General features: G+C 40.5%; 51 protein-coding genes (1 of these 51 only partly in view). 22 read left to right on the plus strand and 29 right to left on the minus strand.

What is annotated here, in order from left to right:
- The first annotated feature begins 41 nt into the window (after positions 1–41).
- From F993_RS18995 to F993_RS18985, 3 genes are all read left to right on the plus strand, one after another.
- A complete protein-coding gene (locus F993_RS18995; protein ID WP_004652030.1) occupies positions 42–332 on the plus strand; it encodes a co-chaperone GroES in 291 nt (96 codons plus the stop codon).
- Positions 333–390: 58 nt separating this feature from the next.
- Positions 391–2,025, plus strand: coding sequence for a chaperonin GroEL (groL, locus tag F993_RS18990; protein WP_004652031.1), 1,635 nt, complete (start codon positions 391–393; stop codon positions 2,023–2,025).
- Between the two features lie 261 nt (positions 2,026–2,286).
- Positions 2,287–2,469, plus strand: a complete 183-nt coding sequence (locus F993_RS18985) for a hypothetical protein (protein WP_004652032.1) — start codon at positions 2,287–2,289, stop codon at positions 2,467–2,469.
- On the opposite strand, the gene F993_RS18980 is transcribed toward F993_RS18985, so the two are convergent.
- Entirely contained in the window at positions 2,456–2,854 is a 399-nt protein-coding gene (locus tag F993_RS18980; protein ID WP_004652033.1) for a hypothetical protein, read from the minus strand. The two genes, F993_RS18985 and F993_RS18980, sit on opposite strands and share 14 nt — an antisense overlap.
- Before the next feature lie 295 nt (positions 2,855–3,149).
- Here F993_RS18980 and F993_RS18975 point away from each other — a divergent pair, with 295 nt between their 5' ends.
- A complete protein-coding gene (locus F993_RS18975) occupies positions 3,150–7,016 on the plus strand; it encodes a YadA C-terminal domain-containing protein (protein ID WP_004652035.1) in 3,867 nt (1,288 codons plus the stop codon).
- Positions 7,017–7,153: 137 nt separating this feature from the next.
- Here F993_RS18975 and F993_RS18970 read toward each other — a convergent pair whose 3' ends face one another.
- Positions 7,154–7,528: a diacylglycerol kinase gene (locus tag F993_RS18970; protein ID WP_004652036.1), complete on the minus strand. Its 375-nt coding sequence runs from the start codon at positions 7,526–7,528 to the stop codon at positions 7,154–7,156.
- A 190-nt stretch (positions 7,529–7,718) separates the two neighbouring features.
- Here F993_RS18970 and F993_RS18965 point away from each other — a divergent pair, with 190 nt between their 5' ends.
- Together F993_RS18965 and epmA are read left to right on the plus strand one after the other, a co-directional pair.
- Complete coding sequence (locus tag F993_RS18965; RefSeq protein ID WP_004652037.1) at positions 7,719–8,786, plus strand: 4-phosphoerythronate dehydrogenase; 1,068 nt, start codon at positions 7,719–7,721, stop codon at positions 8,784–8,786.
- Complete coding sequence (gene epmA, locus F993_RS18960; RefSeq protein ID WP_004652038.1) at positions 8,783–9,766, plus strand: EF-P lysine aminoacylase EpmA; 984 nt, start codon at positions 8,783–8,785, stop codon at positions 9,764–9,766. The genes F993_RS18965 and epmA overlap by 4 nt, the downstream gene beginning before the upstream one ends.
- Positions 9,767–9,783: 17 nt before the next feature.
- On the opposite strand, the gene F993_RS18955 is transcribed toward epmA, so the two are convergent.
- The 5 genes from F993_RS18955 to F993_RS18940 all read right to left on the minus strand — a co-directional run bounded on the left by F993_RS18955 (position 9,784) and on the right by F993_RS18940 (position 14,782).
- Entirely contained in the window at positions 9,784–10,911 is a 1,128-nt protein-coding gene (locus F993_RS18955; RefSeq protein ID WP_004652039.1) for a helix-turn-helix transcriptional regulator, read from the minus strand.
- A gap of 181 nt (positions 10,912–11,092) precedes the next feature.
- A complete protein-coding gene (locus F993_RS20870) occupies positions 11,093–11,254 on the minus strand; it encodes a hypothetical protein (RefSeq protein WP_085942719.1) in 162 nt (53 codons plus the stop codon).
- Between the two features lie 95 nt (positions 11,255–11,349).
- On the minus strand, positions 11,350–12,351 hold the full coding sequence (locus tag F993_RS18950; RefSeq protein WP_004652040.1) for an SUMF1/EgtB/PvdO family nonheme iron enzyme: 1,002 nt from the start codon (positions 12,349–12,351) through the stop codon (positions 11,350–11,352).
- Positions 12,348–14,030, minus strand: a complete 1,683-nt coding sequence (locus F993_RS18945) for an arylsulfatase (protein ID WP_004652041.1) — start codon at positions 14,028–14,030, stop codon at positions 12,348–12,350. The genes F993_RS18950 and F993_RS18945 overlap by 4 nt, the downstream gene beginning before the upstream one ends.
- Before the next feature lie 134 nt (positions 14,031–14,164).
- Entirely contained in the window at positions 14,165–14,782 is a 618-nt protein-coding gene (locus tag F993_RS18940) for a rhomboid family intramembrane serine protease (RefSeq protein ID WP_004652042.1), read from the minus strand.
- Between the two features lie 153 nt (positions 14,783–14,935).
- Between F993_RS18940 and nfuA the strand changes: the two genes are divergently transcribed.
- Positions 14,936–15,574: a Fe-S biogenesis protein NfuA gene (nfuA, locus tag F993_RS18935; protein WP_004652044.1), complete on the plus strand. Its 639-nt coding sequence runs from the start codon at positions 14,936–14,938 to the stop codon at positions 15,572–15,574.
- Between the two features lie 225 nt (positions 15,575–15,799).
- Positions 15,800–17,809, plus strand: a complete 2,010-nt coding sequence (locus tag F993_RS18930) for a ligand-gated channel protein (protein WP_004652045.1) — start codon at positions 15,800–15,802, stop codon at positions 17,807–17,809.
- A 34-nt stretch (positions 17,810–17,843) separates the two neighbouring features.
- Here F993_RS18930 and F993_RS18925 read toward each other — a convergent pair whose 3' ends face one another.
- Positions 17,844–18,848 carry a hypothetical protein gene (locus F993_RS18925; protein WP_004652046.1) on the minus strand — a complete coding sequence of 335 codons (1,005 nt, stop codon included), beginning with the start codon at positions 18,846–18,848 and terminating at the stop codon, positions 17,844–17,846.
- Positions 18,849–18,872: 24 nt separating this feature from the next.
- Positions 18,873–19,889 (minus strand): alpha/beta fold hydrolase, encoded by a 1,017-nt coding sequence (locus F993_RS18920; RefSeq protein ID WP_004652047.1) that lies wholly within the window; start codon positions 19,887–19,889, stop codon positions 18,873–18,875.
- Between the two features lie 233 nt (positions 19,890–20,122).
- Between F993_RS18920 and F993_RS18915 the strand changes: the two genes are divergently transcribed.
- Together F993_RS18915 and F993_RS18910 are read left to right on the plus strand one after the other, a co-directional pair.
- On the plus strand, positions 20,123–20,737 hold the full coding sequence (locus F993_RS18915) for a carbonic anhydrase (RefSeq protein ID WP_004652048.1): 615 nt from the start codon (positions 20,123–20,125) through the stop codon (positions 20,735–20,737).
- A 98-nt stretch (positions 20,738–20,835) separates the two neighbouring features.
- Entirely contained in the window at positions 20,836–21,276 is a 441-nt protein-coding gene (locus F993_RS18910; RefSeq protein ID WP_004652049.1) for an aminoglycoside N-acetyltransferase AAC(6')-Iv, read from the plus strand.
- A gap of 25 nt (positions 21,277–21,301) precedes the next feature.
- Here the strand turns inward: F993_RS18910 and F993_RS18905 are convergent, their stop codons facing one another.
- Positions 21,302–21,931, minus strand: a complete 630-nt coding sequence (locus F993_RS18905) for an arylesterase (RefSeq protein ID WP_004652050.1) — start codon at positions 21,929–21,931, stop codon at positions 21,302–21,304.
- Positions 21,932–21,967: 36 nt separating this feature from the next.
- On the opposite strand from F993_RS18905, the gene F993_RS18900 reads away from it, so the two are divergent.
- Positions 21,968–22,672, plus strand: coding sequence for an ABC transporter ATP-binding protein (locus tag F993_RS18900; protein ID WP_004652051.1), 705 nt, complete (start codon positions 21,968–21,970; stop codon positions 22,670–22,672).
- On the plus strand, positions 22,669–25,152 hold the full coding sequence (locus F993_RS18895; protein ID WP_004652052.1) for an ABC transporter permease: 2,484 nt from the start codon (positions 22,669–22,671) through the stop codon (positions 25,150–25,152). Before F993_RS18900 ends, F993_RS18895 begins: the two co-directional genes overlap by 4 nt.
- Here F993_RS18895 and F993_RS18890 read toward each other — a convergent pair.
- On the minus strand, positions 25,149–25,955 hold the full coding sequence (locus F993_RS18890) for a rhomboid family intramembrane serine protease (protein WP_004652053.1): 807 nt from the start codon (positions 25,953–25,955) through the stop codon (positions 25,149–25,151). The two genes, F993_RS18895 and F993_RS18890, sit on opposite strands and share 4 nt — an antisense overlap.
- Before the next feature lie 72 nt (positions 25,956–26,027).
- Here F993_RS18890 and mtgA point away from each other — a divergent pair, with 72 nt between their 5' ends.
- Together mtgA and ppk1 are read left to right on the plus strand one after the other, a co-directional pair.
- Positions 26,028–26,702 carry a monofunctional biosynthetic peptidoglycan transglycosylase gene (mtgA, locus tag F993_RS18885; protein ID WP_004652054.1) on the plus strand — a complete coding sequence of 225 codons (675 nt, stop codon included), beginning with the start codon at positions 26,028–26,030 and terminating at the stop codon, positions 26,700–26,702.
- A gap of 112 nt (positions 26,703–26,814) precedes the next feature.
- Positions 26,815–28,893, plus strand: coding sequence for a polyphosphate kinase 1 (ppk1, locus tag F993_RS18880; RefSeq protein ID WP_004652055.1), 2,079 nt, complete (start codon positions 26,815–26,817; stop codon positions 28,891–28,893).
- Between the two features lie 46 nt (positions 28,894–28,939).
- On the opposite strand, the gene F993_RS18875 is transcribed toward ppk1, so the two are convergent.
- Complete coding sequence (locus tag F993_RS18875) at positions 28,940–29,983, minus strand: NAD(P)H-dependent flavin oxidoreductase (RefSeq protein WP_004652056.1); 1,044 nt, start codon at positions 29,981–29,983, stop codon at positions 28,940–28,942.
- Positions 29,984–30,098: 115 nt separating this feature from the next.
- Positions 30,099–30,800 (minus strand): VIT1/CCC1 transporter family protein, encoded by a 702-nt coding sequence (locus tag F993_RS18870; RefSeq protein ID WP_004652057.1) that lies wholly within the window; start codon positions 30,798–30,800, stop codon positions 30,099–30,101.
- 230 nt (positions 30,801–31,030) lie between these two features.
- Here F993_RS18870 and F993_RS18865 point away from each other — a divergent pair, with 230 nt between their 5' ends.
- Positions 31,031–32,245, plus strand: coding sequence for a tetratricopeptide repeat protein (locus F993_RS18865; RefSeq protein ID WP_004652059.1), 1,215 nt, complete (start codon positions 31,031–31,033; stop codon positions 32,243–32,245).
- A gap of 25 nt (positions 32,246–32,270) precedes the next feature.
- On the opposite strand, the gene F993_RS18860 is transcribed toward F993_RS18865, so the two are convergent.
- The 9 genes from F993_RS18860 to F993_RS18820 form a co-directional block, all read right to left on the minus strand.
- The gene (locus F993_RS18860; RefSeq protein WP_004652060.1) at positions 32,271–33,146 is read right to left on the minus strand and encodes an alpha-amylase family protein; all 876 of its coding nucleotides are present in this window, start codon (positions 33,144–33,146) and stop codon (positions 32,271–32,273) included.
- On the minus strand, positions 33,124–34,971 hold the full coding sequence (locus tag F993_RS18855) for a hypothetical protein (RefSeq protein ID WP_004652061.1): 1,848 nt from the start codon (positions 34,969–34,971) through the stop codon (positions 33,124–33,126). The genes F993_RS18860 and F993_RS18855 overlap by 23 nt, the downstream gene beginning before the upstream one ends.
- A complete protein-coding gene (locus tag F993_RS18850; protein ID WP_004652062.1) occupies positions 34,972–36,222 on the minus strand; it encodes a glycosyltransferase family 2 protein in 1,251 nt (416 codons plus the stop codon).
- Positions 36,209–37,114: a hypothetical protein gene (locus F993_RS18845; RefSeq protein WP_004652063.1), complete on the minus strand. Its 906-nt coding sequence runs from the start codon at positions 37,112–37,114 to the stop codon at positions 36,209–36,211. Before F993_RS18845 ends, F993_RS18850 begins: the two co-directional genes overlap by 14 nt.
- Complete coding sequence (locus F993_RS18840) at positions 37,114–37,863, minus strand: hypothetical protein (protein WP_032812311.1); 750 nt, start codon at positions 37,861–37,863, stop codon at positions 37,114–37,116. The genes F993_RS18845 and F993_RS18840 overlap by 1 nt, the downstream gene beginning before the upstream one ends.
- 186 nt (positions 37,864–38,049) lie before the next feature.
- Positions 38,050–39,489 carry a cryptochrome/photolyase family protein gene (locus F993_RS18835; RefSeq protein WP_004652065.1) on the minus strand — a complete coding sequence of 480 codons (1,440 nt, stop codon included), beginning with the start codon at positions 39,487–39,489 and terminating at the stop codon, positions 38,050–38,052.
- 119 nt (positions 39,490–39,608) lie between these two features.
- Positions 39,609–40,091 (minus strand): FKBP-type peptidyl-prolyl cis-trans isomerase, encoded by a 483-nt coding sequence (locus tag F993_RS18830; RefSeq protein WP_004652066.1) that lies wholly within the window; start codon positions 40,089–40,091, stop codon positions 39,609–39,611.
- A gap of 125 nt (positions 40,092–40,216) precedes the next feature.
- Complete coding sequence (locus F993_RS18825) at positions 40,217–41,503, minus strand: NAD(P)/FAD-dependent oxidoreductase (protein WP_004652068.1); 1,287 nt, start codon at positions 41,501–41,503, stop codon at positions 40,217–40,219.
- A gap of 95 nt (positions 41,504–41,598) precedes the next feature.
- Positions 41,599–42,918: a D-alanyl-D-alanine carboxypeptidase PBP6B gene (locus F993_RS18820; protein ID WP_004652069.1), complete on the minus strand. Its 1,320-nt coding sequence runs from the start codon at positions 42,916–42,918 to the stop codon at positions 41,599–41,601.
- Between the two features lie 171 nt (positions 42,919–43,089).
- Between F993_RS18820 and F993_RS18815 the strand changes: the two genes are divergently transcribed.
- On the plus strand, positions 43,090–44,793 hold the full coding sequence (locus F993_RS18815) for a M61 family metallopeptidase (protein WP_004652070.1): 1,704 nt from the start codon (positions 43,090–43,092) through the stop codon (positions 44,791–44,793).
- A 36-nt stretch (positions 44,794–44,829) separates the two neighbouring features.
- Here the strand turns inward: F993_RS18815 and uraH are convergent, their stop codons facing one another.
- Positions 44,830–45,231 (minus strand): hydroxyisourate hydrolase, encoded by a 402-nt coding sequence (gene uraH / locus F993_RS18810; protein WP_004652071.1) that lies wholly within the window; start codon positions 45,229–45,231, stop codon positions 44,830–44,832.
- A gap of 119 nt (positions 45,232–45,350) precedes the next feature.
- Positions 45,351–46,043 (minus strand): outer membrane protein, encoded by a 693-nt coding sequence (locus F993_RS18805; RefSeq protein WP_004652072.1) that lies wholly within the window; start codon positions 46,041–46,043, stop codon positions 45,351–45,353.
- Between the two features lie 150 nt (positions 46,044–46,193).
- Between F993_RS18805 and F993_RS18800 the strand changes: the two genes are divergently transcribed.
- The 3 genes from F993_RS18800 to F993_RS18790 all read left to right on the plus strand — a co-directional run bounded on the left by F993_RS18800 (position 46,194) and on the right by F993_RS18790 (position 50,797).
- Entirely contained in the window at positions 46,194–46,877 is a 684-nt protein-coding gene (locus F993_RS18800; RefSeq protein WP_004652073.1) for a heavy metal response regulator transcription factor, read from the plus strand.
- Positions 46,861–48,237 carry a heavy metal sensor histidine kinase gene (locus tag F993_RS18795; protein WP_004652075.1) on the plus strand — a complete coding sequence of 459 codons (1,377 nt, stop codon included), beginning with the start codon at positions 46,861–46,863 and terminating at the stop codon, positions 48,235–48,237. Before F993_RS18800 ends, F993_RS18795 begins: the two co-directional genes overlap by 17 nt.
- Before the next feature lie 328 nt (positions 48,238–48,565).
- The gene (locus tag F993_RS18790) at positions 48,566–50,797 is read left to right on the plus strand and encodes an NADP-dependent isocitrate dehydrogenase (RefSeq protein ID WP_004652076.1); all 2,232 of its coding nucleotides are present in this window, start codon (positions 48,566–48,568) and stop codon (positions 50,795–50,797) included.
- An 86-nt stretch (positions 50,798–50,883) separates the two neighbouring features.
- On the opposite strand, the gene F993_RS18785 is transcribed toward F993_RS18790, so the two are convergent.
- Positions 50,884–51,702 (minus strand): rRNA large subunit pseudouridine synthase E, encoded by an 819-nt coding sequence (locus tag F993_RS18785; RefSeq protein WP_004652077.1) that lies wholly within the window; start codon positions 51,700–51,702, stop codon positions 50,884–50,886.
- 194 nt (positions 51,703–51,896) lie between these two features.
- Here F993_RS18785 and icd point away from each other — a divergent pair, with 194 nt between their 5' ends.
- Together icd and F993_RS18775 are read left to right on the plus strand one after the other, a co-directional pair.
- The gene (gene icd / locus F993_RS18780; RefSeq protein ID WP_004652078.1) at positions 51,897–53,153 is read left to right on the plus strand and encodes an NADP-dependent isocitrate dehydrogenase; all 1,257 of its coding nucleotides are present in this window, start codon (positions 51,897–51,899) and stop codon (positions 53,151–53,153) included.
- Positions 53,154–53,288: 135 nt separating this feature from the next.
- Positions 53,289–53,909 carry a pentapeptide repeat-containing protein gene (locus F993_RS18775; protein ID WP_004652079.1) on the plus strand — a complete coding sequence of 207 codons (621 nt, stop codon included), beginning with the start codon at positions 53,289–53,291 and terminating at the stop codon, positions 53,907–53,909.
- 399 nt (positions 53,910–54,308) lie between these two features.
- Here the strand turns inward: F993_RS18775 and F993_RS20440 are convergent, their stop codons facing one another.
- The 4 genes from F993_RS20440 to F993_RS18755 form a co-directional block, all read right to left on the minus strand.
- The gene (locus F993_RS20440; protein ID WP_004652080.1) at positions 54,309–54,626 is read right to left on the minus strand and encodes a hypothetical protein; all 318 of its coding nucleotides are present in this window, start codon (positions 54,624–54,626) and stop codon (positions 54,309–54,311) included.
- Position 54,627: 1 nt separating this feature from the next.
- Positions 54,628–55,338: a hypothetical protein gene (locus F993_RS18765; protein ID WP_004652081.1), complete on the minus strand. Its 711-nt coding sequence runs from the start codon at positions 55,336–55,338 to the stop codon at positions 54,628–54,630.
- Positions 55,335–55,850, minus strand: coding sequence for a PAAR domain-containing protein (locus tag F993_RS18760; protein ID WP_004652082.1), 516 nt, complete (start codon positions 55,848–55,850; stop codon positions 55,335–55,337). Before F993_RS18760 ends, F993_RS18765 begins: the two co-directional genes overlap by 4 nt.
- A 338-nt stretch (positions 55,851–56,188) precedes the next feature.
- On the minus strand, positions 56,189–56,800 hold the full coding sequence (locus F993_RS18755) for a DJ-1/PfpI family protein (RefSeq protein ID WP_004652083.1): 612 nt from the start codon (positions 56,798–56,800) through the stop codon (positions 56,189–56,191).
- 274 nt (positions 56,801–57,074) lie between these two features.
- Between F993_RS18755 and F993_RS18750 the strand changes: the two genes are divergently transcribed.
- Positions 57,075–57,671 carry the 5' portion of a PhzF family phenazine biosynthesis protein gene (locus F993_RS18750; protein ID WP_004652085.1) on the plus strand. Its footprint extends 222 nt past the window's final position, so 597 of the gene's 819 nt are visible here — the first part of the coding sequence; its start codon is at positions 57,075–57,077; its stop codon lies off the right edge, out of view.

The following is a 57,671-nucleotide window of genomic DNA, read 5'->3' on the forward strand; positions in this document are numbered from 1 at the left end:
ATACACATTAATCAAAAAGACTAAGTCTGATGGAGTTAACTATGAGCAACATTCGTCCATTACATGATCGTGTTGTGATTCGTCGCGTAGAAGAAGAAACTAAAACGGCTGGTGGTATTTTACTTCCAGGTTCTGCTGCTGAAAAACCATCGCAAGGTGAAGTAATCGCAGTAGGTAATGGTCAAATCACTGACAATGGCGTTCGCGCTTTAGACGTTAAAGTTGGCGACAAAGTATTGTTTGGTACTTATGCGGGTACAACAGTAAAAGTAAGTGGTGAAGAACTCTTGATCATGAAAGAGTCAGACATCTTAGCGGTACTTGAAGGCTAATCGGCACATAACTCACAAATTATCAGATACAGTAATTTAAAAAGATTCGGAGTTTCACATGTCAGCTAAAGACGTAAAATTTGGTGATTCAGCTCGCTCAAAAATGATTGCAGGTGTAAACGTACTTGCAGATGCAGTAAAAGTAACTTTAGGCCCTAAAGGCCGTAACGTTGTGATCGACCGTTCTTTCGGTGCACCGCACATCACTAAAGATGGTGTAACAGTTGCGAAAGAAATTTCATTAAAAGACAAGTTTGAAAACATGGGTGCTCAACTTGTTCGTGAAGTTTCTTCTAAAACCAATGACATCGCAGGTGACGGTACAACAACTGCAACTGTACTTGCTCAAGCAATCTTAAATGAAGGGATCAAATCTGTAACTGCAGGTATGAACCCAATGGATTTAAAACGTGGTATCGACATCGCAGTAAAAACAGTTGTTGAAAATATCCGTGCCAATGCAAAACCTGCTGATGACTTCAAAGCAATTGAACAAGTGGGTTCGATCTCTGCGAACTCAGACACAACTGTAGGTAAGTTGATTGCGCAAGCAATGGAAAAAGTCGGTAAAGAAGGTGTTATCACTGTAGAAGAAGGTTCTGGCTTCGAAGACGCGTTAGACGTTGTAGAAGGGATGCAGTTCGACCGTGGTTATATCTCTCCATACTTCGCGAACAAACAAGATACTTTGACTGCTGAACTTGAAAATCCATTCATTCTTCTTGTTGATAAAAAAATCAGCAATATCCGTGAATTGATTACCGTATTAGAAGCAGTTGCTAAAACTGGTAAACCACTTCTTATCATCGCTGAAGATGTTGAAGGCGAAGCGCTTGCGACTCTTGTGGTGAACAACATGCGCGGTATTATCAAAGTATGTGCGGTGAAAGCCCCAGGTTTTGGTGACCGTCGTAAAGCAATGCTTCAGGACATCGCGATCTTGACTGGCGCGACTGTGATTTCTGAAGAAGTCGGTATGTCTTTAGAGCAAGCTTCTCTTCAAGATTTAGGTACAGCGCACAAAATCACTGTATCTAAAGAAAACACTGTGATTGTTGATGGTGCAGGTAATGCTGAGCAAATCGCTGAACGTGTTCAACAGATCCGTGCGCAAATCGAAGAATCTACTTCTGAATATGACAAAGAAAAACTTCAAGAACGCGTTGCTAAATTAGCAGGCGGTGTTGCAGTCATCAAAATTGGTGCGGCTACTGAAGTTGAAATGAAAGAGAAGAAAGACCGTGTTGACGATGCGCTTCACGCTACTCGTGCAGCGGTTGAAGAAGGTGTTGTTGCAGGTGGTGGTGTTGCGCTGGTACGTGCGGTTAACGTGTTAGATAACTTAAAAGGTGCTAACGAAGATCAAACTGCGGGTATCAACATTTTACGCCGTGCGATTGAAGCGCCACTTCGTCAAATCGTTTCGAATGCAGGTGATGAGCCTTCAGTTGTGATCAATGCAGTTAAAGCGGGCGAAGGTAACTTTGGTTATAACGCTGCAACTGGCGAATATGGCGATATGTTAGAAATGGGTATTCTTGACCCTGCTAAAGTAACGCGTTCTGCCCTTGAACACGCCGCATCTGTTGCTGGTTTGATGTTGACCACAGAATGTATGATTACTGATATTCCAGAAGATAAACCTGCTGCTCCAGATATGGGCGGTATGGGTGGTATGGGCGGTATGATGTAATTCATCTACGTCTAGATCAAAAAAATCCCTGCATATGCAGGGATTTTTTTATTTAAACATTAAAGATTATAATAGTTGATAATTTATGACATTCTTCGTCTGGTGTGTAGATTTAAGATTAATTTAATATATTATAATAAGAGCTAAATTAAAGCAGAGTAAATATATACATAACAACTATAATATTTTTTATTTTAAATGAAGTTTTAGTTGATTAAAAATTATGTTTTTCGAAATGGACTTTTTTAGGTGGAGAATTTTATGATGAGTTTTAATAAGCTAGGAGATTTTGAATTATATCCAGTCATTGAGGTTAAAGAGTTGTATAAGTATAAAATAAATTATTTTAAGCTAGTAGAAGAATTGAATTTATTAAAGAAAGAAAATGAAGCACTTAAGCTCTATATTGTGAAAATCGTTAATCAAGATTTTATTGCTGATTAGTATCAATTAATGCATTAATTAATTCATAGACCAGTTGTTTTTGCTTTGGGGAGAGTTGTGCAAATTTTTCAGGTAAGTCTTGCTGTACAAGTTGTATACCTGAATAAACCATTTCTGGATGCTGAATTTCTTGTGTTGCATTACCAAAACGTAACCATTGACTAGATACTTCTAACCATGCTGCTAAAAGTTGTAGTTTATCTTGGCTAGGAATAGCGAGACCTAACAACCAATTATTTGCAGTCTGAACACTAATAGATTTGCCACTATACCGTAAATTAAATTCTCGAGCTAACCAAGTGGGACTCGTTTTAGCCCATGAGTGGTTTAAGAGAGCTTCTTTTAGTCGCTGACTAAAAGCCGATTTTTCATTTATTTCTTGCATAAAAATTTATAGGCCTTATTGCCGATCCCAAAAAATATCATTTAGAACCAGAAAATTATAAACCTTATTTTGTTTTTATGCTTAATCACAAGATCGATTTTATTGAGCTTTTTGTAGTATGTAAAAAAAAGAGCAAGGAAGGAAAAATAATTTATCAAATTTTGATTGATAAAATTATAAAGTGAAACTAGAATTATTTGTTGAGGGAATCCTAATTAACAAATTATTTCAAAAATATTATAAGAAGTTGTTTTTAAATAGGAAATCTCAAAAAAATTAAAATGGAGAGATGGAAATGAGTTCAGATTTGAAAAAAACATCAATTGCATTGGCTGTAGCCGCTGTATCTGGAATGGCATTAGCTGCACCAGTGCAATTAACTGAGACAAAAACAGATACGGTATTAAATAATGATTATCAACAAACTGTAGGTACAGAGGACTCTGATCAACAAGCAGGCCGTTATACTTCTGAAAAAGATATTATTATGGAAGGAACGAAACAGGTTGGAGTACTTGTTAGCCAAACTTCACCTGTTGTAAATGGGCCAGAAACACAAGTTGGTGGTATTAATTATCGCAATTATACCTATCAGGAAATTCGGAAAGGCCTTTTAGAAACGCGTAATGATCAGGACGCAACGACCACGCAAAATGGCATAACCACAAATTCAACGAGCTGGGAAGATACACTTACAACAGGTAATGTTACGCGGACTGCAAATACCCGCGTTCAACTTGACAAAACGACAAATACAACAACAGAAATTGTCGCTACTACTGAACGTCTAGATGATACTGGATTTGCATTTGCAGCAGACGATGTAGGCACTGTTATTGGTGCACATACGGAAAGTAATACAGGCGTACTTGAAGATGTAACATATGCAGCAACAGATGAACGTATAAGCTCTAATAAGTATTCAACTACAAGCTCTAATTTAACAACAGAAGCAAAACTAGGAGCGGATGGGAAGCCTATTTCTGGGCAAACGATTCGTGTTGGTACAGTCGAATCTCAATTCAGTCAAAATAATGTCGATTATCAATCTACATCAGATTCAGCAACAGGTGTGGTCACTAGTAAAAATACAGATGGCATGTTGTCTAGTGGTGAGCAAAGTTGGTCAGATCATACGGTTTCTACTGATTATCAGCATCAAAATAATGATCCAACAAAAGATGTTGTTGCCTTTAATCTAAGTGCGGATAAAAAGTCAGTTATAGAGTCTACAGTTGATACCAATAAATCAACTTTCAATTCTAAAACCATTGATTATGATGATGTAAATGTAGCTGGTCTTGATTATACCAATGAATTTAAGGTATCAGTTGATAATTCAAAAGAAAGTGTATTGGATGGTTTTATTGAGCTTGATAAAAGTTCATCTGAATGGAGTGAAACACAATTTAATCAGGCCGCTTTAGGAACAAGTAATGCATTAGATTATATAGTTAGTAATAAACTTTCTACGGAAAGTAAAACTCGTGATTTCTTGGTAAATAAAAATAATGAGATTGTATTGGCTGATAACAAGCCAATAATAAATACGGAAACTGTCGAAAAAATGACAGGTGAATCTTATGAATCTGTTTATCAGCCAACGCGTTATGTATCTGGAGATAAGAAAGGGCAGCCAGTTGAAATTCAGACAGGCAGAGATCCCGCTAGAAGTACTAACATTGCTGAGTCTGTTGTTAAAGGTACGACAACCAAAGTTGTTACGCACAAACAAGATAATGATTTTCAAGAGCACTGGAATACAACATGGGAAGATTCAGCGAAATATGCGCGTAATCATCAAGAAAATATTGAAGTAGATCGTGATCTTACTGCTGCCGCTGCAATTGATAATAAATTCATAAGCAAAATTACAGGTGTCTCTGTTGTTAAAACAGCAGAAGAAGAAGACTTTAAAATCGGCACTGTTGCAGTAGATGTTAGTGGTAATAAATTTACTGCAGAAGATGTTCATAGCTGGAAAGATGCGGACGGTAAAGATCATTATTATGTTGTGATTGGACAAGATGCAGATGGTCATGACATTCGCAGTCAAGTTAGCTTTAAAACAGGTAAACCATTAGAAACAAAAACAGCTGAGTTGCAAACTATAACCACAGAACTTCAGTCAGCTAAACGGACTGATACAGTGACGATGGGGCAAGAGGTGGCATATCATACCAATGACAAGACAGCTTGGGATGATAAAGAAACTTCAAAAGACAGTACTAAGGTATATCGTGTAGATAAAGGTAGTATTGAAACTGATGTTAAAGTTTATTCTGTAGGAAAAAATGCACTGCATCATGAGAAAACTGAAACAAAATCGGGAGAGACGGTAAATACTAATTTTGAAGAATTAGATGGTAATATTGTCTTTAATGAGGGTAAACCAGTTGTAAATACAGTTGATTTTGACAAATGGGCAAGCCAACAGACTGATCGATTATTCCAAGATGATCAAGACAAAGTACGTGAAAATATTTCTACCTCAGCTTATGAGGGTAAATCTACAGATGCTAGTGGAGCAGTTCAGAGCAGTTGGAATGGTCACGATAATATAACAACAGTTGATTATGCGAAAGATAGAGAATTCGCAAAAACGGTTGTGAAAGACAGTGCTGATGAACTTAGCTCAAGTGCTATAACAATGAATGTTGGTCACAATTATAATGATACTGCTAAAGCAAATATTAACAGTAATACATTACGTGATAATGGAACGGTAGATAGTGGTTTAGCCGTATCTAATGCCAAAGATGCTAATATTATTGTAGATATTAAGGATAATAGAACCAATAAAGAAGATATCAAGGTTTATCAAGACGGTGGTCTCAAGGCATTAGAAAGTACGGCAGCGAAGACAAATGTTCAAACGATCACTTATGCTGACGGCACTACAGGTATAGTCAAAGGTATTGGTAATGAAGATTCTACAGTAACTTTGTTTAATAAAGGAAAAGCAGAAAAATACCGTGAAGCGGTGAAGACATCTGTTACTGAAAATACAGGTAAAACCTTCAAAAAAGATGAAGATGGCGACATTGTTTTAGCAGAAGGTCAGCCTATTGAATCTGGTACAAGTAGCATTAAAACTACAGCTAAAACGACAGAAAACCTGTACCAAATTGGTCAAGAACGCTTATCTGATACTGCGACGATAACTCATATTGTGAATAACGCATCAAATATTGATGGTTCTGCTCGCAATGATGTGAAAAATACAACAACTGAAGAAATTGTATATCGTGCAGATCAACAAGATGGTAAAGCCTCCGAAGAAAACTTTACTGCATCACGTGAGCTAAATGTTATTCATGCAGATCAGACAGGATTTAAATACACAGAGAACAACCAAGCCAATACTGTTACAAATAAAACAGAAATGGGGCTGATTGCAGCGAATGATGTAAAACAAGCATCTAAATCTGAATATACTGAATCACTTTCTGCAGCTGGAAAAGATACAGTCAGTATTACGCGTGGTACTGAAACAGTAAATCGAACCGACTATAGTGTTAAGGGTACTGTTTATGGCTCTGAAACGATAACTACTGGTGATGGAACAAAAACTACAATTGCAAAAAAGGAAACGAATGAACTTGATAAGTTCGGTACCTTTGATTCGTCTACATTGAGTCGTACAGAAACAAAAGTTGCAGCAGATCAAGCTACGACAAGTACAACGGAAACACGTATAGATGCAGTAAATGGTGTAGTTTTAGCTGCAACTCAAACCAATACCGATACATCAGGGCAATCAACAACGACTGAGCAGAAAACTACAGTTGGTGCTGGTCATGTGACAACCAATCACCTTGTTGCTGATCGTATTACTTTACAGGGTAAAGATTTACAAGGTGAAATTAATCGTCTGGATAGTCGCGCAGATCAATTGAATCGCCGTGTTGATGATGTGCAAAAAACAGCTTATCGCGGTATTGCTATAGCATTGGCGGCTCAGCAAGCTGTCCCGAATATTCAAGCAGGTCAAGTGGCTGTGTTTGGTGGCGTAGGTCATTATGAAGGTGAAACAGCTGGATCAATTGGTGTTGTTACATCTTTCACGGACCGTGTTTCAGCAAGTGGTGCTTTAGGTTTCGCAGGTGGAAGTGAATTTGGTGGGCGAGTCGGAGTTGCTTACTTATTTGGAGGTAAGTAATAAATAATCGAGAGTAAAATAATAAGAATAATGAAGAAAATCTGGGACGGATATCAATTGGCTAGCATTCGTCCTAGATGTTCTTCACACAGGTCTTGGCTTTGGAGATTGTCTTTTTAGCCTGAAGGCAATCTTTTTTAACGGAATAAAATAATCATCCATGTAAAGAAAATAATCGCCAAAGAAACAAATTGAGCAGCACTGCCCATATCTTTGGCATTTTTAGACAACGGATTCTTTTCCAAAGAAACACGGTCAACGACCGCTTCAATCGCTGAGTTAAACAGTTCCACAATAATCGCCAATAAGCAGACCGCAACCATCAGGGCTTGTTCAACAGCAGAGACATGGACAAAAAAACTCAGTGGAATCAGAATAATATTCAGCAATAAAACTTGTCGGAAGGCGGCTTCATAACGGAAAGCTGCTTTAAATCCCGCAACAGAATAGCCTGTTGCATTGAGAATCCGTTTAATACCATTTTTGCCTTTATAGGGAGAATATTGCGTCATTACGATTTAGGAATGTTAGAAAGCTCTAGTATAAAAGCAAAGATGTTGCAGTAAATTGGCAATATGTCGCATGCATGTACGAACATCAGACTTTTTCTGTCATTTAATCGATGGCATGTTGTATTTATGAATTGTCAATTACGATCGCGCTAAGGATAATAAGCTGAGATCTATAGAAGGACATTTCTGCATGAAAATTATCGCTGATGAAAATTTAGCATTTACCGATTATTTCTTTGCGGAATTTGCAGAAATACAGCACCGGGCAGGGCGTACCCTGACCCATGCGGATGTACAGGATGCCGATGCACTTTTAGTTCGTTCTGTTACCAAAGTAAACCATGCCTTAATTGATCAGAGTAAAATTAAGTTTGTAGGCAGTGCCACTATTGGAACCGATCATCTTGATATTCAAGCCTTAGAACAACAACATATTAAGTGGAGTAATGCCGCGGGTTGTAATGCGCAAGCTGTTGCAGAATATGTGATTACCGCGTTATTACATTTAGACATCAATCTTTTGGAAAAAAATAAAGCTTTCACCTTAGCCATTGTTGGTTTAGGAAATGTCGGCAGCCGTCTTGCCGTGATGGCACAGCTGCTTGGTTGGAATGTAATTGGCTATGATCCTTATGTGCAGCTTGCAGGGATTGAAAATGTGAGCTTCGATGAATTGTTAAAACGTGCCGATGCCATTTCAATTCATGTGCCTTTAACCTTGTCAGGTGATTTCCCGACGCAACATTTATTTGATGCAGCTGCTTTGGCTGCAATGAAACCCTCTGCTATTTTAATTAATAGTGCACGTGGGCCTGTGATTGAACAGGCTGCATTAATGGCAGATATTATCGCGACGCAGCGTCAAGTGGTACTCGATGTATTTGAGTTTGAACCTGAGATTCCTGAGCAATTGCTGAATGTATTGGCATTAGCAACCCCACATATTGCGGGTTATAGTCTGGAAGGCAAGGCCAGAGGCACACAGATGATCTATGAGTCTTTTTGCAATACCTTTAAATATCAGGCATCAAAGCGATTTGAAAGCCAATTGCCAAGCGTAGAGCAGTATTTTGAGCAGCAAGATTTAAAAACGGTGCTTAAACAACATCTGACTCAGATTTATGATATTGCTGCCGATGATCAGCAACTGCGTGCGTGTGTACAGGCGGGCAAGGTTGAACAAACAGCATTTGATTTACTCCGCAAAAATTATCCTTTACGCCGTGAGTGGGCTGCACACGGTGGACCAAAAGCATGAGCCAAGCAATGAAAACTTACCAACCGACCTGTTCAATTGATGCTTTAATAGCGCGTGCAGAGATGTACAGCAAGATTCGTCAGTTTTTTGCTCTGCGACAAGTGCTAGAAGTAGAGACCCCGATTTTGTCACAGGCGGGTGTGACGGATGTGCATTTGGCTTCAGTACAGGTACAGCGTCATATTCATGGCAAGTTAAATACCCAGTATTTACAGACCTCGCCTGAATTTCCAATGAAACGTTTATTGGCCAGTGGTAGTGGTGCGATTTATCAAATCTGTAAAGTATTTCGTGATGATGAGCATGGGCGTAAGCATAATAGTGAATTTACCATGCTGGAATGGTATCGACCAGGATTAGACTTAAAGGGCTTGATGTATGAAACTGCGGATCTGTTAGAAACCTGTTTAGCACATCGTTTTGGTGATATTCGTCCAATTGTTCTCAGTTATAAGCATGCTTTTCAGGATCGTTTGGATATTAATCCTTTGCAAGCGAGCTTAAAACAACTCAAAGATACAGCCAATCGTGTAGGTTTGAATCTTGATTTGGGCGATGATCGCTTGGCTTATATGGACTTGTTGTTTTCGCACTTTGTGGAACCTAGTCTGGGCTTCGATGCGCCGGTATTTTTGACCGATTTTCCACCTGAAATGGCATCACTGGCAAAAGTAAAACAGGATGAGGATGGTGAATCCGTTGCAGCACGTTTTGAGGTGTATATTGAAGGTTTAGAGCTGGCAAATGCCTACGATGAGTTATTAGATGCTGAGGTTCTAGCATCTCGTTTTGAGGCAGATAATGCAGAGCGTGCAAAGCAAGGGTTGGCGGTGATTCCAACGGATCAGCATTTATTGGCAGCTTTACCCCATATGCCTGAATGTTCGGGTATTGCTTTGGGCATTGACCGTTTGCTGATGGTATCGATGAATCAAGTTAAAATTGACCAAGTGATTGCATTCCCTGCAGAGATTGCCTAAGACTTTTGTTGCAATGTTTATAAAAATTGCATCAGCAATTGAATCAGTTCACTTTGTCGGTGCGTTTTGGTTTTTTTGAAAATAGATTGCAAGTGTTTCTTTACAGTATCGGCTTGAATCTCATGTGACAACGCAATTTCTTTGGTGGTTTTGCCCTCAAGCAATTGCTCACATATTTTATGTTCGACAGGTGTAAACATAAACAGTTGTGCACAGATGTCTTTCTGATATTTTGGTTTATGTTTGAGTCCAGAAAAGGTGGCCAGCAATACTGGACGAAGACCAAAAATCTTATGAGTTTTATCAGGACTAAGCAAATCCAAGGTTAAGAATAAATGTTGATCAAGCAAAATGATTTTAGACCGTTCATGATGTGTCTGTTCTGGATTGTTTTTATAATGGCGTTCGAGCTCAATCAGGTTTTGATCAAACTGAATTTGTCGGTCCTCACTGAAAATAAAGCGACGTTGTTGGATGTGGATATGAGGATTATTTTTCAGTAATTGCTCAGCTTCACCATTAATTTCTAAGATATCTCCATTGAGATTAATAATGGCAATAGGTTGCTTCATTTTTTGGATCAACTGTGACCCAAGTAAGGTCATGGTGGAGTATTCAAAATGATGGCGATATTGTTGAATCTTTTGTTGCACGATGGGCAAGATCTCATAAATCGGTTGAAGTTCGCTACAACTTAAAGCACCACGCTCAGGACTGGTGAGAAAGGCCAATAATACACAGACTTTATGATCGTAAATAATTTGAATGGCAGAGCAAAAGCGTAGATTCAGCGGTTGCAGTACACGTTGATAGACTTGAGTTTGAATAATTTCATGTTCTTGAAAATGTTGAGTGCAATGCATCCATCCCTTCATTGGCCCTAAAAGCATTTTCTTTAAACGCGGGTCATCATCTATGGCCAAGCGGATTTGGGTGAGAGCCGCTTGTTCAAGTTGATTAGAGTCTAAATTCACACCGTGATGGACGCTGAAAGAGAGTGCTTGTACTCCAAGGTCAACAGCCAATAGTTGCGAAGCTTGTACATCAAAATAGTGATTCAGTTGTTCTAAGAAAATCATCCAATCATCAGCATGCTGAACTTTATTCAAGATGTCTACGACTGGGCTGTATTGGCTTAGAGTCATCTAAAATCCCATCGAAAAATAGAATATATTCCATATAGTTTATATGGATTTTAACTAAATGAAATTATTAAATTAAAAAATGTGACTTCTTACGCGATTATCAGATGAAATGAGTTTAAAGTTAAACAAACTTTGAGTGAAATATGCCTAAACACAATAGCAGGTTTAGGCATCTGAGGATTTAACAGCGTCCTTTTTTGGCTTGTCCTGGAGGGCAGAAATCACCACGACCATCATGATGGTTGTCTGGATCAACAATGACGCTGCCATGCGGGGTATGTACGGCGCAAGCTGATAAGCTGAAGGTAAGTAACGTGCTGAAGCAGAGCAGTATTATTTTCATCCTTGCATCCTATTGTTATTGCTTTCCCCTCTACTGTAAATCGATCAGTCGGTTTCAGCTAGCAGAATGATGCAGGTTTTTAACAGAGATTTGTATCATTCGGCTATACGTAAAACGGTTCTAAATCCGACATGCGTTGCCGCCAAGTCAAATTCTTGTGGATAGCGACTACTATTTCGATAGCGGGCACAAAAGTTAGAGGCACATAAAAAAGAACCACCTTTAAGTACATATTGTGTTGCGGTGCCGTTTTGTTGACGCAGTTCTGTATAATTACCCATGTGTTGATCATGTGCACCCTGATAAACAGATGAGGTCCACTCCCAGACATTGCCAATCATATCGAATAGCTTAAAGGCATTGGCGGGATAGCAGCCGACAGGTGCGACACTTTGAAAATGATCTTCAGCCGTATTATTGAAAGGAAATTCACCTTGCCAATAATTGGCTTGTGGATGTTGATGGGCATCCTGTGGTGCTTGGTGTAAAGGAGTGTCGGTTTTCGAACCTGCTTTGGCGGCATATTCCCATTCTTGCTCTGTAGGTAAATCCCGACCCAACCAAACGGCATAATGTTCAGCATCATTTTTAGTGACATAGCGAACTGGCTCAGAGGGAAGAGGGGCTTGACCTGCTGCACCATTGGGTTTTTTCCAAGTGTAATCTGCTTTCAGCTGCCACCATTGTTTGGGGGTGTTCGCATCAGGCGAAAATACCGCCGCCTGCTTTTGTTTTTCCGCATCGGTGATATAACCTGTTGCTTTGACAAAACTGGAGAATTGGGCAACTGTCACTTCGGTTTGATCAATCCAGAAGCCAGCCACTTGCCGCTGTGCTTGACCGAAATTCAATTCATCGGGGTAGGCTAAGTTTGATCCCAATTGAAACGAGCCTTTAGGAATCCACACCATTCCAGCGGTTTTACTGTTTTGCCATTCTTCGGGTAAACCAGAATACTGTTGGCATTGCTGTAATGAACCCAGTGGAGTCTCGGTGCTGTTTTGTGTATGTGGATGAGTGGCAGCAGGCTTAACTTTGCTACAGCCTGTCACGAGGGACAGGCTGCTCAGTGAAATTAAAAAGCATACCCACTTCATTTAAGGTTGTATTCCTTAACACCATTTTGCTGGGTGTATTGGTTATACACATTTACCAGCTCCTGTAACTTGGCAGGATTATCTTGAGCAAGGTTTTGCGTTTCACCTCGATCATTTTTGAGGTTATACAATTCCCATGCACCTGTTCCTAGTTCTGATTTACCTTGTAATGCAATTTTCCAGTCTCCTTGGCGTGCATATTTACTGCCATGTAATTCATCGGCAAAACTAAAGTTAACGGGGCGAATGGCTAGGGTTTTATTTTCGAGCACAGGTTTCCAAGAATAGCCGCTTGGTGTGTTGATTTGACGACCTTTGTATTGACCTTGTGGGATGGCAATATTGGCATAGTCGAGCACGGTTGGGAACACATCCAAGACTGAGGCAAACCCATGATGCGTGGCTTGAGCTTTGGTTTGATAAGGGAGCTTCACAATTGCAGGCGCTGTGGTTGCGCCTTCACCTGCAGTGTCTTTCCAGAGGTGGAAGGGTGCAGCACTGACTTCTGCCCAACGTGGTCCGACATAGTGATAAGAGCTTGATGTCCCCACGTTATTCACGCCGTTGTCAAAACCTGACTCAGCTCCATAATTGCCACGAATAAAACCTTCTGCGCCATTATCGGAAACAAAGAAAATTAAAGTGTTGTCATATAAGTTATTACGTTTTAGATACTGAATCACTCGACCAATATTGGCATCCAGATTTTCGACCATACCTGCGTAGATTTCCATTCTACGGGCTTCAAGCGCTTTTTGCTCGGTTGAAAGCTCATTCCACTTAGCATATTTTTGTGGTGCATTTTGTGTTGCGATTGGTTCAGCTGCTTTAAAATTTGCTGGAATTAATCCAAGTTGTTTTTGACGAGCAATCCGCGCATCGCGAATCACATCATAGCCAGCATCATAAACACCACGATAACGATCACGATATTCAGCTGGTGCTTGTAACGGCCAATGTGGCGCGGTGTAAGCGGCATAAGCAAAGAACGGTTTACCTGAGTTTTTACCTGATTCTAGATAGCTGATCAGTTTGTCGGTGAAGTAGTTGGTGGAGAAGAAATCATCAGGTAAGGATGAAATCGGCACTTGTTTGCCGTCTTCGGTATACGTCGCATTACGCTTATAGGCAGCTGGGGCTTGTTTAAAATGTAGGTCTAGGCCTTGCAATAGCGTAAATGAATGATCAAACCCTTTGGCATGTGCGTTGGTTGCATCGGTTAAACCCAAGTGCCATTTGCCACTGATATAGGTTCGATAACCATTATCTTTGAGGACTTCGGCTATAGAGAGTGAACGCTCATTTAAATAGCCCTCATAACCGGGTTGACCTTTTAGATGCTCAGGCGTGAGTTCAGCCATTGCCCCAATACCCGCTAAATGGTGGTCAGTCCCCGAAATCAATTGTGAGCGTGTTGGCGAGCAGGTTGGTGCAGTATGATAATCCGTTAAAATGCGGCCTGTTCGAGTCAGTTCATCAATATTTGGGGTATGAATTTCACCACCAAAAGCCCCTAAGTCTGAATAGCCTAAGTCATCTGCCATGATGAATAAAATGTTAGGTTGTTTCTTGGTTTCAACCACAGTGTTGGAATTATCAGAATCATTATTACTGCAAGCTGAAATTGACAAACTAAATAATGCAATTGAAAGCGTGCTTAGGAGGCTGTTACGAGACATGCGAGTCGACTTAATTTTATAGAAGAATTAGGGCGAGTTTAGAGAGATGATTTTTATGATAAAAATAATTAAAATTTGATTGTTAATCTAAAAAAAAGAAAAGCCCCAATGCAGGGGCTTATTTCTGAGATGATTTAAAATGGGATTTTGGTGAGTTGATTCAAGAAATGTGGAATGACCCGTGGCTCTAAAATGATAGTGACCACCACACCATAAGCGGCCCCCCAGAGATGCGCGCTGTGATTAATATTACTATTGCCGCGTTTGCCTGACCAAATGCTATAGGCCACATATAAAATCGCAAAAATAATCGCAGGAACCGGGATAAAGAACACGAAGATCAAGTTCCAAGGCTGGAACAGAATATAAGCAAACAAGACTGCTGAAACTGCACCAGAAGCACCTAAGCTTGCCCATCGTGCATCATGACGATGTTTCAAATAGCTTGGTAAAATCGCAACAATCAGTCCGCCCAAATAGAACAAAACAAAGCCCATGTCATAGAAAAACTGACGATAGAAGCTTTCAATGATATTGCCGAAAAAAAACAGCGTAATCATATTGAACAGGAGATGCGTACCATCGGCATGAATAAAGCCATGCGTGATAAAACGATCATATTGTCCACGCTGCATTGCGGGAGGCCAGAAAATTAAACGGTTCATCACCGCCTGATTGGAGAAGGCCAATAAGGAAATTGCAACGGTAATAATGATCAGAGTCACAGTGTGACCAAAGGGTAGATGTAACATATAGGTTTTAAATTGATCAGTGTCTAAGCAATAATGCCATTAAAAACTTAATAAACAATGATCTTGCATAGAATTCCTACAAAAATGGTTGATTTTTTTTAATTACCCTCCATCTTCGGTTAATATAACGACATCAGCTTGAGGATTATTGTTATGTCGACTGAGAACACCAACACTGCTGTCGCAGAAGAAATTCCAAACCTTTTAATTACTCCCTCTGCACAAGAGTATTTAGGTGATTTATTAGCAAAGCAAAATACCCCAGGAATTGGCGTTCGTGTTTTTGTAGAGCATCCTGGTACTCCACGTGCTGAATGTTGTATGGCATATAGTGCACCTGAAGAAGTGGTGCCGACAGACTATAAACAGGATTATCCTAATTTTCCTGCTTATGTTGATGCGCCATCAATTCCGTATTTGGTTGATGCGGTGATTGACTACAATAAAGATCGTTTTGGTGGTCAATTAACCTTCCGCGCACCAAACTCGAAAGTGCCACGTGTAGGGCCAGACGCTTCAATTGAAGAACGCATTACCTATGTCTTGCAATCTGAAATTAATCCAGGTCTAGAAGGGCATGGTGGTAATTGTAGTTTGGTAGAAGTGAATAATGATCCAGAACATGGTTTAACTGCTGTATTGAAATTCGGTGGTGGTTGCCAAGGTTGTTCTGCGATTGATGTGACCTTAAAGCAAGGTGTAGAAACCACGTTAAGACAACATGTGCCAGAGTTGCAGCGTGTAGTGGACCAAACCGATCATACGCAAGCAGAAGGCGCTTATTTCAAATAATTGCTGGAAAATTAACGTAATAAAAAAAGTCCTTTTGAGGGCTTTTTTTATTGTTTAATCAAAATCAAAATAAATTTTCTATATTTCATAAATAGATGTATGTAAAACAAAATGAATTTATAAATAATAATAATTATCATTTTTATTGAGTTTTATTTGTTTTTTGTTAGAATTCTCATGAATTTTTAAGCAAATCTTAAGATTTTTTCTGAATCAGGTGGGAATATGTCCAATACAATAGTACGTCAATCACTACTCACAATTTCTGTGTTGAGCAGTATGATGACCGTTGCACATGCAGCAGAAACTCAAACGAATAAAGATGTAGTGCAATTAGACAAGATTGTTGTGACTGCAAGTGGCTTCGAACAAGATATTAAAAAAGCTGCAGCCTCGATTTCAGTACTGACACAAGAACAAATTAATAAAAAAGCGTATCGTGATGTGACGGATGCACTTAAAGATGTGCCAGGGGTGGTGGTCACGGGTGGTGGAAGCTCAAGTGATATCAGTATTCGTGGTATGGGCAGTGCCTATACTGTGATTATGGTTGATGGGAAAAAAGTAAACTCACGTTCGGTACGCCCAAATAGCGATAATTCGGGGATTGAACAGGGTTGGTTACCGAACATTGGCTCCATTGAGCGTATTGAAGTGATTCGTGGACCAATGTCTGGTTTATATGGCTCAGACGCAATGGGTGGTGTGATTAATATCATTACCAAGAAAAACGTTACTGAGTGGACTGGATCAATCAAGCTTGATACCACATTGCAGGAAAATTCTGACTCAGGTAATCAATATCAAACCAATGCGTATATTGCAGGCCCTTTGATCGCCAATCTCTTGTCTTTTAAAGCCAATGGCCTATATTCACAGCGTGATGAAGATGAAATCTATGGTGGTTATAGCAAGCAAAAAATTCGTGCAGGTGGGGCTGCATTTAGCCTAACACCGAACGATGATCACACCATCGATTTAGAATATCAACGTTCAATTCAAAATCGAGATGCAACAGTTGGAAAGAGCATTTCTCCTGTACAAACCGGACGAAACAAACCTGCTAATTCGCTTACAGATTATTATCGTACTGAATATAGCTTAACCCATCGTGGCCAGATCGGTGCAGTCGAAACGCACTCTTATATTCAGCGTGAGGAAAATGAAAATCCATCACGTAACATGGAAGCGACCAACACCACCTTTAATACCATCAATAAAATTAATTTTGATCGTCATAGCTTGAGCTTTGGTGGTATGTATTTAAAAGAAGAATTAGATGATAAAGGCAACCAGTTAAGTGTGGGTGGGGCGAAACCTGTTTCAAATCTTGATCGTTACAGTTGGGCATTATTTGCCGAAAATGCTTGGAATATTGTGGATGATTTCACTCTAACCACGTCACTCCGTTTAGATAAAGATGAAAAGTTTGGTGATCACTGGAGCCCCAAAGTCTATGGGGTTTGGGGACTCAATGATAACTGGGTGATTAAAGGTGGTGTTTCCACAGGTTATAAAACCCCAGCACTTCGTGCCACAGTCGCAGAGTGGGGGCAAGCAACGGGGGGCGGTCAGAGTAAAGGGGTGATTGTAGGGAATCCAGATCTAAAACCTGAGAAAAGTGTCAACTATGAGGTTTCTTTCAACTGGGACAACTTAGATAATCTGACCGCTGGCCTTACGCTATTTAATAGTGAGTTCAAAGACAAGATCACTGAGGTGAGAACCTGTCAGGGGGCATCTGGATCAATGAGCTGTGATTGGCTGGGGGAGAAGTTTGACTTTGTTAGCTTACGAGAGAACGTTGATAAGGCGAGTATGCGTGGTGCGGAAGCAACCTTTGGCTGGAAGGTCCTGCCTAATGTGAACTTAAGTGCGAATTATACCTTTACGGATACCGAACAAAAGAGTGGCGTGAATAAAGGTAAGCCTTTAAATGAAATGCCAAAGCATATGTTTAATACCACTGCGGACTGGGAAATTAATGATCAGTTCTCAAGTTGGGGACGTGTTAATTATCGTAGTAAAACCTCAGATTACTTGAGCCGTACTGCAATGGCGAAAGGTAAGCCTGCATATACCATGGTGGATGTAGGCGTAAACTATAAACCAACACAAAATATCGCAGTAGCAGCAGGAATCTATAATCTGTTTGATAAAGAGATTGATACAGCAACCTATAATTATGTATTAGATGGTCGCCGTTACAATCTTGGCGTGACTTATAGCTTCTAAATAACAATAAGGAAAGGATAGGGCAGCAAATGCCTTATCCTTGTTTATTTAAGATCTGATTGACTGCTTCAGAATAATAAAATTTCTCTAAATACGTGCGGGCACGCTGCCGCAAATAACCTGTTGTAATGACTTGCTGTAAAACTGGTGAGAGCAGGTCGGTCAACTGATTTTGAATCAACTCTTCATCAATATTCAGGTCACGTAGTAAAAGATCAAAAGTGCGTTCCTGATTACGTGCATACCATGCATAGACCCCATCATGTACTTGCTGTTTTAGATAAGGCGTTTGACGGATATGTTCCCAAATTTCATGTCCCATACCCACTGTCTTAGGTAAATCTTGTACCTCGACATAATGACGCAAAACCGATAAAGGCATGAGCTTAATTTTATGCCAGAGGTTCGCCTGAAAATGATAAAGCTTGTCATCATTAAAGTGTTGATTTAACACTTTTTCACTCATTTGACTGATTTTTAAAATGTTCTTTTGTAAGTAGTGGTTAATCGTGTCATTTAGATTGGAATCGGTCACTGTTTCTAAAACAGATTTTCCCATTTTCATAAAATGTCCAACCCCAGGAACACGTTTTGACATGGAGTTATCCAGATAATCTTGGATTGAGTGTTGAATCAGTTGGGTAATTAATGCAGAAAAAGCAGGGTTGTTGACCACTGTTTTAATTAGACGTTGCCGATGTCCACTCTTGCTTGCTACATACTGGGCGATTGAGTCAATGGTCAGGACTGGAATGACCTGTTCAATCGTGGTTTGATCATTGATCGGATGAATCAAGGCAAAACGGATATGTTCCGCAATTTGTTCGATTAGAAATGCACTGGCAGGTGTAGCCAAAATCTGCTTTTCAATCAGCTCAAAGATTTGTTCAAACGACCAAAGATGTTGTAACTGTTGTAAGCGCAACCAATGATAGAACTGCTTAAACTCATGTTGAATGGTTTCTGCCTGTGCAAACTCATGTTCTAGAAAATCAAGTTGTGCATCAATCAGTTGTTCTATCATGGGTTGTTTCGACATAAAATCTCAAATCACTAATCAAATTTAGGATGAAGGCGTTGTTGCTGGCTTTTGTGCCTGAATCTTACTAAGGAAAGGTAGATATTGCTGAACCACCAATTGATCTGCTTCCAAAATTGGCATATGTCCAACATTGTCCAAGATTACAGGTGCTTGTGCATTTTTCAGCAGTGATTTTAACTCAGGTGCAACTTCAACATTAATAATTTTATCTTGTTTACCCCATAAAATCAGGGTGGGCGCATCAATTGAGCGCGCCAATAAGGCAAATGAATCTGGTGTGTAGAGCTTATTCAATGCAATGATTTGATCAACCATTTTTTGGGTTTGCTCAACCTGACCAATCATCATTTTCTCTTGTGCTTGGGCAATTTCCTTAGGAATGAATGGTGGTGTATGCATGGCTTGTTGCATCAAGAAGTTAAAGTCTCCTTTCTTGCTCACAATCATGTTTTTTACTTGGGTTGGATCTTTGAGATAAGGTGTGGTGGCAGATTTATATACCCCAGCCGCATCTATCAGGAATAAGCTCTTGGTTTCAAATGGATATTGACCTGCATACAGCATCGCAATTGAACCACCGAGTGAATGACCTGCCACATGGGCTGGACCGGTGAGGTTTGCCGCTTCGACAAAACGACGTAATTTTTCAGTCACGTTAGGAACTGAATAATCAAAATCTTTTGGAACTTGTGTTTCACCACTGGCAGGTAAGTCTGGAATGACCACATGATAATTTGCAGTTAAGGCACGTGCAACGCGGTTCCAGTTATCGCGACTGCCTGCCAAACCATGAATCAAAATGACAATCGGTTTACCTGCTTGACCACCTTCACTATATGACCAAGTAATATCCCCTACTTTTAAGGTTTTACTTTGTAAGCCTGCCCAAGCACGCTCTTGCTGCAGCAGGTTTTGGAAACTCATCTCAATTTCCGCAGCCTGTGTGGTGCTGATTGCAACTGTCGTCAAACTACATGCCAATAAAGCTGCCGTTAATGTCCTGCGGAAGGGCATTGCAAATTGGTTTTTTGTATTCATTGTTCTGTCCTTGATCTATTTTTACGCCCATTGATTATTGGGGAAAGTGCTAAAGGAGTCATTTGCATAATCTACAGCTGTATGGAAATTCTTGCCAATGAAATCATCAATTTTCCATTATTTTGCTGATTAAAAGATTAGCAAGCGTCCAGAGAGTTTTTATTTTTGTCAGTGACTTTCAAACAGGTGCACATTACACTATTTGCTCATGTCAACCATAGATGGATTTAAGCATGCTCACTGCTCAAGAAGCCCTAGAACGTTTAAAAGCTGGTAATGCCCGTTTTGTAAAGGGAGAGGCAGTTCAACAAAAATTATTGTCTCACCAAGAACGTGCCGAAATGGCAAGTGAACAAAATCCTTTTGCAATTGTTTTAGGTTGTTCTGATTCCCGAGTACCGGCGGAAATGGTGTTTGACCAAGGTTTAGGTGACTTGTTCGTGATTCGTGTCGCAGGCAATATTGTTGCGCCATCACAAGTGGGGAGTGTTGAATTTGCGGCAGAGCGTTATGATTGTGCTGTCGTGGTAGTGTTAGGTCATAGTCACTGTGGTGCGATCCAAGCGACGATTGATACCTTGATGAACCCTCAGCAACCGCCATCATCAAATTTGATGTCGATTGTTAATCGGGTACGTCCTTCGGTTGAAATCTTGATGCAAACAGATTTAAAAAATGATTTGAAAAAACTGTCAGCTCATGCGGTTCGTTCCAATGTATTTGCTTCAGTGAATCAATTACGTCATGGTTCGGCGGTGTTGGAAAGTCTGATCGAGAAAGGCAAAATGATTGTAGTAGGCGCTGAATATTCACTGGAAACAGGTGAAGTCAGTTTCTTCGATTTTTAAAGCAGATGGCGAGTTGAAAAACTCGCCATTATTTTATCGTTCATGCTTTATCCTTGATTGATAAAATTTGGATATTTCAATAAAAGAGTAGCTCCACTATGAAGATTATGCCGATATCTGAATCACAATTATCAGATTGGCTAGTATTGAGATGCTTACTCTGGCCTGATCATGAGGAACAGCATTTACAGGAAATGCGTCAACTGATCACACAGGCACATTGCTTACAATTATTGGCTTATACCGACACCCAACAAGCAATTGCCATGCTGGAAGCTTCAATTCGATATGAATATGTGAATGGCACACAGACATCACCTGTGGCTTTTCTTGAAGGGATTTATGTATTGCCTGAATATCGCCGTTCAGGTATCGCAACGGGTTTGGTTCAGCATGTCGAAATCTGGGCCAAACAGTTTTCATGCACAGAGTTTGCCTCAGATGCAGCGCTGGATAATCAGATCACCCATGCAATGCATCAAGCACTCGGTTTTCAAGAAACTGAACGTGTGGTGTATTTTAAGAAAAATATTGGCTAAGCAGCTTGAGTGACTCAACTGGTGCTTATAAGGCGCCTTTGATATAGGGATAAGCCACATTCAGCATAATCGGTTGTGCTTTGGCATTGGGATGGATTTGGTCATTCTGAATTAAATGTTTCTGCCCAGCCACACCCTCAAGGAAGAACGGCAAGAGTTTGACTTTATATTGCTGGCTTACAATTTTGTAATTATTTTCAAAAGCCGTGCTATAGGCTGTCCCATAATTCGGTGGTATTTTCATACCAAACAGTAAAACATTGGCTTTCTGTTTTTGGCTCAGTTGTACCAATTGAGCAAGGTTCTTTTGAATCATTTGTGGTGGTTGACCACGTAAGCCATCATTGCCGCCAAGCTCAATGACCACAATTTCAGGCTTGTAAGTTTGTAATAACTTCGGAAGTCTTGCCAATGCACCGCTGGTGGTTTCACCGCTGACACTTGCATTGACCACTTTGTGTTGTTTCGGATACTGTTGGTCTAGGCGTTGTTGTAATAATTGCACCCAGCCTTGTTTTACATCGATGCCATAACCTGCGCTCAGGCTATCACCCAAAATTAAAATAGTCTTTGCTGAAACCAGTGTTGGGATCAAGCCAATGGTGATGATTCCAAGCGTTTTTGATAGTGACCAGATAAATTTAGATTTTTGCATCGTATTTCAAATTTGTCCTAAAGGATACGTGACATCATGCCACAACCGATTATCTCTGCCCAAAAAGTTACACAAAACATTCAAATCAATCAGCAAAGTCTGAGCATTTTAAAAGATATAAATTTAGACATCTATCAAGGTGAACAGATTGCCATTACTGGCCGTTCTGGCTCGGGAAAATCAACCTTATTAGGTATTCTCGCGACATTGGATCGACCGAGTCTGGGCGAGTTATGGGTCTGTGGAGAAGCAGTTCATACGCTTACTGAAGAACAACGTGCCCGAGTCCGTTTAGAAAATATTGGCTTTGTCTTTCAATCTTTTCAGTTGTTGCCGCAGTTAAGCGCATTGGAAAATGTGATGTTGCCGTTACGTTTGCAACCCGATTTTAATTTCAAGCAGGCAGAACAAAAAGCCTTGGCATGGTTGGAACGGGTCGGACTGATTCGACAAGCGCAGCAAACACCGAAAGTGCTTTCAGGCGGAGAGCAACAACGTGTTGCGATTGCACGGGCGTTAATTGCAGAGCCAAAAATCATTTTTGCAGATGAACCCACAGGGAATCTGGATGGACAAACTGCGGAAGAGGTAGAGCAACTGTTATTTGATTTAAATCAAGAACTCGGTACCACCTTAGTGTTGGTCACCCATGATCAAAACTTGGCTGCACTTTGCCAACGCCATGTCAAACTCGCCGATGGTCAAATTCGGGAAATCGTCAAGTTGCAGGAGGGGGTATGAGCTCAGTCCTGAAACCCTTACTGTTACAAAGTTTTCGTACTGGGGGCTTATATCTGCTGATTATTGCCTTGTCTTTGGCAATCAGTGCCACTACGGCGCTCAAGTTTAGTAATACCCAAGTACAAAATGCAGTGGCATTACAAGCTGCTGAAATGTTGGGTGGTGATTTAGTCCTATCAGACAAGGACCCTATTCAGCCGAATTGGCTGCAACAGGCAGATGAATTGAAGTTAAAGCAGGCTCCTGTGACCGTATTTAGCTCAATGGCACATACCCAAGATCAATTTGTGATGGTGAATGTCAAAGCGGTAGATGCAAATTTTCCCTTACGTGGTCAGTTGGTGATTCAACCCAAAGCACAGGCGATACAACCAGGAGAAGTTTGGTTAAGTCAGCGAGCAATGGATTTATTACATGCAAAAATGGGGGAGCCATTGGCAATTGCCGATGCTCAGTTTAAAGTCACGGGCATTATTGAACGTGATTCTAATCAAGAGACTGGATTTTCAGGGTTTTCTCCGACGGTGATTATTCACCAAGCTGATATTGCTAAAACCAATGCAGTTCAGGTCGGAAGCCGAATTGAATATCGACTGCTGCTTGCGGGTGAGCCTGAGTCAATCAAGGCCTATAAAAAGATTTTTAAACAATCTCAAAAAGATGAACAAGACACCGAACAGCAGGTAGATCAACAACTTGAAGGTGAGCAAAGCTCACTAAAACTCAGAGATGCCAGTCAATCCAATACTCGTTTAATGAAGCCGATTGAAAATCTGGATACCTTCTTGCAGCTGGCCAACCTATTGACCATTTTACTGTGTGGGATCGCGATTGCCCTAACTAGTCAGCGTTATGTACAACAGAACCAAGATCATATTGCTTTGATGCGATGTTTGGGTGCCAGTAAGCGACAAATTTTATTGGCCTATATTGCCTTGCTTGGAATCGTCAGTGCTTTGTCGATTGTGTTAGGAAGCTTGATTGGGATTGCTTTGGGTTATGGTTTATTGCAACTGATGTTGCAATTGATTCCGCAACTGCAATTGAGCTTTGCAGTCATCGATCTGCTTTATGCCTTGCCGATTGCGATTTTTACCAGTGTGATGGTGTTGATTGGCTTTATTTTGCCAAGTATTTGGGAGTTATTAAACACACCACCGATTCGGGTGATTCGCCAACAGGAGCGTTCACGGAAGTCTTATGTGGCAATGTTTGCGATTGGTATTGTCAGCTTGGTTCTGTTCAGTTTGGTGCTGAGTGATAATCTACAGTTGAGCTTGTTGGTACTCAGCGCAATCTTACTGCTTTGCTCAATGATGTATGGGGTGATTTGGCTGCTACTCAAAGCGATTAAACAACTGAAACATCCTCTAGCGGCTTATGTACGGATTCCACATCAAACCGCTTTGCAGATCACTGCACTGGCTTTAGGCCTGAGTTTGATTACGGTATTGAGTGTATTAAGAACGGATTTGCTGCAACGCTGGCAACAGCAATTGCCTGTGGGCACGCCGAACCAATTTGTCTATGGTTTGCCGCCGTTTGATATGCCTCAGTTTAAGCAACAGATTGAGCAAAATGGTTGGCAATCAACGCCACTGTATCCCAATATTCGCGGACGTTTACTGGCTAAAAATGGACATGCGTTCGCGCCTGAATTGGTCAAGCAAAACAACTCATTACGTCGTGAGCTCAATCTGACTCAAGCCAGTCTTTATCCTAAAGACAATGTGATTACCCAAGGGGTTGCAAACTTTAGCAAAGCAGGGCAAGTGTCGGTTGAAGAAAAAACCGCACACGAGCTTGGCATTCAAATCGGCGATCAACTCAGTTTTAGTTTGCCTGAAGGAACCTTAGAAGCCACGGTAGTGAACTTACGTAGCGTCGAATGGGAAAGCTTTAGTCCGAACTTTTTCTTCATCTTCTCACCCGAAACGATGGATGAAAACGCGGGCAGTTATTTAGGCAGCTTCTATCTGCCACCTGCCGATCAGCCGAAAATGGTGCAACTGATTCAGCAATTTTCCAATACAGTCTTTATTGATGTCGGACGGATTCTGGATGAAATTAAACGCTTAGTGAATGTGCTGGTACAGATTGTCACGGTACTCGCTGCATTAGTTGGCTTCTCTGGTGTATTGGTACTGATTGCATGTTTAAATGTGCTGATGGATGAGCGTCGTAAAGAAGTTGCGTTGCTACGTTCATTTGGCGTTGCCAAGAATAAGCTCAAACGGATGCTCAGTCTTGAGATCGGTTTTATTGGATTAATGTCAGGTGTGGTGGCGTGTTTGTTTGCAGAAGTGATTAGTGCGATTGCCAGTCACAGGATGCAAATGGCCGTGCAATGGCATCCTGAAATTTGGTTGATCTTACCGCTGAGCATGATGATCATTTGTACTTTAATCGGTCGTTATCGGCTGAGCTATTTATGTGATATTCCACCCTTACAAAGTTTAAGAGAAATGAATCAGTCTTAGACGTTTAACTGGTTCTGGCGCAGGATCTCATGCCATAAAGGGTTGAGTCCTGTGCTTAACACTGTGCAATACCAATAAAATGCAGCAAGTAACAGTAATCCGACACTTAAAGCGATGATCTGGAATAAACCTTTGTTTTGAGTTTTTTGACTGAAATACCATGTCGCAGCTAATAAAGCTCCCATGATCATACCGCCGATATGAGCAGCATTATTAATGCCTGAAACAGTAAAACCAAAGACTAAGTTAATCCCCATAATCATCAGTAATGATTTCTTATCGAGCCAGAAACGTTGCTGTGGCAAGGGAGGAAATAAAGATATGATGGTCAGTGCCGCACCAAGACCCATCACTGCACCAGATGCACCCGCACTGATGCGTGGTAGGAGATTCGGGTCAAAGTGTTGTAGCAGTTCATAGCCATCACGAATGCTCAAATAGCTCGACAGTACACTGCCCATTAAACCAGCTAGAAAATACAGGCCAATATAGTAGCTGCGACCAAATAGCTGTTCGGACACACTTCCGAAAATATACAGTGCCCACATATTTAGCATTAAATGAATCATGCCAAAGTGAAAAAACATACTACTGAATAAGCGTTCAGGTTCAGATGTAAAGGTGAGTGGGGTAAAATCTGCACCCCAAGCGATTGCATCTACTGGGGCAGGGTCGGTAATATTCACCCCTGAAAGAATTTGCCAGCCAAATAATCCGACATTGACTGCGATTAATAGCGCAGTAAACCACCATGTTTGTATTTGCAATTTTTGATTAATTTGTGGTGGAGTCGTTTCAGTCATGTGTTTACGCTAGTTATTGATATAAAAAATAGCTTAGCATGAATTTGTTGCACGATGGAGTGATGCATTTTAATGAAAGCTTTTTTAGCACGCGTAGTAATGTTGATTATCGGCGTCATTCTACTGATTCAGCTATGGATCTTTGGTAGTTTGGTTTGGTGGCGTACCCATCCTGTTGAAACAACAATGTTTATGCGTGCAGATTATCTAACTGACTTTAAGCCGATCAAACAGGAATGGCGCGATTACGATGAAATTAGTGATAATTTCAAACGCGCAATTTTAGCGGGTGAAGATGCCAAGTTTATCCATCATCATGGTTTTGACTGGGCTGGAATTCAATTTGCATTAGAACGAAATAGTGAAAAAGGTGAGTTAGTTGCGGGTGGATCAACCGTTTCGCAACAGCTGGCTAAAAATTTATTTCTTTATAATCAGCGCTCATTCATCCGAAAGGGCCAAGAAGCAATTGCCACATGGATGATGGAGCGGATGTGGTCAAAACGCCGTATTTTAGAAGTGTATATGAACTCGGTTGAATTCGGTCAGAATATCTATGGCGTTGAGGCGGCGGCGCAATTCTATTATGGCAAAAGTTCAAAAAGTTTAAGCCGAGAACAAGCAGCGTTCTTGGCGGCATTATTGCCAAATCCGAAGTATTATCAAGACAATCGCAATGATCGCAAGCTTCAATTTCGTAAACGTGTCATTTTGAAATATATGAATGCGATACAAATTCCACAATAATCCAAAAAAATTTAAAAAAGCCCAATATTTTTGGGCTTTTTTACCAAATTGACATAATTTTGCAGCATACTTAAATCATCACTTGATGAATGATAATGCGACAAGGTTCAGTATGAATACTGCAGTGACGACAACAGCGCCCATAGAATATAGTTACAACGACCGTTATATTAATCGTGAACTTTCGATTCTCGATTTCCATCTTCGTGTACTTGAACAGGCCGTCGACCCACTTCACCCACTTTTAGAACGGATGAACTTCCTGCTGATTTTTTCACGCAATTTAGACGAATTTTTTGAAATTCGCGTTGCAGGCGTGATGGAGCAACTGACTTTAGGCAATGAAAGTCGCACGCCAGATGGCTTAACCCCTAAACAAGTTCTAGATCAAATTTCAAAAACTACGCATGCTGCGATTGAGCGTCAATACCGTATTCTAAACGAACAAATTTTGCCGAAACTGCGTGAAGAAGATATTTGCTTCTTACGCCGTGGTGAACTAACGCCAGCGCAATCGGCGTGGATTAAAAAGTATTTCCAAGAACAAGTTGCACCTGTACTCACTCCGATCAGCCTTGATCCAGCACATCCATTCCCACGCTTAGTCAACAAAAGTTTAAACTTCATTGTGACCTTGGAAGGGAAAGATGCATTTGGCCGTCAGATTGATTTGGCAGTTGTCCCAGCACCGCGCTCATTACCACGTGTGGTACGTTTACCTGATGAACTCACGGAGGGGAAAGAACATCATGTGATGCTGTCTGCGATCATTCATGAACATGTCTCTGATTTGTTCCCAGGCATGACTGCAACGGGTTGTTACCAGTTCCGTGTCACACGTAATGCAGATTTAGCGCTGAATGAAGATGTCGAAGATTTGGCCAAAGCGCTCAAAGGTGAACTGAGTTCACGTCGTTTTGGTCGTGCAGTTCGTCTTGAAGTGACACATAACTGTCCAAAGCATATTTATGAATATTTACTGGATGAGTTTGATCTAAACGAAGAGCAGCTCTATCGTGTTGATGGGCCTGTGAACTTGGCGCGTTTATTGTCGAACTTTAAGCGTCCACATTTACGTTATGACTCACATACTCCTGTGATTCCAAAAGCATTTAAAAAGTCGGAAAGTATTTTTGCGGCAATGCAAAAGCAGGACATTTTATTGCACCATCCCTTTGAATCATTTGCACCTGTGATTCAATTGTTGCGTGAGGCTGCGCGTGATCCGCAAGTGCTGGCAATTAAGCAGACCCTTTACCGTAGTGGTGCGGATTCGGAAATTGTGCAAGTCCTTGCCGAAGCAGCACGAAATGGTAAGGAAGTGACTGCGGTGATCGAGCTACGTGCCCGTTTTGATGAAGAATCCAATATTGAAGTGGCCAACGTCCTGCAAGAAGCAGGTGCGGTGGTGGTATATGGTATCGTAGGTTATAAAACCCATGCCAAAATGATTCTGGTGGTGCGTCGTGAAAATAATAAACTGGTGCGTTATGTACATTTGGGAACGGGTAACTACCATGCTACCAATGCACGTATCTATACCGACTATGGTTTGATGACCACTGACAAAGACTTGTGTGAAGACGTACACCGTATTTTCCAAGAATTAACCGGTATGGGCAAAATGGCAAAGCCGAAAAAGCTATTGCATGCGCCATTCACTTTGCACGCTCAGCTCATTAATTATATTGATGATGAAATTGCCAATGCCAAAGAAGGCAAACCTGCGCAAATTATTATTAAAGTGAATGCCTTAACTGAAGTTCAGTTAATTAATAAATTGTATGAAGCATCGCAAGCGGGTGTACAAGTTGACCTGATTATTCGTTCAATTTGCTGCTTACGTCCGGGCTTGCCAAATCTGTCTGAAAACATTCGTGTCCGTTCGATTGTCGGGCGTTTCTTGGAACATACCCGTGTTTATTATTTTAGTAATAACGGCAACCCGCGTATTTATGGTTCAAGTGCAGACTGGATGGATCGTAACTTGTTCAACCGTGTTGAAGCCTGTTTCCCGATTGAAGATCCTGCGTTGAAGAAACGTATTTATCAACTTGGTTTATTGAATTATCTCAAAGATAATCAGCAAGCATGGTTATTACAGGGCGATGGTGTATGGGATCGTGCTCGACCTATGGAAGGCGAAGAGCCGCATAATGCACAACATACCTTATTAGAAGCAATCAAGTAAGATCAAAAAACCGACTTTAAAGAAGTCGGTTTTTTATTGCAGGGATTTAGTTTGTCTTCATCTCTAAAACCAGTTGATTGACCAGATCTGCGGCTTCTAATTCTCGGATTTGTGCTACATTGCTACCTGCCCAAAAGGCAGCATAACTAAAATCATGATGTCCGCCAGCAACACTCATTAACTGTTTAGCTAAATCATAGGTATATGGATAAGCAGGGACTTTGGGGCGACTGGGTGAATCAATCTGGGTATGCCAAGCCCCGAGTAAGCCACGTGCTGGTCGACCAGACAGACTTGCACTGATTTGAGTAATCGGTTGGCTAAACAAAGCTTTGCGATAAGCAGTATTGGCACTGGAACTTTTGCATTGAACAAAGGCTGTTCCCAGTTGCACCCCCGCAGCGCCTAGTTTCAGCATGGTTCTGGCTTGTTCGCCATTCATTATCCCACCTGCGGCAATCACAGGGATCTTACAATGTTGAGTGATCAAGGATACTAAATCAGACGTCTTGATGGCTGCATCAAACTGTTGATTGAAAATACCACGATGTCCTCCTGCCTCAATTCCTTGTGCGATAATCATGTCGATGCCAGCAGCCTCAATCGCTTGCGCCTCAATTAAATTGGTTGCAGAGACCATCGTGATAATCCCTGCATCTTTTAGTGCTTGAATTTGATGTGGATGGGGGATACCAAAATGAAAACTCACGGCTTTAGGACGTGTTTCCAGTACCACATTGAGAAAGTCATCATTGTCTAAAAAACTTGGATAAATGCAATTGAGCTGAGTCGGTGGTTGTGCAGCAAACTTTTCAAATTGTGGACGAATGTAATCAATCCATTGTTGTGCTGTTTCAGGATTTAGTGCTTCGGATTGATGGCAAAAGAAGTTCACCTGAAATGTATGATCTGTAAGCTCTTGAGTTTTTAAGATTTGTGCTTTGGCCGTTTCAGGCGTATTTGCGCCAAGTCCTAAAGAACCGAAAGCGCCTTGATTGGAAACTTCAGCTGCAAGTTCAGGCGTGGAAACACCTGCCATCGGCGCAAGTAAAATCGGGTGTTTTATTTCTAATAATTCTAAAATTGACATGCTGTTTTACTCATTCCTTTTTCAATCACCATAACGTAAAAACAAAAACGCTTGCAAATAATAATCGCTATTTAATTATTGAATATAGACAGGATTTTTAGCGCTTAAAATAATTCTAGAGAGTTGTGACATTAAATAGGGAGCCGACCCAACTGGAAAAGGCCATTGCTAAAATACCCCATAAGGTAATGCGTAAACTGCCTTTTAATATGGAGGTACGTGCGAAGTAGCTGGATAAAGCGCCTAATAAAGCCAGTGAAATTATTCCCGTGATCAGTACCGAAGGAGCGACTGATGAGCTTGGACTGAGTAAAATCGCTAACATGGGTAAAGCAGCGCCACAGGAGAAAGAGGCTGCTGATGAAAGCGCCGCTTGAACTGGGTTGGCAGCAGTATTTTCATGAATCCCAATTTCATCTCGTGCATGTGCACCGAGAGCATCGTGTTCAGTCAGTTGCTTGGCAACCTCGTGGGCAAGCTCTGGATTCAAACCCCGTGAAATATAAATCTGAGTTAGTTCTTTTAATTCAGCATGCGGGTTTTTTTCTAGTTCTCTAGCTTCAAATCGCAGATCAGATTTTTCAATATCTTCTTGCGATTTAACCGAGATATATTCGCCCGCAGCCATTGAAGTTGCGCCTGAGATGAGACCTGCGATACAGGTAATCAATAAGGTATGCGAACTGGCACCGCTGGCTGCCATCCCCATAATTAAACTGGTGACGGAAATAATGCCATCATTGGCCCCCAAAACTGAGGCTCTCAGCCAGCCTGAACGTTGTATTACATGCGGTTCTAGATGTTGGGAATAGGACATAATTTTGCTCTTTTAAACCGAGTGAATTTCATTATTTATAAAGACGAATGTAGCGAATATTTGTAAAATTCTATTGATGATTCATAAACTTAATCTATTATAAAATAACTTATTTTAACGATAGCATAACCATGATTTGGTTATAATATGTGAATAATTTAACACTTTAACTTTAGATTACATTGACTTTTTATTGTCTATATTCTGAGTATTTTTAGTTGAGATCTGCGATGAACAATTCCAAAAATAAGCTGCTGAGTCATACACTACTACTCTTGGGTCTCATCGTACCTGTACAGCAGGTATTGAGTGCTGAATCTGATTTTGTTAAAGAAGGGGATGCTGCTTATAAACCCGGCAACCCAATTTATGATCGTTGGGACAAGTTTTATAAAGTTGAACAAAGCCAGCCAATAGAAGCTGAGAAAATCTTACTTGAATTAGGGCAACTCACGCCACAAGATATCAAAGTCTGGAAAAGTTTGACCTATTTGCAGATTCGTTTAAATAAGCACGATGAGGCCATTCAGAGTGTTCGAAAAGCTGAGCAGCTTGCACCCGAAGATGATCAACTGAAATTACAAGAAGCGTACTTGTTGAATCAGCAAAAAAGGAACAAAGAGGCCTTAGTCATTTTTAAGAATTTATCGACCTCATCTGATGCTGAAATTGCTGCAAAATCACAACAAGCAGTGCAAAACCTGAGTGGTTCATCGGTTCCGTCGACATTTAAAGATGTGTATTTTGCCCCGTCTTATGAGTCTCGTTATGACGATTTTATTTTTCCCTTAAAAATGCGTTATGGGAAAAATCTGGATGGCGGCCGTACTCAAGTGTATGGCTTTGTCAATCTAAACCGTGACACCAAATCCAAAGGTGGTGTACGTCCAGAGATTATTGATGAGAATGCAGTAACCATCGGCTTGGGAGCGAATTATCAACCTTGGCAATCGATTCCGATCCGTGCTTATTTAGAAGTCGGTGGCAGTTATGATCTGATCGACCGTAATCGAGACAAATTCCGTGAAAGTGTAGTTGGTGGTGTGACCGGTTATCAAGAGTGGTACGCCAATCCTGCGATAGAGCAGCGTACGATTTGGAATGATTATTTCACGGATCTGTATGGCAATGTCGCGAGTTACTCTCGCGAGGACTATAATGTAATTGCTGATTTACGATTACGTTCTGGTTTTAATCTATATCGCGGTGAAGCGGGTACAGTACAAGCCTATGGTAAACTGCATACTTTAGCGGACTCGGAAGGCGAAAATTATAATAATTTATTTGAATATGGTGCAGGTGTTGCTTGGCAACCATTTAACTATATTCCAGTGAAATTACGTGTTGAGCGTCTCTATGGGCATTATTTCAAAGATGCTTTAGCCGATGGAACAGAAAACTATAACAATACGCGTACTGAACTAGTTTTTTATAAGAGTTTTTAAGGATTAATCCCTGTGGTATATGGGCTTAATACTTAAGCTTGTACCACAAGGCAACGGCATATACGGTCATACGGTTCATATAATGTGGACCATCAAAAATATATACTTTTTGTCCTTCATAAGCTTTAAGTTGCTGTACGATTTCCCACGGGTAGGCGGAGCGAAACTTTCCGCCTTTCACGGGACGAAATGCCTCTAATACAATCACAATATTGTCCTTACCAAACTCTTTTTGAAGATCCTCTAGCACGACACGTGCTTGTTGTGGTGTGCGTGTTCCAACACCGACACCATCCTGAAAGAACACACCTGTATGACTTGGTAACCAGCTTTTTAACCAGAAATCTAAGTGTTCTGGTGCTTGTTCGGCGCTATAAATACTGACCCAAAGTGGTTTGGGTAAGGTTCGAATGGCTTTGGCCAGATCATTTACACAGATCCAGCTTGGATCAGCTTCTACAGGAAAGTAATAACCCTTGAGTGGAATAGACTTGGTGTTTTCAATGATTTTTTTTGATTCCTCAGCAAGTTTTAATACATTAGAGCGAGCAAGCTTCTCATCATATTCTCCTGCCAAGCCAAGTAAAATATGCTGAGCCCATACTTTTTGCTGTAGCTGTTTCAGATTGATGTTTTTATCCCACTTTTCTAAACCGATGTCATGATCAAACCACGATTTAGATTGTACGACTGACCATTGCGGCACAAAAGTAGAAACACCAAGTAAGTCCCAATTACCTGACGGTGGCGTGGTTGCCAAGTCAGGCTGCCAGAATATACCTTCAACTTGCGGAGCTTGCCCATCTGTTTTGAGATGATGAATACAACCTCCTAAAAATAAGAGTGCTGATAATGTAAGTATGATTAAAAACGTTGCTTTAGTCAGCCTTATTTTTAGCATTTGTTCTTTGTCGCCAGTACCAGAGCAAGATTGCAACAATCATGATAGCAGAGATTATAACGACCAAGAGAAAGAATGAAGATTGTTTTACCAGAGGTGCTTTTTGGTTTCCGACCATAATTTTTTGTAAAATAAAGACTTGACCGCTTTCCGTCACCAAGATCTTGCTGGCATTATTGGGAATGTTTTGTTGAATTTTCTCCCAAAGTTTGGTGAAGTTTTGTGCGCCTTGCATCGAGTCGGTAATAATATCAAAGCGTTGGTCATGGAAACTCACCAAAAAGCCATTTACGGTTGCTGGTGCGTATAGCGTATTTTGATGCATTAACACTTGTTGGCGATAGATATTGGGATTGACCTGTACATTGAGCAGTTCAGGCTTTGTTGGGTCGAGCTTGACCAGATTGAGGGGAATCGGGTCATTGGTCATCAGCATTTTTTTAGCCACTTGGCTGATGATCATGGCAACTTCTAAGCTCCCAGCATTACCATCAATGGCAATGGTCGGATGGGTGGCAAAACTCATAGAAAGTGAGGCAACCCCATTCTTAAGTTTATGTGGGAGTTTCACCGTCGACTTTTGCGTATCAATCCAGAGTGAACCTTTTGCGGTTGGTAGACACTGTGAATTGACGATCACTGAATTTTCGAGCTTTAAGTTAAAGGTTGTATTATTCGAAATGGTTTTGGCGAAATAGTTAAACTGACGGTTAACGGGATCAGAATCTAAATTGGCTGTCTTTAAACTTCCTGCAAAACCGCCATCGATCCAGGTGGTAATGTTCGAGCCCTCCAATAAACCACTTTGCACACGTAATGCAATTTGGCCTTGTAAAATATCAGTGGGTTGCCACACTGCCGGGAAATTGAGGAAGAGATTTTTTTCGGCTTGATTCAAACGAAAATCGCTAATGCCTAAATCTGCAAGCGTATGAATTTGTTTGATTTTAGCCCAGTTCGGTGCTGCAAGCTTGTTTGGAAGGAAAGTTGCAGAGGTATTCAGTTGCTGTAAATAGTCTGAATTGAGCAAGCCATTGATTGCAGAAACCAGTTTTTCAGGTTGATCATATTGAATTTGTAAGGTTGGAATATCATTTGCTGTACTGATTTGAACGAGCGTTCCTTTTGGTAGGGTCGTCGCTGATTTCACAATTTCTATATAAAAGTTTGGTGCTTGTTCTGTTGGTGCATTTTGTTCATACCATTGGATTGGTGTGACTGAACCCCAAGCACTGATCAGGCGCCCTAACATTGCAGCTTCATTGAGATTGGCTGGGTTATATTTCAATACACCGACAAAAGGTGTTGGTCGCACAACCTGAGGATTGAATAAGGCATCAGGCAAATCTTTCAAACGATAAACAGGGCGATGGCGGATATATTCAATTTTTGAATTGCTTAAATAAGTTACTTGATCGACATCTTCACTACAGAAGGTGGTGCGGTCAGCCGCCGGAGAAGTGTTGGGTGAATATTGCTGTAAAATAAAATCTAGGCGATGAAAACCGTTTTGGGTTGCGGGAATATCGAAGCTTAAGGTGCCATCGCCGTTTAAAGTGGTGTTGTAGATTAGCTTGTCATCAAATTTAACTAACAAAGTGGTGAAGTGTTCGGTGGAATAGTCACTGCTAAAACGAATGTTCTGCCATTCAGAACCTTTACCCACATAGAAGAAATGTGGCTCAATGGTATATTTATTGGACGTGTTGATGTTGTCAAAGGTCCATGTATTCAGGGTATCTGCCAAAGCAAATACTGGCAAGGAGAGGGCGACACTGGCAACTACAGCTTTTAAAAGTGGATGTTTTAAAGTTCTATTTTTCATTTATTTTTTCTCCTTGCTACGCTCAGTTTTATACCACTGTAACGAATTTCCCTGAATCTTATTTTTCAGCATGTCATAAGCAGCTTTAAACACGATAAATAAGAACACTTGTGAATAGGTTACGTAAGATAAGACCGAGAAGAAATATAGTTGAGGTTTGGCTCTTTCTAAAGATAAGGTGAACCACATTTGTGCGACATATAAACAGAAGGATAGGCCCCAAAGTAGTGTGAATGGACCAGGAACAGTAATCCCAGCAATACCAAGCAATCCTAAAGCTAGGGTAATGTGACTCCAGATCAGCGCAGGTACAAACAAGACATAGCACATGATGTTGTTAAAAATTTCGATGCCGATTGGAAACGGTTTTCTCAACGCAATTGGCAGATATTTACTGGTGACATAAAAGTTTCCTTGCGTCCAGCGTGAGCGCTGTTTAACAAACACACTTAAAGAAGGTGGATCTTGTTGCCAACCAACCGCATAAGGCACCCATTTAATTCGTCTTTGACCAAGGAAAATACGAAAGCTCATTTCGGTATCATCCACTAATGATTTTTCATCAAAACCACCAAGTGTTTCTAACGCATCGCGCCAGATCACATAATTGGTACCCATCAGGGTGGATAACTCAAAACGTTGCCAACGCCCTCCTTGGAAAATCCATTGGAAGAAAATAAATTCAATTGCAATAAAACGGGTCAAAATACTGTCACGCCAGTTACGGGTACGGACTTTACCATTCACTGCGACTAATTTTTTATCTGCCATTAAGGTTTGAGCCAACAGACGTACACAGTCGGGTTCAGGGGTACTATCGGCATCATAGACCACAATGAGCTCGCCTGTGGCATGCGGTAAGCCATTGTTCAGTGTACGTGATTTACCTTTACCGCCCATCCCTTTGGGGACATTGACAATTTTAATGCAGGGATAAATCGCTGCCATCCGTTCCGCAATTTCTAAGGTATTGTCTTTCGAACCATCATTAATCAATAGCACTTCATAGGCATGGGCTGGGTAATCCTGCTGTGCAATGGCATGCAGCGTATCTTCGATCACCACACCTTCATTATAGGCAGGAATCAAAACACTCAATACAGGCCAATGTTCGGGAATAGGCAGGTTTTCTAGTTCCTTGGCTGCATTTTTTGAATATTTCCATGCCTGAAAACTGAGCCAAGCCCAGAAGGCTTGAGGAATCCAGATGCCTAAAAAACCAAATAAGAAAAGAATATCAATCGCGGGCATTTATTCTTCTCCTGCGGATAATCGAAATAATCAAGATCAGGAGGAGCCCACCACCGAGTAGCAGCGAAACCCAAGAGATCGAACTACCAAAGGAACTGAGTAGGCTTGGATAGTGTGCTGAATAGATATAATCCAGTGGAATGACCACTGTACTTAGCCCAATTAAAATATAGCCGAATAAACTGGTATTGACGCCATCAGTCGTGCTGGTAAATTGAGTCCGATTAAGATCCCAGGAAATACCCAATTGAGGATATTCAATGGTATTGAGCGGCATCCCAAGCGGAGGATTAATCACGACTTGATAGCCTGAGCTTTGTGAAGGATCTGAAATGGCTTGATAAAAAAAGTGTTGGTTATACTGAATCTTACGTGCTGGTATTCGCAACTCATCGGGGAAGTCTGATTGAATAATATAACTGCCTGCGGGTTGCGCAATGATGTTTTCATCCCAACCTGTTTCGATCAATGCTGCTAAAGGACGTAATCCGATAGCGGTTGAAAAAGTGGCTTTAGCCGCAAAATATTTGGCATGGGTCATCTGATAGAAGGCGATGGGAATAGCACCTTCATTGACGGCTTTTTTAATTTTATAATATTTAATTGCACTAAAATATTCATTGGGCAAAATTACGCCAGGTTTCACACCTTGTGCAATTAACTGCTTAAAGCTCTCGGAGTCCAATTGATCGGAAGTGAAAATTGGCCACCATGTGGGAGGTTGTGGAAATAGTTCTGCAACCGTTTGAGGTGTTTGAACTTGGGAGCTAAATTGCTGCTTCGCAGTTTCGATCTGACAGTGATAGTACTGCTGATAAAACTGTTGCAAGGTTGTATCTGGAAAATGGCTGGTGGCGACCAAGACACCACAAATATTAAGCATGACTGACATTAGCTCACCTCGCTAGCTGGAGGAATTAAGTATTCAGTATGCTGTTCAATTTGTAATTTCAGTACGGTGAGTTCTTGGAGATCCTGAATAAATGGGGGATAGCGTTGATTTTCATCAGAAGAGGTTTCATGGATTATGATACTTTTGATTTCACTGAGTTCTTCATTAATAAAGTGATAAATTACACTGTCGCGATCAGCAGATAAAATAGCCATAATTTTATTTTGGGTTTCTTTCCAAATATCTTCACCCAACATTTCACGAATCAATAGAGTATTACTGATATGGGTCGTAATGATTTTATAGTGGTCTTTTTGCGTGAGTTGAAGCAGCTTTTTTAATTCACCTTGGAAATGTTTTAAAGCAGTCAACGGCAAAATATCATGCTGATAATTACGATCATAACTTTGGATGGCTCGGAAACTTTTTAATGCATTTTGAATATTATGTCGAATGGCGCTGAGGAAGATCGGCGTAATCGGAAGTACAAACAGCAATAACAATTGACGTTCGACATAGGTCTGATTGGCCAAATCCAAGAAAAAATAAACCGCAACACCAATAAACGTCAACAAACCCAGAATGATGGCCATGCCAACATTTAAAAAAGCTCCTGAGATTAACAAGATGAGTAGGAATACCCAACTTCCACGGTAACTTGCTGGTAGCCATTCATACGCAACAATGCCCATAAAGATTTGGGCTGAGATAATCCATAAGACGAGTGCTGGAGCTGGATTTTTTTGCATAATCGTTTTAATTTTAATACATGTCTTTTGTGAAAAAGTTAGCATTATTTTACGGTTTTGACGAGAGTTTTTCTGTTGTCGACTTTGTAAAATAATTTTATAAACAGTAACATACAGTATAGGCTGTATTTCAGAATAATAAAAAGTAGTTAAAATGATAAGAATTTTTAATTTATGTAAGCTGCATTAATGCGATTTAAAAGCCTCGATTGCACGTAGACGACTGAGCTTTAAGTCAACCATTGGCTTAGGATAATCCAAGATGAGGGCCTGATTTTTTGCATAAGGTTCATGAATGATTTTAGAATCAAGTTGAGCTAGTTCAGGAACCCATTGACGGATATATTGTCCATCTGGATCAAACTTCTGGGATTGTGTGACGGGATTAAACACCCGGAAATAGGGCACAGCATCCGTACCTGTCGAGGCACACCATTGCCATCCACCATTATTTGCTGCTAAATCGCCATCGATCAGATGTTGCATAAACCACTGTTCGCCCTTACGCCAGTCAATTAATAAGTTTTTGCTTAAGAACATGGCACAGATCATGCGAACGCGATTATGCATCCAACCTGTTGCCAACATTTGTCGCATGCCTGCATCAACAATCGGAATCCCTGTTTGCCCTTGTTGCCATTTTTCTAAAGCAATAGGATCATCTCGCCAGTTGATCTTTTGGGTCTGGGGTTGAAAGGGTTGATGTTTGGAGACTTGGGGAAAATCAAACAAGATATGTTGGTAGAACTCCCGCCAAAGCAATTCATCTAACCATGTTTGTTGTCCTTCAGATTGAATTTCAAAATGACCGTGTTGTTGTCTAAACAGAGCCTGTAGGCATTGTCGAATCGAAATAATCCCAATATTTAAATAGGCAGATAACTGACTGGTGCCTGAAACAGCTGGTAAATCACGTGCAGTTTTATAATCTGCTAAGTGCTCATCGATAAATTGATCAAGCAAGCTGAATGCAAACTGTTCGCCCACTTGCCACTCTGTAAAATAAATATGTTCGATTTGCTTGCGATAGTCGTGTTGTAGTTGCTGAATATCAGTATGTTGCAACAGCGAAAAATCTAGTCTAATGGCTTGCTGGCGTTGAGGTGCTGGATAACATTGCGGTAGACCATGCTGTAAACGTTGATAGCAGGTTTTCTTAAATGCGCCAAATACTTGATAAGGCGAATTAGACTGATTGCGGATCGAGGCAACAGGAAATAAAGTACGGTCATGAAAGAGTGTAAATTCTTTTTGTTGCTGATTGCATCGCTTTTGTATGGCCTGATCCCGCTTGAGTTCATTGACTCCGAGTTCGATATTGGCATAGACATTTTCAATTTCAAGTTGTTGGAGCAAATCAGCAAAAAAATCAGGCAGATCTTTCCAAAGTGGAACGGTCTGAACTATTAAAGGAATATTGAGTTGATCCAGTTGTTGTTTTAATTCTTGAAGTTGGCGTAAATAAAATTCGATTTTAATTGGTGCGTCATCATGTTGTTGCCATTGTTCAGGTGATAAGATTACCAGTGCTAGAGATGGGCCTGTCTGAGTCGCATGCCAAAGCGCAGCATGGTCATGGATTCTTAAATCTTGGCGAAACCAAATCAGTTGATAGGAATGAGACATAGTTGAGAATATGAATGACGACTGTATTGACCTTAAGCGATTTTATGATTTTGTAAAAGTCCTTGGCAATAAAAAAGCAAAGCCGAAGCTTTGCTTTTTGCTGCTAATTCAAAAATGAATTAGTGGTGGTGACCACCTGCACCGTGAACATGACCGTGATCTAATTCTTCTTGAGAAGCATCACGGATTTCAACGATTTCAACTTCGAAAGTAAGATCTTGACCAGCAAGCGGGAAATTCGCATCCACGATGATGTTGTCGCCTTCAATCGCTTTAACAGTTACGATTTGAACACCGTCATCAGTTTGAGCTTGGAATTGCATACCAGGTTGGATGTTGTCCACACCTTGGAACATTTGAGCTGGAACTTCTTGAACAAGGTCAGGGTTGTATTCGCCATAACCTTCAGCAGCTGGAACGTTTACAGTAAATTTTTCACCAACAGTTTTACCTGTAAGCGCATTTTCTAAACCTGGGATGATGTTGCCCGCGCCGTGCAAATATGCAAGTGGTTCACCTTGAGATTGATCAAGTGTTTCACCCTCAGCGTTTGTTAAAGTGTAGTGGAATGAAACCACGTGGTTATTTGCAATAGCAGTCATGTTTTGAATCCATGTCATCAATAGTTTTAGCTGTATATCATAAAGTGAAAAATAGATTTTGTTGACTACTTTCCACTTTTTGAAACGATTTAGTTAAATATTGAGACGAAATATCAGATTTCAACTCAATACAGTTTAATTTTTGGACGGACACGACGCGTCAGGAAATCTTTCATGGTGAGCATGCCTGCTTGGGTATAACCATGAATGTTGGCTTGGTGCAGTCGATATAAAGACACGTACATGGTTTTGGCAATAAAACCTTGTACGCTAACATCACCCAACAATTCTCCAACGGCTTGATTGTGGCTTAATGACACCAGTGAGCCTTTCTCATTAAAGCTAAACATTGGTTGTGGAGAACCGGATAAACGTGCGGCCATGGCATCTACCAAGAAGGTGGCTTGTTGGCTTGCGACTTGTGCACGCGGACCTAAAGGCGGTTGGCGTGCATCCAATTGACAGTTGGCACAGTCACCAAAGGCAAATACATTGGGATCCGAATAGGTTTGTAAGGTTGCATAAACCATTAAACGATTAATCTTGTCGCGTTTAAAATCGTGGAACGATTCCAGAACCTTAGGTGCTTTTACACCTGCCGCCCAAACCGTAATGTCTGAATGCAGGACATTGCCATTGCTAAAATAGACATTAGATTCATCAACTTTTTGGACTTTATGTTGGGTTAGAATCTCAATGCCCATTTTTTTGAGTTGCTTGGCACTGTGTGCAGCCGTTTTTTCAGTCAGTGCGGGCAGGATACGATCAGAAGCTTCAATCAAGGTGATTTTGACTTGTTTAGGGTCAATTTTTTTCAGTCCGTAGCGATAGAAGTTTTTCGTGGTCTCGATCAGTTCAGCTGCCAGTTCAACCCCCGTTGCACCAGCACCAACAATGCCAATGTTTAGGGCACGGTCGTTGGGTTGGCTTTGTGCCTCGATATAGAGATGAAATAAATCCTGTTGGAAGATATCAGCCTGTTTCCGACTATCTAGGAAATGGCAATGTTCACGCACACCTTCGGTACCGAAATCATTGGATACGGAACCAACTGCAAGTACAAGTGTATCGTAGCTGACACTTTGGGTCAGGGGCGTATGTTCTTTAGAAAGTTGCGGGGGAGAAATCGTAATTTGTTTTTTATCTTTATCGACATTGATTAAGGTGCCTAGGACAAACTCAAAATGATGTTTTTCTGCATGGGCAAAATAATTGGTCTGTTCTTCGTGGGGATTTAGTGAGCCTGCTGCAATTTCATGTAGGAGAGGTTTCCATATGTGAGTGAGGTTTTGGTCGACTAGGGTAATTCGGGCTTTCTTACGTCTGCCAAAACGTTCACCTAGTTGTGTCGCAAGTTCTAAACCACCCGCGCCACCGCCTACAATCACGATATGATGTAAGGTTTTACTCATGATTAACCTAATTATTTTTGTGAAAGGATGGCAGGATTATGCCATCCTTTTTTTTAAATTGTATTGGTAATCTTGATAGAAACAGTAGGTTTTTTTTAACCTTGGTTTAAAGGGTAAAGTTTTGGGTTTTTGCTGTCATTTGTTGAGAAAAAACTAAACAAATTCGAAAACCAGATCATAATTTTCTGAAAAATATTGGCTTCTTCAATCTGTACATCATTCTCAATCTGTAAGCTACGAATCAATTGATTATTTTGATAAATCGATACGGTGGCCAAGTTCATGACTTGAGTCAAAGGCGCAGTTAAATGCTGTTCATTCAGTTCGATATTGATATGCGTATTGGTGGTTTGAAGCGGTTCAACCGTCGTGACTTGCTGGTTGGCATCAGTCAAATGAATACGTTGTGTCAATAAATCAAAAGTATTTAAATCAATCGGTGCTGCTTGGCCATAGAGTGAAGTGGTCACAATCGTCGGTTGCTGTGTTTCAACTTTAAACATTTTCAAAGTTGATTTAATTACAGGGAGTTCGGCAATGAGTCGTTGTTTTGGAATGACTTCTTCATCTCGGGTATAGGTATAAGCCAAGTTCATGAGTTTATGTGCCACTTCAGCACGTTTTACTGCGCTAGGTGTACCTAATACCACAACAATTAAACGACGCTTTTCAACATGTGGGTTAAATGTCGGACGCTCTGCTGTTAAAGCAAGATTGTAGCCTGCTGCTTTGGTATAACCCGTTTTTAGGCCATCCGCTGTTGGATCCATTTTTAAAGCCAGATTGGTTGCATGATGGAAGCGTTGGTTATAACTAAAACTTGGCATTTTTGAATAATATAAATATTCAGACGTTTCTTTCACGATCGCTTTCGCAAGCAAGCTGAGATCTGCGGCAGTTGAATAATGATCGGTCATGGTAATACCGGCTGGATTACTAAAATGCGTATCTTTCATACCCAAGGCTTGTGCTTCTTGGTTCATACGCGCCACAAATTGCGGTACGCTGCCCGAGATTTTTTCTGCAAGCGTAACTGCTGCATCATTGGCAGACATCACAATCAGCCCTGCCAAAAGCTGATCAACAGAAATCTGTTCACCTGCTTTCAGGTACATTTGTGACTCATCCCACATAACTGTGCTTACAACAGGAGTTGCGGTCAGTATGTCTTCTTTACGTAATTTACCTGCTTCAATCTCTTTTAGTGCGATATAGGCCACCATCATTTTGGTGAGTGAGGCTGGTGCACGTTGAACATGGCTATTATGCTCAGCAATAATTTGTCCGGATTGAGCATCAATCACCGACCATGCTTGAGCTTCAACGGTTTCAGGGGCAATGTTGAGTAAGTTTGCATGTGCAAGGTTTGCACAAATGAGACTAAACAACGTAAAGAGGGAGAGGAGAAGTTTCACGTGAATACCTTGTATTGCCGATCCGATGGCCTTAAATGTGAGAGGAGAATGCTATGACTTTTTTGTTGAAGAATCCAGCAACTTTTGCTGACAATTACGACATCTGCGCATGACTTTGTAAAAAAATGCTAAGCTGTGTGAAATTGTTCCTATTTTCATGATTAAAAAATTATGTTGCACTATCAAATTGAGTTCGACGATTATCGCCAGCACCTGATTCATGTCACACTTCGTTTTCTTGCAAATCCCAATCAAGAACTTTGGCTACCGACTTGGATTCCCGGTAGTTATTTGATTCGAGAATTTTCAAAACATATTGAATCAGTGAAAGCATCAGATGAAGCTGGACGTTTGCTAACGATTAAAAAAACTGAAAAAAATCGCTGGCGTTTATTCAATACCGATCACGAACTGATTACGGTTGAATATGATGTCTATGCCTATGATTTGTCTGTACGTGGCGCCTATGTCGATCAAACACGGTTATATGTGAATCCTGCATGTGTTTGTTTAGGGCTGATAGATCAAGAACAAGCAGCATGTGAGCTTGAACTATTCCTACCTGATGAATTAAAGCATTTTCAAATCGCAACAGGCTTGCCATCAAAAAGCTTGGTCAAAGGACGCTTTACTTTAAAATCAGACAACTACGATCAGTTGATTGACAGTCCATTTGAATTGGCAGAGCAAAGTCGTTTCAGCTTTGAAACGCATGGTATTGCGCATGAATTTGTGATTTCAGGGAAACATAGCACTAACTTGACTCGTTTACAGTCAGATATTGCAAAAATCTGTGAAACTGAAATTAATCTGTTTGGTTCAGCACCATTCCAAAACTATACTTTTATGACAATGGCCACAGGCAATAGTTATGGGGGGTTGGAGCATTGCAACAGTACCAGTTTGATTACCCCACGTGATGATTTACCGAAGGCAGATGAAACAGAAGAGCCTTCTAAAGATTATCAACGTTTCTTGGGTCTGTGCAGCCATGAGTATTTTCATTCATGGTTAGTGAAATTTATTCGTCCTGAAAATTTTGCCAACTATGATTTGCATCAAGAAGCGTACACCAGCTTATTGTGGATTTTTGAAGGTTTTACTTCTTATTATGATGATCTGATTTTATTGCGTAGCGGCGTGATTTCACAAAAATCTTATTTGGATTTACTAAAAGCGCAAATTGATCGTTATTTACAAAATCCAGGACGCTTGATTCAATCTGTTTCTGAGTCGAGTTTTGATGCGTGGATTAAGTTCTACCGTCAGGATGAAAACTCGAATAATGCGGGAACGAGTTATTATAACAAAGGTAGTTTAGTGGCACTTTGTTTAGACTTAGGCTTACGCTTACGTGGTTCTAACTTAGATGCTTTGATACGTCGTTTGTATGAAAATACCCAAAGCGGCATTCAGGTCAATGAGCGCACGATTTTTGAATTGTGTCATGAATTGACAGGTGATAACTGGATTGAACAGATTAATCATCTGATTAATACCACAGATGAGTTACCACTGGATCAGCTGTTTCCTGAGTTCGGTTTGAGCTACAACCTTAAAAACGACAAGGCTTTGCCTTTTGGCTTAAAAGTGGTAGATAAAGCGGAAGGTGTGGTGGTACAGCAAGTGCGTCGTGATAGCGCAGCTGCTCAAGCAGGTTTGTCTGCCAATGATGTGATCCTTGCCATTGATGGAGTTAAGGCTTCTGAGAAGCTGTTAGCCAAGTATGCGAAACAACAAGGCATATTTACGGTCTATGCATTCCGTCGTGATGAATTATTGCAATTTGAACTGCAAGCAGGTGAAAATGAATTGACCACGGTTGAACTCAAAGTTGAAGACCAACATAAAGTTGACCGCTGGTTGAAGGGTTAGAACTTGATAAAAAGGACGCTATGAGCGTCCTTTTTATTAGCTACCTCGATAAGTCGAATAACCATAGGGACTGAGCAGTAAGGGAATGTGATAGTGTGGCAAGGTGCCATCAACTTCAAAAATAACCGGAACTTCAGGAAAAAAACTACTTTGCTTTTGCGCTTTATACCAATCACCTGTTTTAAAAGTCACTTTATAAACACCCGACTTTAATTGTTGTTGCGTCGGATAAAGTGCAGTAATTCTTCCATTCTGATCAGTTTTGGCCTGATTAATTTCTATCCATTGGTTTTTTTGTTGCGCCTCGAGAACAACGGTGACATCTGCAGCAGGTAGACCATTTTGCTGGTTGAGAACATGCACACTTAATGGGTTTGTTGCTGCAAATAAGCTGCTTGAAGCCGATAGTGCGGCGATGGCGAATAGATTTTTATACATAGCAATATTCTACCGTTGTTGATCAATGTTTTCGTCTGTATTGCCGTCAGGTGTTGTGAGGACAATACATGGGCATGGGATAAGAGTGAAAAAAAAATGCTAATCAGTGCTTTAAAATTTTAAAATGAATATCTTGCACCGAGATAGAACTCGCTTGAGTAGAGATGTGCTTTCATTTGCTCATCTTGTAAGTTACGTGCATTGGTGAAGTTATTTAACCCGCTATCTGCTTTACCCAAGTCTACATAACGGTAGCCCAAATCAAGGTTAAGGTTGTCGATTGCTTTATAACTAGCCCCTGCACCAATGCTATACACCAGTTGGGTTTCGGTGTTTGCAAGATATTGGCGAGAGGAATTACCTTGCCAGCCAGAAGATTCGGTGCGGGCAACACCTAATCCAAGATGTCCGTAAACCGCGACATTTTGCATGACTTCAAAATCACGATAAGCATTCAACATTAAACGTTGCGTGTCGACTTTATGATGATTGAGGCTGGTTGGAAAGTTACTTGAACCGCTGGTAAATTCAGCATTATTTTTAAAGGTATATTCACCTTCAGTACGCCAACCATTGCCAAAGTCATAGCCGAAACCCAATGAGGAATTGGTTAAATCTTTTTGATCGTCACCCGCGATAAATTGACCAATGCCAGGGCGTAAGCTGGTTTCCATATTATCGGCTTGGAGCTTAGCAGCGGCAACTTTTGCAGAGATATAATAACCTGCATCATTTACGTCCTGAGCATAACTTAGGGATACAGTAGCCAGTAAAACAGATGAAACCACGAAACGGGTGAGGAGCTTGTCCATATTCAATTTTCCAAAAACAGTAGATGAATGTTTGGTGATAAAAATCTTTATTTCCTCAGAACATGGTAGAAAGAAAAAAATCTTGGCGTGATGACAATTGGATTACCGACTTGTAATCTTGGCAATAGATAAACAGGGTTAAAATGTGGGATGCATATTTTAATTGTTGAAGATGAATCCAAAATCGCACAGTTTCTAGCGAAAGGATTACACGAGTCAGGCTATACCTGTGCCGTTGCAAAAGATGGCATAGAAGCATTGTCATGCTTGCAACGAGAGGCATTTGATTTACTGATTTTGGATGTCATGCTGCCGCAACTGGATGGTTGGCAAGTCTTACAAACGCTACGGACTTTTTCAAAAATCCCTGTGCTGATGCTGACGGCAAAGGATCATGTGCTGGATCGGGTGAAAGGATTAGAGCTTGGTGCAGATGACTATCTGGTTAAGCCCTTTTCATATGTCGAATTATTGGCACGAATTAAAAGTTTATTACGTCGTGTGCCAACGGTTGAAAAAGAGATTTATCAAATCGCGAATTTGCGCTTGAATCGGCTGAGTCGGGAAGTTCATCGAGCCGAAATCAAGATTGATTTAACAGCCAAAGAGTTTGTGCTGTTGCAATTATTGATTCAGCATCGCGGAGAAGTACTGACTCGCACTCAAATTGCTTCAATGGTTTGGAAGATTAATTTTGATACGGATACCAATGTGGTCGATGTGGCGATACGCCGTTTGAGAGCAAAAATTGATGATCACTTTGTTCCCAAGTTGATATATACCGTGCGTGGTATTGGCTATAAGGTCGATTTAAAAGATGAACATCATGGGTAAATTGTCTTTGGCTTCGCGCCTGAGTTTGGCTTTTAGTCTGATTTCTTGTGTTGTTTTTATCAGTATTGGCGGTTTGTCCTATCAAAATTTTCGAGAAATGGTCTATACCCAGCAAGATAAAGCCTTAGCTGCTCGGATCAAACGAATGGAAGTTTTTTTGACCGATGCACATACTGTTCAGATATTAGGGAAATATCCTAAGCTTTATGAAAATATGGTAGGACATGAAGACAGTATATTTATAGTCAAAGATGCACAACATGATTTGATTAAGATCAACCCGCTGCAGGTCAATATCCCAGAATTCAATTATTCAAATCAAATTCAATATGCGAATAATATAGCTAAACATCCTAGCACCCGTTTTGCTTTCCAATTAATTCAATATGGGCAACAACAGTATCATTTAATTGCAGGTCAACAGTGGGCTGCAGTGAATATGATGCTCAAACAATATTTCTGGAAAATTGTTTTGTATAGTGGTTTGGGTATTTTATGCTCAAGCTTATTGGGCTTCGTGGTGGGACACTATCTGTTCCGCTCGATGCGTCATTTGATTGCGGAGACCAATAATATCAATGTGCAAAAGCTTAATTCACGGATCCACGTTAGATCTAACAACATTGAGGTTCAGCAACTCAGCCATGCGATGAATGAAATGCTGGAGAAAATTCAGCAGGATTATCAAAAACTGGCGCAGTTTTCAGAAGATATCGCACATGAACTCAGAACACCACTGAATAATTTAATGGGGCAAACTCAAATCATATTGTCCCAGTCTCGGCCACTCGAAGAGTTGGAGAATTTATTGTATTCACATTTAGAGGAATATGAGCGGCTCACTAAGATGATTGAAAGTATGCTGTTCATTGCACGTGCGGAATATGCAGAATACGGGTTGGAAAAGCAGGCATTGAATGTAAAACAGTTACTCAAGACGATTGTAGATTATTTTGATTGTGTAATTGAAGAACATCAGATGAGCGTGGTGTTTGATCTGTCTGATGATCTGAGTATTGTGGCAAATGCAGCCCTAATGCAGAGAGCGATTGCAAATTTAATCAGTAATGCCATATTACATGGCAAAGAACAGGGTGTCATTGCATTACAGGCCTCTCAATCTGATCAACATGTGGTCATTGTTGTGAAGACCGAAGGCGTTTTTATTGATGAAAAGCATTTGCCTTATTTATTTGACCGGTTTTATCAGGTCGATGAAAGTCGACAGCAAAAAGCACAAACAGGTGGTCTGGGTTTGGCTATTGTGAGCTCAATTATGCAGTTACATGCAGGTTCAACTGAGGTCGAAAATCGATTTGAAGGGGTGGCGTTTAAATTGATCCTACCACTAAAGAATTAACCAATTCTTCATCTAAGCCTGTCAAAATAGGATAAGTTATTTAGCGATTTATGTATTTGTTTGCGAAATGATCAATTCGACATTTACCTTTAAAGCAGACAGGGATTTGTATTTGAAAAGCCAAAACTTGACCGCATATATACATAGCGTAATGCTACTATTATATCATTTTGTAGTATTTTTTTTCGAAATGTCGTTATCACGGGATATTGCGTTGACTACCATGTGATGAACGCTGATACTCTCAAGTTTGTTTAAGCAAATCGGTTCTAGGAGCTGGGCCACAAGCGCAGTTATCCATAACTCAATCCAACACAAGGGGCTATATATGGCTGGTGGAAAGTCAAAAATCATTTACACACTGACTGACGAGGCGCCGTTATTAGCGACCTATTCATTGCTACCGATCATTGAGACCTTTACAAAACCTGCTGGCATTGAGATTGTTAAAAGTGACATCTCAGTTGCAGTGCGTGTACTCGCAGAATTTTCAGATTACCTTAAAGATGAGCAAAAGGTAAACAATAACCTTGCAGAGTTAGGTCGTCTTACACAAGATCCAGATACCAATATCATTAAACTTCCAAACATCAGTGCGTCTGTTGCTCAGTTAGTGTCATGTATCAAAGAGCTCCAGTCGAAGGGTTATGCGCTTCCTGATTACCCAGAAAACCCAACCACTGAAGAAGAAAAAGAGATCAAGGCACGTTATGGTAAATGCCTTGGTTCAGCAGTAAACCCAGTATTGCGTGAAGGGAACTCTGATCGCCGTGCGCCAGCTGCTGTGAAAAATTATGCAAAAAAACACCCGCATTCAATGAGCGAGTGGAAACAATGGTCTCAAACTCACGTTTCTCACATGGATGAAGGCGACTTCTACCACGGTGAAAAATCAATGACTTTAGACCGTGCACGTAATGTGAAAATGGAGCTCATCACCAAGTCTGGTGAAACCATTGTGTTGAAGCCAAAAGTTGCACTTCAAGACGGTGAAATCATTGACTCAATGTTTATGAGCAAAAAAGCATTGTGTGATTTCTACGAGAAAGAACTTGAAGACTGTCGTGAAGCGGGCATCCTGTTCTCATTGCACGTGAAAGCAACCATGATGAAAGTGTCACACCCGATCGTATTCGGTCACTGTGTGAAAATTTACTACAAGGATGCTTTTGAAAAACACGGAAAACTGTTTGATGAGCTCGGTATTAACGTGAACAACGGTATGGCTGGTCTTTATGAAAAGATCGCAACTTTACCGACATCTTTACGTGAAGAAATCATTGAAGATTTACATGCTTGCCAAGAACACCGTCCTGCACTTGCAATGGTCGATTCTGCAAAAGGTATTACCAACTTCCATTCACCAAATGACGTGATTGTAGATGCTTCTATGCCTGCAATGATTCGTGGTGGCGGTAAAATGTGGGGTGCTGACGGCAAACCTTACGACTGTAAAGCAGTCATGCCAGAATCAACTTTCGCACGTATCTACCAAGAAATGATCAATTTCTGTAAGTGGAACGGTAACTTCGATCCACGTACCATGGGTACTGTACCTAACGTTGGTTTGATGGCGCAAAAAGCAGAAGAATACGGTTCACACGACAAGACTTTTGAAATTTCTGAAGCAGGTATTGCCAACATTACTGATTTAGACACAGGCGAAGTGTTGATGTCACAAAATGTGGAAGAAGGCGATATCTGGCGTATGTGTCAGGTGAAAGATGCACCAATCCGTGACTGGGTGAAACTTGCAGTAACACGCGCACGTAACTCTGGCATGCCGGCGATCTTCTGGCTTGACCCGTACCGTCCACACGAAAATGAATTGATCAAGAAAGTCGAAAAATACTTGAAAGATCATGACACGACTGGTCTTGATATCCAAATCATGTCACAAGTGCGTGCAATGCGTTATACGCTTGAGCGTGTAGCACGTGGTTTAGATACCATTTCGGTAACAGGTAACATTTTACGTGACTATTTAACTGACTTGTTCCCGATTATGGAATTGGGTACTTCAGCGAAAATGTTGTCGATCGTGCCGTTAATGGCTGGTGGTGGCATGTACGAAACAGGTGCAGGTGGTTCAGCACCGAAACATGTACAGCAATTAGTTGAAGAAAACCACTTGCGTTGGGATTCTCTCGGTGAGTTCCTTGCGTTGGCGGTGTCTTTAGAAGAGCTTGGTATCAAAGAAGACAATAACCGTGCGAAATTGCTTGCCAAGACGCTTGATCAGGCAACAGGCAAGTTGTTGGATAATGACAAGTCTCCATCACGTCGTACAGGTGAGTTAGATAACCGTGGCAGCCACTTCTACTTAGCATTGTACTGGGCTGAAGCATTAGCAGCTCAAGACGAAGATGCGGATTTAAAAGCGAAATTTGCGCCACTTGCAAAAGCACTTGCTGAAAACGAACAGAAGATTGTTGCTGAACTTGCTCAAGTACAAGGTCAAGCTGCTGATATCGGTGGTTACTATGCAATCGATCCAGCGAAAGTAAATGCGGTAATGCGTCCAAGTGAAACGTTTAACACGACACTTGCATCACTGTAATTGTTGATATATCACCGATAACGTTATCGGTGATATAAAAAAGCTGATGTGAAAACATCGGCTTTTTTATGCGCTCTATTTATATTTTAACGGCCATTACGGTTACGGCCACGTGGTGCTTTGGTATTTGGACGTGTTGTTCCATTGGTTTTGCGACGTGGTTTATCAGCATCGTCAGTTTGCCAAATACGGGTTGTACCACCACCTGCTTTTTTCTTGCCTTTAAATGGTTTTTCACCTTTTTCTTCGCGTGCTTTATCTTTAGCGCGTGAAAAGTGCGGTTTATTATTCGATTTTCTCGCGAAAGAACGACCTTCATAAGGTTTATCGGCAGGAACATCTTTAAAATCTGGATAAAGCAAAGGTTCGATTTCCAGTTGTTCACCTGGCTGTAAACCTAGTTTAACGAGATCGATGCTACCAATTTGAGTACGAATCAGACGTAAAGTTGGGAAACCCACAGCAGCGGTCATACGACGTACTTGACGGTTACGACCCTCGCAGATTTGTAATTCGATCCAAGTCGTTGGAATATTGGCACGATAACGTACAGGTGGATTACGTTCCCACAGCCATTCAGGCTGATCAACTTTACGCGCTTTGGCCGGTAAAGTCATACCATCTGCAAGTTCAACGCCTTTTTGCAATTTTTCAATAGCTTCTTCTGTGACATCACCATCAACTTGAGCAAGATAAGTTTTATATTTCTTATTGTCTGGATGGGTGATGAATTGATTTAAACCACCATGATCAGTAAGAAACATTAAACCTTCAGAGTCTAAATCTAAACGTCCTGCAATACGAAGTTCAGGATCTTTGATAAAACTTGAAACTGTTAAATGTTTTTCATCTTCGCGAAACTGTGACAAAACGTCAAAAGGTTTGTTAAATACGACTACTTTCATATGGATATACTACTTTGGCTATGGGCGGCATCATAACAATAAAGGTTTTTATTTAATGGAGAAATGTTGTTATTTCCCGTATAAATCTCAAAAAAAACCTGTTTTGAACTAAACTGGTTCATGCAATAAAAAACGAAAGTATGCCATAGAAGGCATAGAGATAATCGCTAAATACATGAGGGAGAACCTGCAAAATGGGTTATCAGAAGATCGTGGTTCCTGCTGATGGAGACAAAATCACAGTAAATGCAGACCTGTCACTGAATGTTCCAAATCGACCAATCATCCCTTTTATTGAAGGTGATGGTATTGGTGTGGATATTACACCAGCAATGAAGGCAGTAGTAGATGCCGCCGTTTTAAAAGCTTACGGTGGCAAACGTTCAATCGAATGGATGGAAGTCTACTGCGGCGAAAAAGCAGATAAAATTTATGGCAATTATATGCCAGAAGAAACTTTTGATGCTCTACGTGAATTTATTATATCAATAAAAGGCCCGTTAACGACACCCGTTGGTGGCGGTATTCGTTCTTTAAATGTCGCATTGCGCCAAGAACTCGATCTTTATGTTTGTGTACGCCCAGTACGTTGGTTTGAAGGCGTTCCATCACCAGTTCAGCATCCCGAACTCACCGATATGGTAATTTTCCGTGAAAACTCGGAAGATATTTATGCAGGAATTGAGTGGAAAGCAGATTCGCCGGAAGCCAAGAAAGTGATTAAATTCCTGCAAGAAGAAATGGGCGTAACCAAAATCCGTTTCCCGACTGATTGTGGCATTGGAATTAAACCCGTTTCAAAAGAAGGCACACAGCGCTTGGTGCGTAAAGCGATTCAGTTTGCGATTGATAATGATAAACCTTCGGTGACCTTGGTGCACAAAGGTAATATCATGAAGTACACCGAAGGTGCGTTTAAAGAGTGGGGCTATGAACTCGCCATGGAACGTTTTGGTGGTCAGTTATTGGATGGTGGGCCTTGGGTAAAAATCAAAAATCCAAGAACAGGCAAAGATATCATTATTAAAGATGTGATTGCTGATGCTTTCTTACAGCAAATCTTGATGCGTCCAGCCGATTATTCAGTGATTGCAACGCTGAACTTAAATGGTGACTATATTTCTGATGCACTTGCAGCAGAAGTGGGTGGCATTGGGATTGCTCCAGGCGCGAATATTGGTGGTGCAATCGCAGTCTATGAAGCCACACACGGCACCGCACCAAAGTACGCAGGGCAGGATAAAGTCAATCCAGGTTCAATTATCTTATCAGCTGAAATGATGTTGCGAGATATGGGCTGGACGGAAGCCGCGGATTTGATTATTCAAGGTATTTCAGGAGCGATTTCTGCAAAAACAGTGACCTATGACTTTGAACGTTTGATGCCAAATGCAACCTTGTTGCGTTGTTCTGAGTTTGGAAAAGCCATAATTCAGCATATGGAAGATTAGTTTTCTACATAATAAGAGGGCGGTTTTGCCGCTCTTTTTTATTTTAAAAAAGAGATAAATAAGTCAGGAGAAAAGCATGTACAAACGAGCATGCATGGCATATTTTGATGTATTCGAAAATAAATATTGAACACCATGGCTGAAAGAAAATACGGTGCTGCTACACCAAAAACCACAGAAACCATAACCAGTTTAGATTGCTATGGTCAGGTACTCAGCAATCAAAAATATGAGCGGACTTTGTTTGTTGATTTAGATCTGTCAGAAGCCCAAAGCACAGGTGCTGTTTTTAATGAATGTACCTTTCGTCGTGCACGTTTTAATGCATCAGTTCATCAGCATAGTGCATTTTTAAATTGTACTTTTCATTTCTGTAATTTCTTTGATAGTAAATTCACCGACTGTAAATTTGTTGGCAGTATGTTTAGCGATTGTCAGTTTCACCACATGCAGGTTGAAGACAGTGATTGGGCTTTTGTTGGATTGCCGGGCGCTGATCTAGAGAAAGCTTCTTTTTTGCGAACTCGTTTGAGAGAAGCCGATTTGACGGGAGTGCGTTGCCATGGAGGCTCGCTGCGAGATAGCGATCTATCTGGTGCATGGCTACATCGTGCAGATTTTAGCGAGTGTGATTTAAGGGGCAGTGATTTGAGTGCTTTAGATCCGAAAGAAACGCAAATCAAAGAGGCGATTATTAATCTTGATCAAACACTGGTGATTGCAGAAAACTTAGGCTTCGATGTCAGAATCGATTGAAGTGATCCGAATATTGAATATTAAAATGAGTGACTCTCTGCACTCATTTTAATTGGAGATGCCATAAAATATTTTAAGGCCAATACAGTCTGATAAAAGGGACTAATTGTGATCTCAAGAAGTATATTAAACGGTTACTTAAACTCCATACCTGTGGAGATTATCCGTGATAATACTGCTTGTGTTTGTGGAGATACTGCATCGGCCGTATATGATATCAGACATGCTACTGATCAAGAATTTGGGTGTTATCTCTTTGCAGAAGGTCAATAGAAAATTAAACAATATGAGACGGGTATTGAGTGATATGTAATAGGTAGCATGCTCCAAGTTGAGAGCTAATTAAATTCATGTCGTGCTAAAACAATCTCAACTTTAATGGTTAAGGCTGTTTTGTGGTTATATTTTTTCGCTATTCAAATCTGCGTCTCGATGACCTAATTCTGGCTGCTCTCGCTCTAACCATTTTTGATAGCTAATACTGATATTAAATACATTCATACTTATACTCAGTAATAACACGATGATGCTAACTAGAATTGCTATTTTCTGCTTCAGAATTAATGTAATAATTAATATTAAAGCTGAGGTGGAAATGAAAAATGTATCAATTGAAACAGCATAGTGATTATTCTTTGTCATAAAAGACAGGGTATAAATGAATACAACTCCAATAATGTTTAGGAGAGTAACCCAAAATAAGATTTTAACTTTCATATCATTTCTTCTTTTCAACAATGAATGCTGGAATTCGTTCCCCACCGATTACGTTACCTACATAGCTGTTATTCCCTCTACTGTAGGCCCATAGATAGATCTCTTTATCTGTAGGTAAAGTTCGCTCATAAACAGCTTCTTTTCGAGAAAAATAAGCCCAGCCTTTTTGACCGTGCACTCTGCATTTTTCTTGTCTAATTGCAAATACATCCGCAATAGATTGTACAGACGTTCCTCTAAGACCTGTGTTGCAGCCATGTAGAACTAAGTTAGCATTTGGAGACCAGCGCAATTTCTCTAATTGGAATATTTCAGTATAGGAAATTGTACCGTCCTCTAAAACTTCATTACTTGCGTTTCTGGTGCTTAAAAATTCTAAGCCATCGTTACCGCCATCTGTTTTGCTAGAGTGGCTAAACACATGCATTTCTTTCACTTTGGCAACGGTTTTATTTATCTCGTCATAGATCTCGGCCCAAACCTTTTTAAAGTCCTGTCCTGACGTAACTTGGTACTCTTTAAATACATAGTTATCACCGCAGTTTTTTAGCTTCAGTTGGGATAGCCAGTGATTTGATGCTCTTTGAAAAGCCTTGTCATCGCTCTTTGATGGTTTGTAGTAATAAACACATATTAAATATTCTTTTAACTTGATGGGCTGTTTATGTACAGATTCAGCCTTTGTATTGGTTTTGCAGGTTCCTTGTGTCACTCCGGCTCTCCGATAAAAATGTGAATATCTTCAGCTTTGGTCGTATGAAACCTTTTTGTATATCCATTTTCATCTGTGGTTCCTGAAGCTACGACACTACCAGTAGAGTCTTTGAGGTGATAGGGGATGTTTGCCAAGGGTTCATTATCATCTCTGTCGATCAATTGAACACGTTCATCAAAATTTAATTGCTCAATAATATTCTGAACATTACTTGCTTGCCCTGAACTAGCACCCGAACCAGAGCCACCAGTTCGCACAGCTAAATCTGAAATCTTCATGTACTTTGCGCCACATGTTGCTGGGTCACCAGCCACAATTAAATTACGGCCCTTAACCTGTATAAATCCTCGTTGTGTAGCTATGGCTTTAGAAACCACATTACATTTAGGGCAATAATGACTCATTCCCTCTAAATGAGCCGCTTTACCATCTACCAGCCAAGAATCATCTCCTTCAATGATCTTGCCACCGTGATTAGTAAAACACCCTCTTGTTATAAATGCTTGCATATTATGAATATCCAGAATTATTAAAATAAATAGAAAATTTAAAAATAATTGGATAAAGATTGTCACCTTTATGATTTTTATGCAAAGCATTGCCTAATTTGTTTATAAATTAGATGCTTTATGTGTGTTTAATGAGTTTAAATATAATAAATTGGATTATATTGAATTTATTGTGGAAATATGAGCTTTCATTAATTACCTATATTATGTACACATCTATTTACCCATACTGTGAAAACAAATAGCAACTTATTAAAGATGTCGTTATTTAAAGGCTGATTTAAAAATACAATACCTACAGCAAGTGATAACAAATAAACCTTCATATTCAGCGTTGATTAGTCTGCTTTTACTTTACAAAAGGGATCAACGTTTGGATTGCTATTCCAGATATATTCGGCCTCTTCAGCACAAAGCTGGGCAACTTTTTCACCCTGTGTGTCATGGATGAAGGCAAGGGTCATATCCATACCTGCGCTCACACCCGATGAGGTATAGAATTTCCCATCAATCACCCAACGGGCTTGGGCTTGCCACAACACTTGGTCATTAAGTTTTTGTACGAACTCAAATGCCATTTTATTTGATGTTGCCTTTACACCATTTAAAAGACCGGTCGCTGCAAGTAATGAACTGCCTGTACAGATTGTCAGAACATATTTGCTTTGATCCGCTAAAGTTTTAAGTTGATCAAGAAACTGTTGATTTTTGATTAATTCAAAAGTCACGATGCCGCCTGGAACGAGCAGAATACTTTGGTCATTCATGTGCATTTCGCTAAAGGATTTGGTTTGAATACAAACACCATGCTTATTGGAAACTAGACCGCCATTCAGACTGTAAAGCTGGACTTGATAGTGCTGTTGCAATAGGCCAAACAATTCAACAGGTCCCATAATATCAAGGGTTTCAAAGTCTTCAAATACGACAGCATGTACAGAAATAGGCATGGCTTTTCTCACTTGATTTATCTGCTAAACACCATAGTCAGCTGTAAATTTTTTATTGTGAATATTCTGTATGGCTTATTTTGAATTATGCTAAATCAGTGGACTTTTGGCCTGATCTGTTAGCAAGCGAAACGCATTTTTTGCTTAAAATTTAAGCGTTTAAGCAGGCTGAATGAGAAAAGCAGCGGTGTATCGTAAATTTAGAAAAATCTGTATCTATAATTTCTGGACCAGATGTTCAAAAATAACTGAAAAATAGAGCGAGTGCCGTGTTATGAAGATGTATCAAGTGGATGCTTTTACCCAAGAATTATTCAAAGGCAATCCAGCAGGTGTAATCGTTGTTGATGAATGGTTGGATGAGCATTTGATGCAGAATATTGCCATGGAAAACAATTTATCTGAAACGGCTTTTGTAAAAACCATTAATGAGCATAATTATGAAATTCGCTGGTTTTCTCCACTCAATGAGGTTGCGTTTTGTGGACATGCCACTTTAGCCAGTGCTTTTGTTTTATTTAAAGATTTCACCAAGCTTGAAACCATCCAGTTTCATGTACGCGATTTAGGTATTTTTATTGTTAGCCAAGATGCTGATGGTAAAATTAAAATGAATTTTCCGATTCGTAAAGCAGAGTTGGTTGCTGACTATCCGCCAGTATTACGTGAAGGGCTCACCAAGCCTTTTAAAGCAGTTTATCGTAATGTCCAAGCCTATATTATTGAATATGAAACCGTACAGGATGTCTTGGATGAACAACCAGATTTTGAAAAATTAAAACAACTCGGACAAATTCGTACTGCGATTACCGCTTCTCAGCCTGATGTTGCCATTACTGCCAGAGGTGAAGGGCAGTTTGATTGCGTTTCT

Source organism: Acinetobacter proteolyticus, from assembly GCF_000367945.1.
Classification (GTDB): Bacteria; Pseudomonadota; Gammaproteobacteria; order Pseudomonadales; family Moraxellaceae; genus Acinetobacter; species Acinetobacter proteolyticus.

Coding starts and splice junctions, on each gene's coding strand:
- F993_RS18995 (WP_004652030.1), top strand. CDS start 42: ATGAGCAACATTCGTCCATTACATGATCGTGTTGTGATTCGTCGCGTA.
- groL (WP_004652031.1), top strand. CDS start 391: ATGTCAGCTAAAGACGTAAAATTTGGTGATTCAGCTCGCTCAAAAATG.
- F993_RS18985 (WP_004652032.1), top strand. CDS start 2,287: ATGATGAGTTTTAATAAGCTAGGAGATTTTGAATTATATCCAGTCATT.
- F993_RS18980 (WP_004652033.1), bottom strand. CDS start 2,854: ATGCAAGAAATAAATGAAAAATCGGCTTTTAGTCAGCGACTAAAAGAA.
- F993_RS18975 (WP_004652035.1), top strand. CDS start 3,150: ATGAGTTCAGATTTGAAAAAAACATCAATTGCATTGGCTGTAGCCGCT.
- F993_RS18970 (WP_004652036.1), bottom strand. CDS start 7,528: ATGACGCAATATTCTCCCTATAAAGGCAAAAATGGTATTAAACGGATT.
- F993_RS18965 (WP_004652037.1), top strand. CDS start 7,719: ATGAAAATTATCGCTGATGAAAATTTAGCATTTACCGATTATTTCTTT.
- epmA (WP_004652038.1), top strand. CDS start 8,783: ATGAGCCAAGCAATGAAAACTTACCAACCGACCTGTTCAATTGATGCT.
- F993_RS18955 (WP_004652039.1), bottom strand. CDS start 10,911: ATGACTCTAAGCCAATACAGCCCAGTCGTAGACATCTTGAATAAAGTT.
- F993_RS20870 (WP_085942719.1), bottom strand. CDS start 11,254: ATGAAAATAATACTGCTCTGCTTCAGCACGTTACTTACCTTCAGCTTA.
- F993_RS18950 (WP_004652040.1), bottom strand. CDS start 12,351: ATGAAGTGGGTATGCTTTTTAATTTCACTGAGCAGCCTGTCCCTCGTG.
- F993_RS18945 (WP_004652041.1), bottom strand. CDS start 14,030: ATGTCTCGTAACAGCCTCCTAAGCACGCTTTCAATTGCATTATTTAGT.
- F993_RS18940 (WP_004652042.1), bottom strand. CDS start 14,782: ATGTTACATCTACCCTTTGGTCACACTGTGACTCTGATCATTATTACC.
- nfuA (WP_004652044.1), top strand. CDS start 14,936: ATGTCGACTGAGAACACCAACACTGCTGTCGCAGAAGAAATTCCAAAC.
- F993_RS18930 (WP_004652045.1), top strand. CDS start 15,800: ATGTCCAATACAATAGTACGTCAATCACTACTCACAATTTCTGTGTTG.
- F993_RS18925 (WP_004652046.1), bottom strand. CDS start 18,848: ATGTCGAAACAACCCATGATAGAACAACTGATTGATGCACAACTTGAT.
- F993_RS18920 (WP_004652047.1), bottom strand. CDS start 19,889: ATGAATACAAAAAACCAATTTGCAATGCCCTTCCGCAGGACATTAACG.
- F993_RS18915 (WP_004652048.1), top strand. CDS start 20,123: ATGCTCACTGCTCAAGAAGCCCTAGAACGTTTAAAAGCTGGTAATGCC.
- F993_RS18910 (WP_004652049.1), top strand. CDS start 20,836: ATGAAGATTATGCCGATATCTGAATCACAATTATCAGATTGGCTAGTA.
- F993_RS18905 (WP_004652050.1), bottom strand. CDS start 21,931: ATGCAAAAATCTAAATTTATCTGGTCACTATCAAAAACGCTTGGAATC.
- F993_RS18900 (WP_004652051.1), top strand. CDS start 21,968: ATGCCACAACCGATTATCTCTGCCCAAAAAGTTACACAAAACATTCAA.
- F993_RS18895 (WP_004652052.1), top strand. CDS start 22,669: ATGAGCTCAGTCCTGAAACCCTTACTGTTACAAAGTTTTCGTACTGGG.
- F993_RS18890 (WP_004652053.1), bottom strand. CDS start 25,955: ATGACTGAAACGACTCCACCACAAATTAATCAAAAATTGCAAATACAA.
- mtgA (WP_004652054.1), top strand. CDS start 26,028: ATGAAAGCTTTTTTAGCACGCGTAGTAATGTTGATTATCGGCGTCATT.
- ppk1 (WP_004652055.1), top strand. CDS start 26,815: ATGAATACTGCAGTGACGACAACAGCGCCCATAGAATATAGTTACAAC.
- F993_RS18875 (WP_004652056.1), bottom strand. CDS start 29,983: ATGTCAATTTTAGAATTATTAGAAATAAAACACCCGATTTTACTTGCG.
- F993_RS18870 (WP_004652057.1), bottom strand. CDS start 30,800: ATGTCCTATTCCCAACATCTAGAACCGCATGTAATACAACGTTCAGGC.
- F993_RS18865 (WP_004652059.1), top strand. CDS start 31,031: ATGAACAATTCCAAAAATAAGCTGCTGAGTCATACACTACTACTCTTG.
- F993_RS18860 (WP_004652060.1), bottom strand. CDS start 33,146: ATGCTAAAAATAAGGCTGACTAAAGCAACGTTTTTAATCATACTTACA.
- F993_RS18855 (WP_004652061.1), bottom strand. CDS start 34,971: ATGAAAAATAGAACTTTAAAACATCCACTTTTAAAAGCTGTAGTTGCC.
- F993_RS18850 (WP_004652062.1), bottom strand. CDS start 36,222: ATGCCCGCGATTGATATTCTTTTCTTATTTGGTTTTTTAGGCATCTGG.
- F993_RS18845 (WP_004652063.1), bottom strand. CDS start 37,114: ATGTCAGTCATGCTTAATATTTGTGGTGTCTTGGTCGCCACCAGCCAT.
- F993_RS18840 (WP_032812311.1), bottom strand. CDS start 37,863: ATGCAAAAAAATCCAGCTCCAGCACTCGTCTTATGGATTATCTCAGCC.
- F993_RS18835 (WP_004652065.1), bottom strand. CDS start 39,489: ATGTCTCATTCCTATCAACTGATTTGGTTTCGCCAAGATTTAAGAATC.
- F993_RS18830 (WP_004652066.1), bottom strand. CDS start 40,091: ATGACTGCTATTGCAAATAACCACGTGGTTTCATTCCACTACACTTTA.
- F993_RS18825 (WP_004652068.1), bottom strand. CDS start 41,503: ATGAGTAAAACCTTACATCATATCGTGATTGTAGGCGGTGGCGCGGGT.
- F993_RS18815 (WP_004652070.1), top strand. CDS start 43,090: ATGTTGCACTATCAAATTGAGTTCGACGATTATCGCCAGCACCTGATT.
- uraH (WP_004652071.1), bottom strand. CDS start 45,231: ATGTATAAAAATCTATTCGCCATCGCCGCACTATCGGCTTCAAGCAGC.
- F993_RS18805 (WP_004652072.1), bottom strand. CDS start 46,043: ATGGACAAGCTCCTCACCCGTTTCGTGGTTTCATCTGTTTTACTGGCT.
- F993_RS18800 (WP_004652073.1), top strand. CDS start 46,194: ATGCATATTTTAATTGTTGAAGATGAATCCAAAATCGCACAGTTTCTA.
- F993_RS18795 (WP_004652075.1), top strand. CDS start 46,861: ATGAACATCATGGGTAAATTGTCTTTGGCTTCGCGCCTGAGTTTGGCT.
- F993_RS18790 (WP_004652076.1), top strand. CDS start 48,566: ATGGCTGGTGGAAAGTCAAAAATCATTTACACACTGACTGACGAGGCG.
- F993_RS18785 (WP_004652077.1), bottom strand. CDS start 51,702: ATGAAAGTAGTCGTATTTAACAAACCTTTTGACGTTTTGTCACAGTTT.
- icd (WP_004652078.1), top strand. CDS start 51,897: ATGGGTTATCAGAAGATCGTGGTTCCTGCTGATGGAGACAAAATCACA.
- F993_RS18775 (WP_004652079.1), top strand. CDS start 53,289: ATGGCTGAAAGAAAATACGGTGCTGCTACACCAAAAACCACAGAAACC.
- F993_RS20440 (WP_004652080.1), bottom strand. CDS start 54,626: ATGAAAGTTAAAATCTTATTTTGGGTTACTCTCCTAAACATTATTGGA.
- F993_RS18760 (WP_004652082.1), bottom strand. CDS start 55,850: ATGCAAGCATTTATAACAAGAGGGTGTTTTACTAATCACGGTGGCAAG.
- F993_RS18755 (WP_004652083.1), bottom strand. CDS start 56,800: ATGCCTATTTCTGTACATGCTGTCGTATTTGAAGACTTTGAAACCCTT.